Below are 57,671 nucleotides of genomic sequence, written 5' to 3'. Positions count from 1 at the left end.
GGAAAGTGTCGTTAGAGCTTTGTGATTTATTGACATCATCATTCGGATGAAGGCGTTCTTCTTCGCCCCATTCTTCAAGGAATTGGTTGCCGCGTCGTGCCAGCACCTCGTTCATATTCATATTGGACTGCGTGCCGCTGCCTGTTTGCCAGACGACAAGCGGGAAATGGTCATCCAGCTTGCCAGCAATGACTTCGTCAGCCGCTGCAGAAATAGCTTTCATTTTCGCTTCAGAAATATTTCCATGCGCATGGCTTGCAATCGCCGCTGATTTTTTCAAATGGGCAAATGCGCGCACGACGCCGATTGGCATTTTTTCTCCACCAATTTTAAAGTTCTGTTTACTGCGCTGTGTTTGTGCTCCCCATAATTTGTCTGCGGGTACTTGAATTTCTCCAAACGTGTCATGTTCAATACGATAGTCCATCCTTCATCCGCCTTTCAATTTGATAAAGTCTACTCTACTACTTCATCATGCCTCATACTTTTGATTATTTGAAATAAAAAGCACTAACTTCGATAGATTTAATTGAGGGGAATTCGTTAAAACTCGTAGCCATTCACAATATTTTTCTTGACGACAAACAAAAAGATACTAAGAGCGGCTATGCTACATGCAAAAATGATAATACCCATAGGGACTGCTGTTTGGTCCCCCATAATGCCGACGATCGGCGAGATGACAGCACCTCCGATGTACGATAGCAAGCCGAGAAATGCAGATGCACTCCCCGCCGCTTTCGCCTGGCTTTGCATCCCTAGCGAGAAAGAAGTGGTCGACACCATCCCGATGCTAGATACAACGAGAAATAAAGCGATGAGTAAGATCGGTAATGGTAAATTAAAGAGTATCGTCAACAACAGCAAAGTACTACCTGTAAGCGATATGCCAATGCCTGTACTCAGCAATCGCACATCCCCGACTGCACTCGATAATCTCCCTGTCATTTGTGCCGCTACGATAATTCCAAGGCCATTGACCGCAAAAAACAGAGAGAATTGTTGTGGCGTGAAACCATAAATATTTTGCAACACGAAAGGAGAACCGGATATGTATGCAAACATGCTCGTCATGATAAATGCCTGCGTACCGGCAATTCCCATGAACACACGATTTTTCAATAAGTTGCCAAACGTTTTCACGACGGCCAATATACTACCTTCCGACCGATTTTGGATCGGCAATGTTTCCGGTAAAAAGAATGTCACTACAAAAAATAAGATGAGACCGATGACACTGAGTAAGATAAAAATCGTTTTCCAAGAAGCAAAGTTTAAAATAACGCCCCCAGAAACAGGCGCCAGTATAGGTGCGACACCATTGACTAAAGATAATAACGCCATAAACTTCGTTAAATCAGCCCCGGAATATAAATCACGCGCCGCTGCACGAGCGATCACGATCCCCGCTGCGCCCGTCAATCCTTGAACAAAACGCAATCCGATGAAAAACCAAATGGATGTGCTAAATGCACATAAGAGGGACGCAACCGCGTAAATGAGGAGCGTATAGATAAGCGGTTTCCTTCTCCCTCTAATGTCGCTTAACGGTCCAAATATAAGCTGGCCACTGGCAAGTCCCAGTAAACAGGCAGTCAAACTCATCTGGGTAAGCGAAGTCGTCGTCTGCAAATCTTCCGCCACAACAGGAAGTGCAGGTAAGTACATATCCATCGATAACGGTCCAAAGGAGATAAGCGAACCGAGTATGAGAACAAACCATACCGTGCTAAGTGACTTCGAATTTGTTGAATCACTTTCTAGCATTTTCATTTCATACAACTTCTTTCTATAAAATTCTTGGTGATTTTATTGACAATTCTTTCACTTCGACTTTCATTATAGCATTCTCTGAACGAAACAAAAGCGTAAGGCGCCTGGAGTCTAGACGACACAAAAAGCAACCGCCTAGGATAGGAGGTTGCCTGTTGCCGTTCAAAGTTCTTGACGCAATGCTTGGATCACATCGATTTTTGTTGCCTTCCGAGCTGGACGCCACCCGGAAATCATCGCCACTCCGATGCTGATCGTAGAAGCGATTAAAACAAGTTGCCAAGGGATGATTGAAAACGTCACATCCATGCCACCGAGATCCTCTTCGCCAAGAGCTGCTGAAACGATAATTGGCAAAATAGAATTTGACACAACACTGACCCCGTATGAAATCACAATGGCAAGCACCGTTCCAATTACCCCAATCCATGCACTTTCCATTAAAAATAGCCGCTGAATCAATTTCGGATCCGCTCCGATCGCTTTCATCACACCGATCTCACGTGTCCGCTCAGTTACCGCCATCGTCATCGTATTGAAAATCCCGATCGACGCTATCAGAATCGCAATGGTGCCCACAAATACCAGCCCCGCTTTTAACGCCAAGAAAAAGACATCGAGTTGCTCCAGTTCGTCCGCAATGGAATACACACTATACCCGTCTTCCTTCAATCCCTTGGATAAGGCTTTCACATTTTCCAGTTGATCGGCATGTACACTAACATTTCCGTAAAATAATGGTTGCTCGTCCTTATCCTGTTCTGCTTCAGCAAAATAGATTTCTTCGAGTGCAGGGATTATCAAAGCATCCCCATAAATGTTCTGGTCCTGATCCCAATCCTTCGCCGGCTTTTTGCCAACCCCGACGATGGTCAGTTGCAATTCCTTGCCAATCGAATTTCCTTCAATGTCCAGCAGTTGGTAAGAAATATGCTTGCCGATCAAGTCGCCTTCATAGCCTTTGACTTCCGCCCCCCCTTCCATCTCTTCTTCACTCATCAAATACTGTCCAAAATGACTACCGACAACGACTTCCTCTGCCGTTTTCGGTAAACGACCTTCCGCAAGGGCGAAGTTCGCTTTCCCTTCTTCCACAAAGTCAGTCACAGTCATTCTGCTGTAACTTGTCAGATCATCGAGTTTCACTTGCTGTTCAGCACTGACAAACTGACGATAGACAACCGCTTTGACATGGTCCCGCTTCTTCAACTCATCCACTTTTTCCTGATTCATTTCACTGCTATACACTTCAAGCTCGGTCACTTTCCGATTCGATAAAATACTATCACGGATAGTTTCGTGAAGACCGAACCCTACAGATGCCAAGACGATGAGAAAGGCCGTCCCCATTGTCGCAGCCAGCACAGTCATAAAGACACGCATCTTATTTTTCTTGATATGTTGCCTTACAAAATCGATTTGGTCCTTAAACTGCATGATGTCTACCCCCTTCCGTCAATTCTCCGTCGTGCATCCGGTAGACTCGGTCTGCTGTGTGCGCCACTTCATCATCATGCGTAATGATGACGAAGGTGATCCCTCTTGCTTTGTTGAGCGACTGGATGAGCAACAGAACATCCTGCTCCGTTTCCGAATCCAAGCTTCCTGTCGGCTCATCCGCAAAGATGACAGGTGGATCTGTGATCAGCGCCCGCGCAATACTTACGCGCTGTTGTTGCCCACCGGATAATTCATTCGGGTAATGGTCTTGCACTTCAGTCAGACCGATACTTTTCATGAGTTCTTTCACTTTCTTCTGTCGTTCGCTTTTGCCAATCCCTTTTAACTTCAGTGGAAGTTCGACGTTTTCAAACGCCGTCAAACCGGGCATCAGCTGAAAGTTTTGGAAAACGAAACCGAAATGATTCAACCGAAATTTTGCATTTTCCGCTTCACTAAATGAAGAAGTCTTGGTCCCCTTCACACAGATTTCCCCACTGTCCGGCGTTAAAAAACCCGCCATGATATGTAGCAATGTCGACTTGCCGGATCCGCTCTTGCCGACAATGGATACAATTTCCCCGTCTGCCACGTCGAACGTCAAACCTTTCAGAACAGGTACTTCCTTCTCTTTCCCTTTCTTTCCAATTTTAAATGAATGATTTAAATTCCTGACACTAATCAATTAGGAACCCCTCCAACTTTCTTTACTGATTTCATTGTAATCGGAGAATCTTAAGGAGGATGAAGGATAAAAATGAAGATTTTCTTAAGGTTTTTGGTTGTTATGAGAGAGGGGTTTGAGCTTGCGTGGGGATTTCTTGAGAGTGGGGGTTCTTGCTTTGAGCACGTGGCGGGGTTCTTGGGCGTGAGGCGGGATTCTTGAGCGTGGCGATTCTCGCTTTGAGCGCGTGGCGAATTCCTTAAGCGTGAGAGCAATCACATTGATCACGCTTAGGCTTTTGGGAGCGCTTGGAGATGATTATTCTTTCCCCACAAAAAATCCAGCACGCATCATGCGTACTGGATTTTTTAGTAATAGTTATTCTGCTTCGTCTGCTGCCATTTCTTGAGCAACACGTGGTTGTGCGGGTTGCTTTTCGTTTGCAGCTTTCACTTCGTTCGCCAAGTGGTCGATGCTTGGGCGGATATTATTCTTGCCAGAATAGTTTTCGAGCATTTCTTTTACATCGATGCCTGATGATGCTTTCAATGATTCTTGCAAGGTCGACATTAAGTTGGTTGCATACGACGTCACTTTATTGGCACCGCCGCCTTCGCCACTGCCTGTATCGACGACTGTGATCTTATCGATATTCGAAAGTGGGCTTGCGATTTGTTTCGCATATTCAGGAACCATGCGAACGATCATATCCAACACGGCAGCTTCTCCATAATGTTCGAACGCCTCAGCGATTTTTCGTTTCGCTTCCGCTTCCGCAAGACCTTTCAGGCGGATAATTTCCGCTTCGGTTTCCCCTTGCGCACGTTCGGAGTCGGCCTTCGCCAAACCATCAAGGCGGATTTTTTCAGCTTCCGCTTTCGCTCTTGCTTCAATACGGTACTTCTCTGCATCTGCTTCCGCGAGCTGGCGAGATTTGTCGGCCGCAGCATTTTGTTCGATTGCGTAACGATCCGCATCCGCTTTTTTCTTCACTTCGGAGTCATATTGTCTTTCACGACGTAATATTTCTTTCTCTTCAAGTTCAATTTGCTTTTGTCGTTCAATGATTTGAATTTGCATCTCTTGTTCCATAACTTCCTGTTTGGAGCGAGCAGATTGCAACTCGTATGCTTGGTCAGCACGCGCTTTTGCGACGTCCTGCTCCAGGCGGAATTCCGCAACTTTCAGCTGATTTTCTTTTTCAGCTTCTGCAATTTCCGTTGCGCGCTCAATTTCGGCTTTTTGTGCTTCTTTCGATGCCTCTGCGTTTTTAATACGTGTTTCCTTCTCTGCTTCAGCCGTTGCGATGTCCGCATCACGTCTCACTTGGGCGATACGCGGTTTCCCGAGTGAATCAAGATATCCGTTTTTGTCACGGACGTCTTTGATTGTAAAGGAAACGATGACAAGCCCCATTTTCGCAAGGTCCTGAGAAGCCACACGCTGCACTTCCTGTGAAAACTTATCACGATTTTTGTAAATCTCTTCAACAGTCATTGAACCTAGAATAGAACGGAGATGACCTTCCAACACTTCTTTCGCTTCGTTTTCACGGTCTTCTTTTGTTTTCCCTAAAAACTGCTCAGCAGCCGTGGCGATTTCAGAAATCGAACCGCCGATTTTAATGATTGCCGTCCCATCTGCCATGACCGGCACACCTTGTTCCGTATACACTTCCGGCGTCGTCACCTCAAGCTTGCTTGACAATAAGCTCAATGGCTCCGATTGTTGGAATACCGGGAAAACGAATGTCCCGCCGCCGCGAATGATTTTAATGCGGTTGCCCGAATCATCCGTATGTACATTTTTTGACCCTAAATAACTTCCTGTCACAATCAATGCTTCATCCGGTCCGACTGTCTTATATTTCGATACATAGACGAGGATGATCGCCAACAACACAAAAGCAACAATTCCAATTGCAATCCAAATACCCATCTTTTTTCCCCCTTTACATTATTTAAAGCGGAATGGTTCATACTCTTTAACGATGAATGTCCCATCCTTCACTTCGATAACCAATACTTCCTTTCCGTACTCAATGGCCTTATTCTCGTATCCCGCTGCCCTTTTCGAAATGAGGCCGTTCACTGTTTCGATGACAATTTCACCGAAACCATCGACCGGCACAGGGACAATCACTTTCCCGACCTGCCCTTGCAGCGATTCATCCGTATAAGCAAGCGACACTTCTGCAGACCTTAGCGGAAGTAGAACGAAAAAATAAAGTAGTAAATCAAGTACAAATGCGGCAATTAGCGAGAGAAGAATAATGATTCCGCTGTTCCAAGCCGTGACAAGTTCTAAAATATAACCGACTGCCGCCCAAAATGTTATGAATGGAAGAATAACCGCCGGATCTAAAAATGGACTAGCCTCTCCTATTCCTTCCGTCATATCACTAAAGAAAAGATATAATAACGTCGCAAGGCCTGCAATGATCAGCACGATTAAATAAATTTGCACAATCGGCATTCCGAACAGTTCCATTTCATCACCTCCACTTTCACCTTTTCACCTCACTTATTTATACGGGCGACATCTGCAATGGTTTCAAATTATTAAATTTTTTATAAGCATTTTAGGTGGATCCAGCTGCTCACGTTAAACAGCGTAAAAAAAAGGGTATACAGCAGTGAACGCTTTACATAAGAACAAAGCGTCATGAAATCACCATTTTCGGTAACAATACTGGTAATTAGCTGGTATTGATTCAAGCACTCCATTTTTCACACTAATCATATTATTGTTGAGCTGCTATAGGTCGTTTGTAAAGATTGTGTAAATTTTTCACGAACTACGTCGAAATTTGTTCGTTTATCAAATTGTTTTTGCTATGATATAGGAATGCAAAATATTATCTCCCTTAACGGGTTGGAGGCGCGACAATGTTTAATCAAAAAAAGACAGATCCTTTTTTCTCAGCTCTATTGACCATTGCTGAAAATGTAAAAGAAGCAGTCCATTATGCGGATAATTTCAAAGTATCCAATGTAGCTGATCTGAAAGAAGTAAGCATTAAACTCAAAAAATATGAGACCGAGGGTGACGACCTCATCCACGATCTTATTTCGAAACTAAACAAATCATTCATGACGCCGATTGAACGGGAAGATATTTTACAATTGGCTATTAAAATGGATGACATTCTAGATGGCATTGAAAGTTTCGCAGCGCATCTTGAAATGTTCTCCCTTACTGAAATTGATGAATACGTTCAGAAATTCATGGAAAACATTGTGAAAAGCACAGATGAAATTGTCAAAGCGATGGAGCTACTTTCACGCAAGAAACTTGAAGCAATGCGCGAACATGCCGTTCTCATTAAAGAATACGAACGAATTTGCGATGAAGTACAGCGTACATCTATCAAACAACTTTTCATCACTGAAAAAGATCCGATTCGTATCATCCAATTCAAAGACATCTATGAGCAACTCGAAGAAATCGCGGATTACTGTCAAGATGTTGCTAACACAATCGAAACCATCATTATGCGTAACGCGTAAGGAGGAGACCAATGGATACAATACTTCTCCTAACGATACTCGTTGTCGTTTTTGCACTTGCTTTCGATTTCATCAATGGTTTCCATGATACAGCAAATGCAATCGCGACTTCCGTATCTACACGCGCGCTAAAACCGCGCACCGCGGTCATGATGGCGGCTGTCATGAACTTTGTCGGTGCATTGACATTTACAGGCGTCGCCAAAACCATTTCAAAAGATATAGTCGATCCTTTTGTACTTGATAATGGATCGCTCGTTATTTTAGCGGCTTTGACAGCAGCGATCGCATGGAATCTCATCACTTGGTACTACGGGATTCCATCCAGCTCATCACACGCTTTAATCGGATCGATCGCTGGCGCGGCTATTTCTGCAGCTGGTTTCGGAATTTTGAATTACACCGGCTTTTTGAAAATCTTGCAGGCGCTTATCATTTCTCCTTTTATCGCTCTTGCTGGTGGATTCCTGATGATGTCGCTGTTCAAGGTTTTATTTAAAAACAGAAACTTGTTCAAGGCCAATAAACGATTCCGCTATATGCAGATCGGTACGGCTGCACTACAATCCTTCACCCACGGTACGAACGATGCACAAAAGGCAATGGGGATTATTACGATGGCTCTTATCGCTGCGGAAATGCAAGCAGGAGACGACATCCAGCTTTGGGTCCGGATTGCTGCAGCAACTGCGATGGGGCTTGGAACGTCAATCGGTGGTTACAAAATCATCAAGACGGTCGGCGGTAAGATTATGAAGATTCGTCCTGTGAATGGAGCTGCGGCAGACTTATCATCCGCAATCATCATTTTCGGAGCGACACTGATCCACTTACCTGTCAGTACGACGCATGTTATTTCTTCCGCTATCATGGGAGTAGGGTCGGCACAGCGTGTGAAAGGCGTTAAATGGGGCGTCGCTCAGAAGATTGTCATGACATGGGTCATTACATTGCCGATCTCAGCATTAATTGCCGCACTCGTTTACCAAGTTTTAAATTTGTTTTTCTAACTTCATTCATTTAGCTTGCATTGTCATTTAGGCTCTGTTATGATAAAGAAGAATTATTTTTGTTCGGCGCGATGGTCTCGAGTACATCTTGACCGCTTCAAGACTTGAGCAAGGATAGTAACACAATGTGTGCACAAAGCACACGAGGAGGAAACAAACATGGAACAAGGTAAAGTAAAATGGTTTAACGCAGAAAAAGGTTTTGGATTCATCGAACGTGAAGATGGCGACGACGTATTCGTACACTTCTCAGCTATCCAAGGCGAAGGCTTCAAGTCTCTTGAAGAAGGCCAAGACGTAACGTTTGAAATCGAGCAAGGCCAACGCGGTCTTCAAGCTACAAACGTAGTTAAAAACTAATTTGAATTTAACCATTCAAAAGCCATTTCCCTCGGGGATGGCTTTTTTCTTTGCCCCAAAAACGTTCTAAGGACCTTATCAACCCGGCAATCGGCATGAAGAAAAGCACCCGAACCTTCATGTGGGAGTTCGAGTGCTCTTTTCTTAATATGGTATTTTAAAGGCGAGATCCCGCCCTTTGAACAGCCTTTTATCATTGCCTCCGAAAGGACCGAATGTAAGGATGGGCGAATCGATTTGTTCCAATTCTTCTTCTGTTAATAAAAAGACGTGAAATTTTTCACCCGATTCCCCCGGTTCAAGAACCCGGATCTTATCTGGTTCCAACATGCCTTCCCGTCGATATCGATTTCCATTTGCATCATAAATCGTAGAGTAAATGGCACCTAACTCCAATGTTTCCTCTGAATTGTTTTCGATCCGGAATTTAGCGGTCAATGCGTAAATCACATCGCCTTCCTCGAATCTGTAGAACTTATCCATTTGGGCAGGCGACACGTCGACCTCTGTATATTCGACCCCATCGAATTCGACATCGACACCCCCAAGGCTTAATACTTGCCCGATTCCCTTCTTCTCAAAGAGCATCGTCTTTGTGCCTAGGTTCTGATTGACGAATTCGTCTTGGTAAAATACAGGGGCAGAAGCTAATTCTTTTTCATATGCATCACTGTATGGAAAATCGAAAACGGCATCCCCATACTTCCGTGAATAATCGTCCTTCTTTTCCCTCGCGTTTCCCGGAATGACGATTTTAGGATGGGTGTTCTCCATCTTCGCATATTGTTCTTCCGTCATGACAAATGATTGGAATCCTTGCTTTTTAAATCCCGGTGAATAAAGATCCAGCTCTTCAGGATGATCGGAACGCAACATTTCATTTTGCGGAACAAAATAATACGTATTGCCTGTCACGCGATCTTGACGACCTTCCAAGTTAATGGAAGCATAGTTTGAATAGTAAACAGGGGTTTTCCGATTATTTTCAATCGTCATTGATGCCGTGACAACATAGCCTCCGGTTTCTCCATTGAAAATACTCTCACTCAAGCGGTTGACATCGGACACTTTTGTAATCTGGTATTTGTCGATGGATACGAAAAAACCGTCCATATCATAGAGCATCACCGGTTTTTCATTCGTATAGAGGATTTCCACTTCCCCTTCCGTCATGGCGGCTAAGTTCGGATTAAGGGTGCCATCTCCAGAAGGGCGTTTTTTTCCTGCTTGCTCTATATCTTCCCCCTCATTCAATTCCTCTCTCAATTCTGCTAACGCGCTTTCCGCATCAAGCTCAGCCAATTCTTCCTCCGCTTGCTCTTCTTTTGCACAGGCCCCCAGCAATGAAACAGCCATCCCTAAAGCAAAAGTCCTCATCCAACCCTTTTTCACTAAACGACAACTCCTTCAGATTGAAAAAGTGCATCGGAGAAATGAAAATCCCAGACGCACTCCTTTCCTATTATCGGGGCAATTTAAATACTAAATCGCGTCCTTTGAACAGCTTTTTCCCGTCTTCTGCAGAGAATGGCCCGAAGTTGAGCTCAAACTTCTCATGGCGATCGAACTGGTATTTATCCATCAGGAACACATGCAGCTTTTCGCCCGACTCGCCAGGTTCCAACTTTTTAGACGTATCCGGCTCAAGCGATCCTTGATACAAATACCTGAAATCATTGTCATCCACACTTAAAATCGAACCGATACCATCCAACCGGACCGTTTCCTCGGATTGGTTATCGACATTCAACTTTACAGTAAGCGCGACAATGCCGTCGTCTGCAAAATTACGGAAGGTGCTTTTGTATTGTTCAGTCGGCTCGATTTCTGTGTATTGGACACCTTCAAGGGTCACTTTTACTCCGTCGAGCTCCAGCTGTTGGCCGATATCCGTCTTTTCGAAAATCATCGTTTTATTGGCAATGTTTTGGTTCGTCAAATCGTCGCGGTAGAAGGCTGGGCCCGTCGCAACCGCTTCTTCGCTTTCCCCGCTGTAGAGAAAATCGAAGACGGCTTCTTCCCGGAAGGATTCTCGCATGTCTTCTCGTTCAGACGCTCCTCCTTCAATAATCAGTTTCGGGTTTGTTGTCCCCAGCTTGTCATATTGTTCATTGGTCATAACAAACGATAGGAGGCCTTGCTTCTTAAAACCAGGAGGATACTTATTAACACTCGCTGGATCATCTGATACTAACGCCGTTTCACGTGGTATGAGTTTATATTTATCACCATAGACAACGTCATAACGATCATCCATAAGCAAGGACATGAATCCGGCATAATACACTGGATTGCTGCGTGTATTCTCATACGTTGTCAAAGCCGTTACTACATACCCCTCTAGATTCCCTTTGAATAAAGACTCGGAATCCCGGTTGACATCAGATACTTTCGTAATTTGGTATTCGTCGATGGTCACGATGAAGCCGTCCATATCATGGGTATAGTTGGGTGCTTTGTTCGTATACAGAACTTCCACATCACCTTCCGTCATTTCCGCGATGCTTGGATTGAGGATTTCTGAGTCGTCTGCTGTAACAGGTTCATCTGTCTGTTCCCGGTCTTCCAGTGCTGCACGCAACTCTGCCAATGCATCATCCGCTTCTGATGTTGCACCCGCCACGTCAGATTCATCCGGCTTCACTTCTTCTGCTTGGCCTTCCTCTTCCACTTTTGGTGTTTTCTTATCTTCACTACATGCCGCTAATAAAAGCGCGCTTGCGCCTAGTGCAAACAATATTCTTCCATACTTCATATTTCCATTCCCCTCCATTTTAAGAAGCTCCCTCCCTTAATTAACCATAGTGAGACAGCTATGAAAATAGGAAAAACGGAAAATTGAGGAAATTGGTTAAGAAGAACCTGTTCGATGATAGAACAGTCATTTACTTTCACCTATATGCATTCGTTCTTTGTAACTAGTGAATTAATCAATTACGCCTTGGCGTAATTGCGTCCAGATTTTGAATCGAGCTTGCTCGATTAACCCCTTTCAAAATCTGTGACATCCGCCGGAGGCTTTATCTTCGTTCAGCAGGCGTTTGAACACCCGCTGAACAGGAAACCAAAACCGCATTCATCTCGCCACCTACAGAGGTGGGAGTCTTCTGCTGAATGAAGATAAAAAAAGACGGGATTCTCACCCCGTCGATTACTCTTTTTCACTTATTCCAATGCCCGGTTCTATCTGACGTTCATCGTTATTGAACGTTGCCATCATCGTAAAATAGATAGCCGCTACAACAGCAATGACAAACAATACAAGTCCGATGACGAGGTGTTGGCCTTTCATTGCGCATCACCTTGTACCCGTTTGAACCGCTCTTCCTTCAAATAGTCGACCGCTTCTTCATAATCGCCGAAGCTGTCTTCCAGATTCAAACCATGATAGATGTTCCATGCATCCAACTCTTCTTTTAACACAAGTTTTTCTCCGTCGCCATTCACCCATGTCTGTTCGATAGGTTCTCTTTCAGTCTTTTCTTCCGACAGTGCTTGAATAGCATCTCCAACGGCTTGTCGCAACTCCGCTTCTGTCGCTTCACGGATATTGACCAAACCGCGCTCGTCCGCTTCGTAACCCGGGATTCCTGCTACATAGACGAAGCCATTGCCGTTTGGATGCAGATGCTGGACAACAATCGTCTTGTCATACAAACTGTCCTCATAATGGTAGTTGACCCGTTTCATCGACACGTCTTTCCGCGTCAGTTCCGGGAAAGATTCAATAATTGCCTGCTTCTGTTCAAATGTCAGCATAGATGTCCACTCTTTTCCACTCGTTTTTCGTTTAGTATACCATCATTCTTCTTTCACGGATAACCCAAGGACACGGGCGAATCCGAGCGCCTGCTCCTTGGAAACGATGCAGCCGGCGAGTTTCGGCAGCGTCACTTCAATGCGCTCGTACGTGCTGTCCGATAAATCGAAGCCCTTCAATTCCGTCTCGGAAAAATTGATATTGTCGATTTTGCATTTTTGAAATCGAACGCCCTTGAAAGTACACTCATAAAAATCGGCGTCCGCCAGATGACATTCTGAAAACTCGACTTCTTTCATGCCTGTAAAGCTGAAATTACTATAACGGCCGTCACATTCCTTCAGTAAAGTGTGACTGATTTGCGCATTTGCAAAATCCGTCCCCGTCAATTTGGAATGGACAATTTCACAACGATGGAATGTAGCATGTTGAAAGTTCGCGTTGGAAAAATCACATGTATCAAAGACAACGTCCACGAACTCTACAGATGTAAAATCTCCGCCTGCAAACAACACATCTTTGAAACGCACATCATCGAATGTCAAGCGTTCCCCTTCCGCACCTGAGAGAACGCCTCCTTCAAACCGAGCTTTTTCAACATAGCCATCCTGATCCCAAATAGCCTCTATCCGCATCTCCGTATGTTCCATGGACAATTTCGGCTTTTGCCTCTTGTCCACCTTCTTGACATTCACACGTAAAACCTCCCTTTAACGCGTCTTCCATTCAATAAAAATGACGAGCAACACAATGACTGCAATAGCAATAATATAAAACGCAATTGGCGTACTACTGATCCCTCCAAACAACTCCCCCAACCCCTTCCTTCAACCGTTCCGCTTCACGCCCAACATGACTGTGAAATCGATGGTGATTTCCGGCAATCCCAACTGGAGCGCTTTCCTGATCTTCTCTTCGCTGGCCCCCCAGGTGAGCGGCGTCATGCGGATGAGCGGCGCAAGATGATGCTCAGCTAATGGGAACGTATACGTCACCCGTTCTGTTTGGACCGCGTCGAAATGTTCTGCGAAGCGTCCCACGGGATCAGTGTCTTCTTTCGGTACGTTCTCTTCATAGAAGATGGCACGCAACTCTTTCAAATAACTCGCTTCCGGAACGGCTTTCACACACAAACCACCCTTTTTCAGGAGGCGTGTAAACTCCGCATAATTTGCAGGTGATAAAATATTTAAAATGACGTCGAACTTTTCATCTTGAAATGGACAGTTTGCAAGATCCGCCACACTCCAAACGGCGCCTGGATGTTCTTTTGCAGCCGCAGCAATACCTTCTTTAGCAAGATCAATCCCAATTCCGCTTGCCTTCCCCGCCAATCGGGAAACGATGTCCGCTAAATGTGATCCTTCGCCGCAACCGGCATCCAAGATAACGGGCGTTCCTTTGCTCCCTTCATGGATGATCCGCGTGATCACTTCCAAAACCGGATCGAAAAAACCGCTGTTCATCACCGTTGTTCTTGCTTCAAAAAGCGATTTATCGTACTTAGTGACATGCGCTTGTGGTGCCAAATTGACATAGCCGCTTTTCGATAAGTCAAAGGAGTGGTTGGTCGAACAGACGAGCCGTGAATGCTCCACCATTTCCATTTCCGCCGTGCATATCGGGCAACGAAAAAGATCCACCTGTTGCTCCATCGCTTGTATATTCCTCATTTTTTTCGATAAAGTCATACGCTTTTAACTCCGTTCATCCGTTGTTCTACCAGTATACCGTTTTTTCATGCGGACTGGAAATGAGCGAGCGGGTATTTGCAAGAAATCATTCCGTTTCGAAAGGTCTCGCTGTATTCTAGCCATATAGAGGGGGTACAATAGAAGGAAGGAGGGACGATCCTATGAAACGATTATTTCTATTTATTCTTTTCATCCTATTACTTTACAGCGCCAAACCATACTGGGAAGGACCAGCCTCCCGCTATGTCAATCTCTCCTTCCTCGAACCAGTGGATGAAAAGATTGATACGCTATTAACAAGTGAATCCATCCATACTGCAATCCGTTTCGTAACGGATGCGACAGATAAAGCAATCCTCTTCCTCACTTCCCAACTGTCAAGTGAGGAAGAGGCGATACCGGCCGAAGAAAAACCGAAGTTGGCCAAACCGGTGCATACCCAACTTTCCATCCACAACATCGAATTAGGCAGTACAGAAGAGCAAGTCGTTGCGGAACTGGGTGAACCGAAAAACCATTCCTTGAACGAATATGGGACGGTTTGGTATACGTATCACGATCATTATCACAATTTCGTTATGTTGTCCTTCGATGAAAACGGAACAGTCAATGCTCTCTACACGAACGATGACCTCATTTCATCCACAAGCGGCATCCGATACGGCTCTTCGAAAGCCGAGGTACGTAAAACATTCGGCGAACCGATCACCGAAATTCGGAAAGGCTTGAACATCTATCTCTTGCAGGAAAATGAAGGATTTGATGTCTTTCAATCCCGGGACGCTTACACCTATGTTTTTTATGATCTCCATCAACAGGACAAGGTGACGGCCGTCCAACTGATTGCTAGGTCATTGGAGGAGAAAAGAAACGGCATCTACGCCGCTGGAGATGCGGCTTTGCGCAGTGGATTCGAACGCCAGCTATTCGATTTGACGAATGCCGCGCGGGTCCGCCACGGATTATCCGCTTTACAATGGGAGGGAAAAGTTGCTGAAACCGCACGCTCTCACAGCATCGACATGGCCGACCATGATTACTTCAGCCATGAAAATCTTCAAGGGAAATCCCCTTTTGATCGTATGAAAGACGACGGCATCACCTTTCGCAGTGCCGGTGAGAACTTGGCATACGGCCAATCAAGCAGTATCTTTGCCCACGAAGGCCTGATGAATTCGGAAGGACACCGCGAGAATATATTACTCGATACTTACAGCCATCTAGGCATAGGCGTCGCGTTTAATGAAAAATCACAACCGTATTACACAGAAAACTTCTTGCTGAAGTGAAGATAAAGTGAAACTTCAATCAGTGGGGGTTTCCCCATCCCCCACTGATTGTTAGTTGAACCAATCGGGCTTTTACGGGCAGTTGATCTCCCACCTATCCTTATTGCTTTACTTAAGTCTTGAGGTGGGAGTCTTACAGCCCGTTAATGCGGGATAAAAAACAACGACCTTACAAACGCAAACCCCTTTCAATGAAGGGGGTTTGTCGCTCTATTCTATTTGTCCGAATGGCGTTTAGATCAGTCTACCAACAATGGATAGACACCTTTTTCGTCATGCGTTTCGTTGCCTGTAAGCGGCGGGTTAAAGACACAAATGAGCCGCATATCCGTCGTGCCGCCACGGAGATAATGCTCGTCATGTTGATCTAATGCATACATGGTGCCGTCTTTGATGGGATATACTTTCCCATCCGCAACGGTTTCGATTTCCCCGTCACCACCGACACAGTAGACCGCCTCCAAATGATTTTGGTAATGGATATGTGTTTCCGTACCCGCGTAAATAATTGTTTCACTATACGAAAAACCCATTCCGTCTTTCTTCAAAAGAAAACGGCGACTGGACCATGTTTCCGCCTTTGTTTCATTTTCCGTCCCAATAATTTCATCTATCGTTCGAACAATCATTTTTAACCCTTCCTCTCTAAACCGATTATTTGTTGAGTACTTCTTGAATGGCTTCTTCTAAAATATCGAATCCTTTATCCAATCCTGCTTCATCAATCGTCAAGGAGCCTAAAAACTTCACGACTTCACTGTCTGGACCGGACGTTTCGATAATCAGCCCTTTTTCGAATGCTTTTGCACAAATTTCACTGCCATACGTTTCCTTCCCTTTACCACATGCAATCCCTTGCATAAAACCTCGCCCTCGCGTAGTCGCCTGCAGTTCAGGGTAATTTTCCACGATTTTTTCCATGCGCGCTTTAATCATTTTCGATTTCTCTTGAACAGACTTAGCGAACACATCCGTTTCCCAGTAGGATAAAACTTCCGTTGCCGCAAGAATCGCCATATTGTTTCCACGAAACGTTCCGTTATGCTCACCTGGTGCCCAAATATCGTATTCCGGTTTGATTAACGTGATAGCCAGCGGTAAGCCATAACCACTGATCGATTTTGATAAACAGACAATGTCAGGGGTAATGCCTGCCGGTTCGAAACTAAAGAATGTCCCTGTACGACCGCAGCCCGCTTGCACATCATCAATGATCAGCAACATGTCATAACGATGACACAACTTTTCAATCGCCTGTAACCATTCGAAACTGGCTGCGTTAATACCACCTTCTCCTTGAACGGTTTCCAAAATAATCGCAGCAGGCAGATCAACGCCACTCCCTGCATCTTCAAGAAAACGTTCCAAGTATTCAATCGAGTGATGGTCTTGCATAAACGTATCATACGGCATCGCAACCGTGTTCGTTAACGGCACACCAGCACCTTGCCGTACTGTCGAATTCCCGGTTATCGATAGCGAACCTAACGTCATACCGTGAAATGCGTTCGTAAAGCTAATAATCGTTTGGCGCCCTGTTACTTTTCGGGCGATCTTCAACGCACTTTCTACCGTATTCGTTCCTGTGGGTCCCGGAAACATCACTTTGTAATTCAAATTTCGCGGCTGTAGGATGACCTCGGTAAATCGTTCAAGAAATTTCGCGCGCACTACAGTTCCCATATCTAAACTATGGGCAATTCCGTCTTCCTGAATATATTCGATAATTTTCTTCTTCACTTTTTCATTATTATGGCCGTAGTTTAAAGCACCCGCTCCTGCGAAGAAATCAATGTATTCCTTCCCAGTTGTATCCCACATTTTGTAGCCTTTCGCTTTTTCAAATACAGTTGGGAAACTGCGGCTGTAGCTCCTCACTTGTGACTCATGGTTTTCGAAAATCTCCATTGCCTTTCGTTCCATCGTCAGTACCATTGGTTGACATTCCTCCATTTTTTTAGTTTCACAATCATTTTTCAGTCTGAAGTGGACCAATTGTGAATAAACGTTCTGCTTCATGTCCCTTTCCGGGAAATTGCTCTTCCCTAAAACAGTTCGTCACCTTGCAGTCTGTCTCAAAGTCTCTTGCCAGTTTGCGAAATAATGCTTGCGAGGCCTTGTTTGAAGGGCTAACCGTCGCCTCTAAATACCGAATATTCCGACATGCATAGCTATGCAAGAGCGCTTGAAGCATACGAGAGGCTAGACCTTTTCCTCGCTTCGAAGCATCCACCGCTACTTGCCAAACAAACAACGTATCCGGTGCCTTCGGTTGAATAAATCCCGATATAAAACCGACTAACTGCCCATTCGATTCTACAACGACACTCGTATCACCGAAGTATTTCGACCATAGCAAATAGCTATAAGAAGAATTTAAATCGAGTGTCCCCGCATCTTTAATGAGCTGCCAAATCTGTTTGCCGTCTTCCACTACCGGCGTTCGGAATAGGAAGTTGTCGCTTCGTTCCAATAATGCAACTGGATGCTTTTCTTCCTCTGACAAAAATCGTTCCCTCCAAGTCTTGGCGTTCATCTCCTAAATTGAACGTTTTTCTTGGTAATCGATCTGCTATTCTCTAAGCTGTCTGGAAAAGTCATTTACCCTTCTGCCGAGCTCGAAGCATTTTTTGCAAACCAAAATTAGTGAATTAGTAGATTGAGGTTGGTAAAGGCCAAGATCCGTCAGTGAGATTGACGCTATCCCGGCATATTATTCGCGGTATTCCATGTGGATATAGCAAGGAAACTTACGTAGATATCACCCAATGCTGATGCAATTGGTGATGGCAATATCGGGCTAACTTTCTGCCTTGCAGTATGAAGAGCAAAAAAGAGCGCCTTATCAAAAGGTGTTGGAGTCCTTTTGTTCATTATAGAAACAGCTTTACAGTAAACATTATTCGCTGATATGAAAGACACTTTCGATATCTTGAATTTCACTAACATACTCGTTCATCCACCCGCACAACTAATTAGGTTGGCAATGTGTATTCATTCGTCTTGGCGAAGAAGTAAACGAAATTTTCCGTACCATCCCTGGCACTTAGTTGACAACTATAGAGGAACATTATACCGCTGTCAACCAATTCCAAGAGATTAAACAGAAAAAATAAGCAAATTAGATATTTCAAAAATACTTACATCCCCTATCCTTATGAGGTTAAAAACGATTTTTGCAGCCACTATAAATTTTCAAAAAATAAAATTAAAATCTACGTGTGACTATTGTTTATTCCCCTCAATCTACGGTTTCCACTCTCATAATTGAGGCGTCTCGTTGAATGAAGTGATGGTTAGAAAATTCTTTAGGGGGAAAACTAATGATGAATGTGTAGAAGGAGGAATTCCATGAAAGCAGTTACGTACCAAGGTCCCAAAGATATTAAAGTGAAAAATGTAGATGCCCCGAAGATTGAAGAGAAGGACGATATTATCATTAAAGTGACTTCCACTGCGATATGCGGCTCCGATTTGCACATCTATTTAGGTGCGTTACCAACACATAAGGACTATGTCATCGGTCATGAGCCGATGGGCATTGTCGAGGAAGTCGGACCTGCCGTCACGAAAGTGAAAAAAGGGGATCGCGTCGTCATTCCGTTCAATCTAGCATGTGGACATTGTTTTTATTGTGAGCATGAAATGGAGAGCCAATGCGACAACTCGAATCGGAATCCCCATGTGGATACAGGCGGATTCCTCGGGTTTACGGAACGATACGGGAATTACCCCGGTGGTCAAGCGGAATATTTGCGTGTCCCATATGGAAACTTCACCCCATTCGTCATTCCCGAATCATGCGAACTTCCCGATGAAGCACTGCTCTTCATGTCTGACGTTTTGCCGACAGCCTATTGGAGCGTGGAACATGCAGGGGTAAAAAAAGGAGATACCGTTGCTGTCCTTGGATGCGGACCGGTCGGGCTCATGGTGCAAAAATTTGCCTGGATGAAAGGTGCAAAACGGGTATTGGCCATTGATCATGTACCTTACAGGTTGAATCATGCCGTTCGCATGAATAAGGTGGAAGCCTTGAACTTCGATGACTTTGACGATATCGGCGGACATATTAAAGAAATGACCAGTGGTGGCGTCGATATTGTCATCGATTGCGTCGGAATGGATGGGAAAAAGAATATAGCCGAGAAAGCCGGTCAGAAATTGAAATTGCAAGGCGGCACTTTAAGCGCCATCCATATTGCCCAAGACGCGGTGCGAAAATTTGGAACGGTCCAGTTAACAGGCGTTTACGGTTCACTTTACAACATGTTCCCACTCGGCAATCTGTGGGAGCGCAACATTACGCTGAAAATGGGACAAGCGCCCGTCATCCATTACATGCCCATGCTGTTTGACAAAATCACAAAAGGTGAATTCGACCCGACGGAAATCATCTCCCATGTTGTGCCGCTCGAAGAAGCAGCAATCGCCTACCAACGCTTTCATGATCATGAAGATGAATGTATCAAGGTGATCCTTAAACCGTAAGCAGATAAACCGGTCCTTGTTGCATGGACCGGTATTTGCGTTTTATTCACTTGCGTGTAATGGCTGCACAAGCGATGCGGGCACCTGAATTGCCCGCCGGATCGGTTTTGTAGTCATCTTCCTTTTCATGGATGACAAGTGCACTGCCGTCTTGATCGAGAATGGAATTTTCGGCAGTCGTTTTCAATGTAAGTTCAGCTGTGGTCACTTTCACGGAAACTTTACCGTCCTCACCCACTTCAATATTCGGCAGATCCCCTAAATGGAACCCTTTTGGATTATCAAAGCCATGCTCTTTACTCGTTGGATTGAAATGTGCTCCTGCCGATGTAAAATCCGGAGGTGTGCACACTCCAGTTTCATGGATATGTAGCCCATGCACGCCAGCAGGAATATTTTCAGCCTGAATGCTAATCGTCAAACCATCTCCCGCCTCTACAAAACTGGCTTCACCAATTTCTTCGCCCTTCGTATTCACAATCGGTGCGACTACCGATTTGACGTTCTCTCCACTTACCGGCAACGCCTTCCCTTTATTCGCGCAGCCTCCCACAACGAGCAACGCTAACAAGCTCATAGCCAATATGGTATTATGCTTCAATTTGCATCCTCCTCTTCTGCCAGCAGGATGCCCATTCTGTGATAAATTAAGTCTGGAAACTTATTCCTCCACGTAGTAAAACAAAACCCACTAGCCATTCCATTTTCGGAATGAATAGCGGGTTTTCATTTACGCTAGTACCAATTTTTCAAGATCCATCGGCGGGATATACGTACCATCTTTGTATACGCGCATATTGCCACCAGAAATTTCGTCAATTAGCATGACATCCCCCGTAGCACCGTCACGGCCGAATTCAAGTTTGATGTCGTACAGTTCAAGACCTTTTACTGCAAGCTCTTCTTTCACTACATCAGAAATTTGTTTCGTCAACGCTTCAAGCGTATCGTATTCCTCTTTTGTCAAGATGCCGAGTTGCGCAAGCCCGTCCTTCGAAATTGGCGGGTCCTTTCGATCATCATCTTTCAGCGTCACTTCAACAAATGCATCCAACGGTTGTCCCTCTTCGCAATAGGCACCATATCTGCGCAAGAAACTGCCGACTGCACGGTATCTGCAAATAACTTCCAAGCCTTTGCCGAACATTGTCGCGGCTTTCACTTCCATTGACACCTCGTCGATATTTGCATCGACATAATGCGTTGGAATCCCTTTCTCCGCTAGCTTCACAAAGAAATACTTCGTCATACGCAGACCTGACTTTCCTGCCCCCTCGATCGTCAAACCGACCGTATTGGCACCTGGATCGAAAACGCCATCTTCGCCCGTCACATCATCTTTAAATTTTAATAGCACATTGCCGCCTTCTAATTTGTATACATCTTTCGTCTTGCCTTGATAAATAAGTTCCATGTCCACGTTTCCTTTCCGTAAGAAAATGGATTACTTTTTTATTATAAGCCAATTTCACATGTGAATCAATTTCATAATTCCCTTTTTCAACGCAAAAGACGAACTATTATATCGTTACTAACATCATCATTCGTAAATATGGCATTCTATTTTCGCTGATTGGAGTGAAATTCAACTTTGTTCGGATTTCGTTACTTGTTTCTTTAGTAACCGAAATCATCCGTCCCCCATTTTTTTGAAGTTTTCACTCGTCATCCGGCGATTTGCTGTTGTATAATTATTGAAGTAATACTAACCGTGAGCGAAAGAGAGTGGTCCCCTATGGGTCGTAAATGGAATAACATCAAGGAAAAGAAAGCCTCAAAGGATGCAAATACAAGCCGGATTTACGCAAAGTTCGGTCGTGAAATTTATGTGGCTGCAAGACAAGGCGAGCCCGATCCTGAGTTAAATCAAGCCCTTAAAATCGTTGTGGAGCGCGCCAAAACATATAGTGTACCAAAAGCCATCATTGATCGTGCCATCGAAAAAGCAAAAGGCGGAGCGGATGAAAACTTCGACGAACTGCGGTATGAAGGCTTCGGTCCCAATGGTTCAATGGTCATTGTCGATACATTGACCAACAATGTGAACCGTACCGCTTCGGAAGTGCGGGCAGCCTTCGGGAAAAATGGCGGCAATATGGGGGTCAGCGGATCCGTTTCCTATATGTTCGACGCCACGGCGGTTTTTGCTCTGGAAGGCAAAACAGCCGATGAAGTACTGGAATTATTAATGGATGCGGATATCGAAGTACGGGATATTTTAGAAGAAGAGGGAGCGGTCATCGTCTATGCCGAGCCCGACCAATTCCACGCTGTACAAGAAGCGTTTAAAAGTGTCGGAATCACAGAATTCACTGTTGCCGAGCTGACGATGCTTGCACAAAATGATGTCCAACTCGATCCCGATGCACAAGCACAATTCGAAAAAATGATCGATGCACTCGATGATTTGGAAGATGTGCAACAAGTTTACCATAACGTCGATTCGGACGATTGATTGCTACAATTCAGAAAACATGTTATGCTAAGGACAGATTGATAATTTCATAATCAATTCGACCATTAGGGGAATCCTTTTAAAGGACTGAGAGACGAGTGTTACTCCGATACCCTTATTACCTGAACAGGTTCGTACCTGCGGAGGGAAGTGGCGCGTCTATGTTTATTTAACTGCATACTTATGCGTAAATGACAGACCACTTTCCATACCTGGGAAGTGGTCTTTTTGTGTGGAAAGGAGGGCTTTGATGCGGTTGATTGCCGTCACAAACAACCAGATGACAGCAGAACGACTGATTGACACGCTGTTGGCTATCGAATCATCCATCGATGCGGTCATTCTACGGGAGAAATCGAAAACCGATGCGGAAGTGATTAATTTGATCGAACAGTTAAAAGAATCTAGATTTGACGCATCCAAAATCATTGTCCATGGACGAGCGGATATCGCCGCCATGACCGGGATGGACAAAGTGCAGCTACCCGGACATGGAGCACCCCTCCCCCTTGTCAAACAGCAATTTCCCGCGTTGTCGTTCGGGCGATCCGTCCACTCCTTCGAGGAAGCGGAAGCCGCCTATACAGCTGGGGCTGAGTGGCTACTTTATGGACATGTATTTGCAACGGACTCAAAAGAAGGTTTGCCTCCACGCGGGACGGAAGAGCTTTTTCAAATCGTCGAGTCACAGCCCATTCCCGTTTATGCGATTGGCGGGATCCAACCTAAACACCTCCCGGCATTGAAGCAAGCTGGCGTGGCAGGCGTCGCCGTCATGTCTTCGATTTTCGGGCATGACAATCCTCGAAAAGCAGCGGACGGTTATCGGGAGGTGCAAAATGTCACGAGAGGTTGATGTCATCGTAATTGGTGGCGGGATCATCGGGTGCAGTATCGCTTATTACACGGCAAAAGCAGGGTTATCCGTTCACCTTCTAGAGCAAGGTTCCATCGCCCAAGGTACAACGCAGGCGGCTGCAGGCATGCTTGGTGCTCACTCCGAATACTTGAACGAAACATTCTATTCATTTGCACAGGAAAGTCAGGCGCTCTATCGAGAATTCCGCAATCATTCCGGAATCGACTTCGGTTATACGACAGGCGGGATCTTGCAATTGGCCTGGACTGAAGAAGAACGGCTGGCCTTATCACGCTGGCACGAGGCCACTCATCTGTCACCCGAACAAGTTTGTAAACGGATGCCTGACATTGTTCCATCTCCATTCGGTGCCTCCATTTTCGAGGTTGACGTCCATGTCCATCCGGAGAAGACCGCCTTCGCGTTTTGGGCGGCTGCGGAAAAACTCGGCGCCACCCTATCGGAACATGTTCACGTAACAAAAGTGGAGACGGTTGATGCAGGTTATCGAATAGCCGATTGGAACGCAAAACATGTTGTCATCGCGGGTGGTGCGGCGAGTGCCGAGCTACTGCCGGGACTGCAAATGACGACTGTGAAAGGACAATGTATGCAACTCGATGCGATGGGAATCGACTTGCCCTATACGTTATTCCATCAAGGTTGCTATGTTGTGCCGCGCTTGGATGGCACGCTTGTTGTCGGAGCGACCATGGAGCCTGATGAAACAGATTTACAGACGAACGTCGCAGGAAATTTAGCGTTGAATGCTATTGCGGAACGTTTCGTCCCGGGACTTTCCCGCTTCCCTGTTCTGAAACGTTGGGCAGGTCTCCGTCCGAAAACGGTCGATGAGCTGCCTTATATCGGGCATATACCCGAGAAAGAAAATATGTATGTGGCTGCAGGTCATTTTCGCAACGGGATTTTATTAGCGCCGGCAACGGCTTGTATGATCAGGGATTTGATTGTAGGTAATGAAGTGCATAAAGAACGGATTGAGGCATTCGATCCGAAAAGGGGGATTTTTCATGGAGCGAACTATCGAACTGAACGGCAACCGGTTTGACGTACCCGCGGAAGTCGGAAATGTGCAGGAATTGCTTAGTCATCTGGAACTGGCTGAGCGGATCGTCATTGTGGAAATGAACAGGGATATTCTCGCGAAAGACGCATACGACAAACCCATCAATGACCGGGATCAAATTGAAATTATTCACTTTGTAGGAGGCGGATAACCATGTTGAAAATTGGAGATAAAACGTTCAATTCGCGATTATTGTTAGGAACAGGGAAATACCCATCGTTTGAAGTGCAAAAAGAAGCAGTACGCGTATCAGAATCCGAAATTTTGACATTTGCGGTACGGCGGATGAATATTTTCGAACCGTCGCAACCGAACTTCCTCGAACAGCTTGACCTTTCGAAATACACATTGCTGCCCAATACAGCCGGCGCAAAAACAGCAGAAGAAGCGGTGCGCATCGCGAAATTGGCAAAAGCATCCGGCCTTTGCGATATGGTGAAAGTGGAAATTATCGGTTGCGATCGTTCCCTGCTTCCTGACCCGGTGGAAACGTTAAGGGCGACGGAAATGCTATTGGATGAAGGCTTTATCGTTCTACCTTATACATCCGATGATGTCGTGCTCGCACGCAAGCTTTGTGAATTGGGCGTCCATGCTATCATGCCGGGTGCTTCCCCGATCGGTTCGGGACGCGGCATTTTGAATCCGCTCAATTTATCGTTCATCATTGAGCAATCGGAAGTACCGGTCATTATTGATGCAGGAATCGGCTCGCCAAAAGATGCTGCTTATGCGATGGAACTCGGCGCGGACGGGGTTTTATTGAACACGGCAGTTTCCGAAGCCGGGGATCCAGTGAAAATGGCACGGGCGATGAAACTTGCAATCGAGGCAGGAAGACTGGGCTATGAATCTGGGCGCATGCCTGAACGGGATTACGCCGTGGCGAGCAGCCCGATGGAAGGACTTGTGCCAAATTGAGTAGCAAATATTCACGGCAGGAACTGTTCGCCCCGATTGGCGAAGCAGGACAAAAACGGATCCGTGAGGCGAGCGTTTTCGTCTTGGGTGCAGGAGCGCTCGGTTCCTCCGGTGCTGAAATGCTTGTCCGCGCGGGGGTCGGTCGCGTTACCATCGTCGATCGGGATATTATTGAATGGACAAATCTGCATCGGCAACAGCTCTATACGGAACAAGACGTCGTCGACCAATTGCCAAAAGCGGTGGCAGCAGAGAAACGGTTGCGCGCCATTAACGGGGATGTCGATGTAACGGGAATTGTCGCCGATGTGACGCCTCAAAATATCCTTGATTTGCTGAGTAGACATGATGTTGTTTTGGATGCGACCGACAATATCGAAACGAGATTGCTCGCCAATGACGCAGCGTTGAAGCTGGGCATCCCTTTTTTCATGGGCGCCTGTGTCGGCAGTTATGGGCTGACATTTCCGATCGGTATTCAGGAAGGCCAACCATGCCTCCATTGCTTGTTGGAAACATTGCCCTCGCAAACAATGACATGCGATACCGTCGGCGTCATCAGCCCAATCGTCGTCACGACGGCTGCCCGGCAAGTGGCGGATGTGTTGAAATATTTGACCGGGACGCAATTTAATCCGAAACTTGAATCCACTGACTTGTGGACAGGAGATCGCGCTTCAATTGGCGTTGCAAGCATGAAAAAAGCCGGCTGCCCGAGCTGTTCGGATAACGCGGTGTATCCATTCCTTTCAACACGTGAATCAATGCGGACAGCGGTGCTTTGCGGTCGCGAAACCGTCCAGTTATCATTTCCGGAGAGTCGAAAGTTTGAGCTTGTCTCTTTCGCAGATTCCATTCAAGGAACCGTCTCAAAACTAATCCATAACCCACATCTCGTCGCTTGTGAATACAATGGACACCGGATCGTCCTGTTCCGCGATGGGCGAATGCTGGTGCATGGCACGAAAGATGTGGTAGCAGCGAAGAAGATTGCGGCAGGGTTGCTGGGCTAGATATATCAGCGCTTGGTGAGTGGTTATCGGCGTTCGTCGAGCATTTATCGGCGCTCAGCAACGTATTATCAGCGCTAATCCACAATTTATCAGCGAATCAAGACTTTACTACTATCACAAAAGGAGAATCCAACCACGCTGGATTCTCCCTCTTCAGCTTCAATCATCATTGCCGATCCGGTTTCCTTCTTCATCATAATAAACATAGTCAAACCGATAGCTTTTTTCATTTGTTCCTGGTATTTCCACCCACGCTACATCCATTGTGTGCGGAGTTATTTCTGTTTCCAGCACTTCGCCATTCACATGTACCTGGATTTTCGCTACTTCGTTATCCCCATTTGCGACGAAAAGCATCACCGGAGCGTCATCTTCCCCCCTGATTCTATTAACCATAAATTGCGCAAGAGATACTCCACCACTTTTTTCTACATACACCCATCGATAATTCCCTATTGAATTTTTTATAAAGTGGGCATATGCAGGCGTATTATCGTAGAGAAAACTGACAACCCGATGTTCCTCTATATCTTTTATTTCCACTAGTTCAATGATCGCAGTTAAATCTTTATCACCTTCTACCTTCCGAATCACCTTGACAATGGATTCCTCATCGTTGCCATAAAGCGTCCGAGGGATAGTAAAATAGAGGATCGCTCCCACAACAAGAAGAACAATGATCAGTACTTTCTTATTCTTCAACAGCTTCACCGCAATCTTTAAGATGTTTTTTATAGAATAATGAAACGACTAATAAACTTAGCAAAAAAGAGTCTATGATTCTGACGACAGCTATACCGTAATTTAAAATAGGGATATAGTCTATCATATACCAAAAACATACAATTACTGCTATTAAAAGAAAAAGCGAGGTCCAAAACCTCAGTTTACGTTGAGTGGACTCTGTTGTATTTTTTTGTCTATACAGTAACGCCCTGACATACAAGTAACCAACTATCAAAGCGATTCCCACTACCGTGCTGCCATGTTGCAAAAACTTATATAAAGGTATGTCAAACCCATAGATGTTATAAGTGTTGGTAAATAATGCAGGAAATCTCAGAACCATATATCCATTGATATGTGTAAAAGAATCCCACACTACATGTGTAAGCATGCCAAACAATGCGGAATAAATAAAAACGACTACCTTCAACTGATTACTAGATTCTACCCTATTTGTAGAAGCATCTTGTAGAAAAACGGGCAAGTGATTAAATAATGTTTGATGGACAAAGGAATGATAAATAAAATAAATGACAGCAACTAAAGGTAGATTAAAATATACAAATCCTGCAAAGGTATGCCCGATTTCCCCCATAGGGCGACCTCTTAAAAAGTATTCAAAATCAGGAGCCATACTCCCTAAAACCATGGCGGAAAAATTTATATATTTGTGTTTTCTGGAGAGTGGCAATATGGCTGCCGGATGTGCAAAAGTTAATGGCATTGTTGTGATCTCCTATATGTTTTCCAAGACTGATGTTGTATAAAAAAAGAAACCCATTCCTCATGGATTCCTTACTCCGTTACTTCTTTACTCATTTCAAACACGTCAAAAATATCTTGTTGAAACACAAGTGAGATGACTTTTCCTTCTTTTTCATAAAAACGAGCATGATCGGAACGTCTTTCTTCCCACTCTGCCCAGCCCCATTTCTTAATTTCTTCCAAGTAATGGGTTGGGGGTACGCCTTGCTCTCCGCCAATCCCTTTCAACTTGTATTTCGCTGATTTCGCAATTTCCGTTGTACACGCTTCAGGCTTTATTTCACTTGCATTTTTCGGAACTGGAAAACCATGATTGATGATTGCCATACGATAGCCTTCTTCTTCACTATATACATTTGCACAACCTGTCATCATGCTGAACAGTAGTAGAAGCAACAGACCTTTTTTCATCGCGACAACCCCTCACAGAATTTTCCTAACCTGTTACTCTTAGCGTACTAAGAAAACCGGCATTTGTCTCCCGACGGATTTGTGACAATACCCTTCGTACTAGCCATCAACCTATATTCCCGATCAACCGGATCGCCATATAGACAGCAACTCCCCAGACAACGAGCGCGGAGATTTTATTCAGCAACGCCATTAGTTTCCCACTCGAATCCAGCTTTCCGAAATACCGTCCGGCCACCGCTAGTCCTAAAAACCATAGCCATGAAACAAGGATCGTAGTCAACGTGAATGCCACCCGAACATCCCCCGCATAATTCAAGGAGTTCGATCCGATAACACCAATCGTATCGAGAATAGCATGGGGATTCAGCAATGAAACAGACGCCGCGAAAATGATTTGCTTCTTCATCGAAAACCGTTCGCCATCCACTTGCATCGATGCCGCATCACTCCGCCAAAGCGTCCACCCTATGTATAATAAAAACAATAGCCCAATGCCAAAAATGATATTTTCCAGCCAAGCGAACGTCAACACAAGAAGCGAAACACCCGACACCGCCGCCACAATCAAAATCGTGTCACAAATCCCCGCCGTCACAACAACCGGAAGCGCTCGTGTCAACGTCGGTTGCAACGCCCCCTGATTAAAAACGAATACATTTTGAACCCCTAACGGCACGATAAGACCAAATGCAAGAATCATACCGTGTATAATTGCTTCAACCACAGTTTCACTCCTTCTCCCCTAATCTATCAAAGTGCTTTAGTCTCTTTCCTAAAAAACGAAGCCGCACCAGTTAAACTGGCTCGGCTTCGTTTTTTATTTCAACTTCTGCAAAATAACAACCTTCAAATAGTTAAACTCCGGAAAATCGCGATTCGTCCGGAAATCCTTTGGCAACGAGGACTCTTCAAGGATTTTATACTTCGATCCGGCTTCGTTGAAAGCCTGTTCGATGAACGTTTTGAACTTCTTCATGCCAAAACTTGAATTGTTCGTTGATGCAACGATAACACCGTTTTTCTCCGTAATGGCGATTGCATCCTTCAGCAATGCCGGGTAATCCTTCGCTGTGCTGAACGTGTATTTCTTCGAACGTGCAAAACTCGGTGGATCCAATACGACAAGGTCGAATTTCAATTCATGCCGTTTCGCATAACGGAAATAATCGAACACATCCATCACTTTAATGTCTTGCTGTTCGTAATCGATGCCATTCACACTGAATTGCTCGATTGTTTTCGCCAAACTGCGCTTCGCCAGATCGACACTCGTCGTCTTCACCGCTCCGCCAAGTGCTGCCGCAACAGAAAACGCACCTGTATAGGAAAACGTATTTAACACATTTTTCGCTTTAGCATAGTTGTCACGAATCGCCTTGCGTACATCCCGCTGATCCAAGAAAATGCCTGTCATGGCGCCATCATTCAAATTGACCGCAAAGTTCATGCCGTTCTCTTTGACAATGATCGGAAACTCCCCTTGCTCCCCTTTGACGAAATCATCCTGCTCGATGTATTGCCCTTTCGTGTCAAAACGCTTCTTCTCATACACACCTTTGTAATCAACGATCTTATCCAACACGCCATACACATGATGCTTCAGCGAATAAATCCCTTCACTGTACCAACTCACCATATAAAAGCCGTCGAAATAATCGATCGTCAGCCCGCCGATGCCATCGCCTTCCCCGTTGAACAAACGGAACGCCGTCGTTTCCGGGTCTGCGAATAAAGCCTCCCGCCGTGCAAGCGCCGCCGCAATTTTAGATTCGAAGAAATCAAAGTCAATCTCCTCATCCTCTTTCCGCGTCAACACCCAGCCAATCCCTTTGTTTTGATTACCATAATAGCCTTTCGCTACGAATTTTCGGTTTCGGTCAATAAGTCGAATGATACTCCCTTCTTCACGGAGTGCATCTGGGTTAATAATTGCTTCTTTTAAGATCAGCGGATAGCCTTTTTTAATGTCGGCAATATTTTTTGCATTCACTTGTACATCGATTGTTTTTGTCATTGTGTCATCCTGTCTTCGTCTTTTTTATTATTATCGCATGTTTGGTTACAAATTGCGAAAACGAAAAAAGCCTCTCAGAGTACATCTCCAAGAAGCTGTTATAAGATTAAGCAAGCAATCGGGTGACTAAACTTTTCCAGACGCCAATTCGGACCGGTTGCCATTCTTGCTGACCTCTTTTTAGATGCAAACAAGTGCGCAAATCACCTTCAAACTCCTGAATTAAAAACGGCACTTTCGTAAAATGATGTGGTTGCACTAAATTTGGCTTGATCGTAAACATCGGCACTCCGCCTTCATTTACGATGGTCGCCACGAATTGCGAACAGAAAAACGCACGATCTCGCTGGATACCAATATTAAACGCCACTCCAAAAAGGCCGATGAAATTATAGCGATACTGCTCTTTGTAGCGTTCAATTTGGCGAATTTTATTCCGCATTCTGTAGTATTCTTCGTCACTGACCTGACAGCTAAATACCATGCAATTCGCATCTTGGAAAATCCCTTCCGCAGCATTTTCTTTCACAAATCCACCAATAAAGGGATTATGACGCTGTTTCCTCCCGAAACTGTACATCTCATTCAATTCCTCGTCAAACGCAATCGACGCATGATTTAAATCTTTACGCGTGTACATGCCGATTGCCTTCGAAAGCAATGTACCCGTATCTGTCAAGACAATATAAATTTTTTGTCCCATGGCGCGCACCCCCGCAATCTCTTACAACCATTATGTACTTCTGGAATAACAAACTAAACCGACTGTAGATGGAAACTGTCTAAGCCCCAAGACCTAGTTCGTGATACGGGGATTCCATACAGTTGCTGGTAATCTTCTTACTTAATTATACGTTTACTTGTGGAGCGAAGTTTCATATTCTTCATTTAAAACGTAGATAATTAAAAATGTAGAATGAATGGGGTTGTTTGCTCTGCGAAGGCAGATAGCTATAATGTTTGCGATCTATGCACTCAGGGAGTAAGCGACACTTGAATTTCAGATGGTAAATTCAAAGCGTGGGATCCCACGCACTCTTGAAGAGTGCGACAAAATGACTGGATGCTAAACCACCCAACACTAATAATTTCAATCCACGCACTCATATAGAGTGCGACTGCATTTGCTGGGGTAAGAAAAACCGTAGACGCCACCATTTCAATCCGCGCACTCATATAGAGTGCGACAGGGCTCTCGCAGGCTCGTACAGCGGAGATAGACCGATTTCAATCCACGCACTCATATAGAGTGCGACTTCAACAACCCCTCCTTCCCACTTAATTACAGTTATTTCAATCCACGCACTCATATAGAGTGCGACCTATCAATGAACCATCATCAGCTTTATGTCCAAAATTTCAATCCACGCACTCATATGGAGTGCGACGGCAAAGTTACCCAATGTTCCTCATTTCTCACACATTTCAATCCACGCACTCATATAGAGTGCGACATTCCATCTCCCATACTCCGCAGAAGACTCTTGGATTTCAATCCACGCACTCATATAGAGTGCGACATCAGCAACTACTGTCTCAAATTTCCGTGTCCCGTATTTCAATCCACGCACTCATATAGAGTGCGACTTGACGTAATTCCGGGCTATGCTTGTTAGGAGCAAATTTCAATCCACGCACTCATATAGAGTGCGACGCGCATTTGATCTAAATGGCCATGTACTGTAGATATTTCAATCCACGCACTCATATAGAGTGCGACGGTAAATTATCAAATCCTTGGTTATTAAAAGGAATTTCAATCCACGCACTCATATAGAGTGCGACAATTACCTTGTTCCACATCGACTTGCTCTGGATCATTTCAATCCACGCACTCATATAGAGTGCGACTGTCAAACTTGCGGTTGATTTCATCAGCTGCCGCATTTCAATCCACGCACTCATATAGAGTGCGACGGTTAGCTTCGTAGACTTTTGGCCAGTCCTTTCCATTTCAATCCACGCACTCATATAGAGTGCGACAATAGATACGGAAACAATTCGGCGCGACATCGAGATTTCAATCCACGCACTCATATAGAGTGCGACTCCTGAAAGGATGATGTTTAATGGTTATACAAACATTTCAATCCACGCACTCATATAGAGTGCGACAATCCTTCTACGTTATTCGATCCGGCCTTTACAGATTTCAATCCACGCACTCATATAGAGTGCGACACGTCAATGAGAAAACGAAACTAGCGGAGTTATTATTTCAATCCACGCACTCATATAGAGTGCGACATAAGTTACAATGGCGCGAAGTTAACGACGGTGGATTTCAATCCACGCACTCATATAGAGTGCGACAATACGTGGAATGACAGCGCATGGCGCTTATGTATTTCAATCCACGCACTCATATAGAGTGCGACCTGCAAACGGCAAATTAAAAGACCAAGCACCGGATTTCAATCCACGCACTCATATAGAGTGCGACAAAATCGGCATCGCAAAAATTACGATACGATCCAAGATTTCAATCCACGCACTCATATAGAGTGCGACCAAAGTGTGATAGTGAGCCGGATGGTGAGATGGGGATTTCAATCCACGCACTCATATAGAGTGCGACAAAAAATGCAAACGTTCTCTTACTACCAGGCAATTTCAATCCACGCACTCATATAGAGTGCGACAGTATTGCTGAGCTGGAGCTTGATAACATCAGGGAATTTCAATCCACGCACTCATATAGAGTGCGACTGGCAGAAGAAACGGAACTACTCGACTACGAACTTATTTCAATCCACGCACTCATATAGAGTGCGACAGGACACTTCCCGCAGGAGTTTGACCCCTCCATAATTTCAATCCACGCACTCATATAGAGTGCGACATAAAAGAATCCGTCTTCCCGCTTTGACTTGTCGATTTCAATCCACGCACTCATATAGAGTGCGACTATGTCCTCTTTCCAAGTGGCGGCCAGGTCGAAATTTCAATCCACGCACTCATATAGAGTGCGACCCAACTCTATGGATTCATTTGTTTGCTCAATGCGGATTTCAATCCACGCACTCATATAGAGTGCGACTCTAGCGGGATTTCATCATCGAATAGCCGTACATGATTTCAATCCACGCACTCATATAGAGTGCGACGATGAAATCGAGAACCATATTCGCATGAACAAAACATTTCAATCCACGCACTCATATAGAGTGCGACCAAAGTTGATTGGAAGGCTGCTACCGGTAAGAAAATTTCAATCCACGCACTCATATAGAGTGCGACCGAGGACGATAAAGGCGGTAAATCGACGGTATCTATTTCAATCCACGCACTCATATAGAGTGCGACGCTTGTCTGCGTCGGGCCTGTATTCGGGCGCGAAATTTCAATCCACGCACTCATATAGAGTGCGACTGTACGATTGTTCCGTTCAATTCCAGCCGCATTATTTCAATCCACGCACTCATATAGAGTGCGACTTATTTGGGCAATCAAATAGCGTATCGCTCTCTATTTCAATCCACGCACTCATATAGAGTGCGACCACCCTCCACAATCTCGAGCGGGAATTCAAACGAGGATTTCAATCCACGCACTCATATAGAGTGCGACCGAGGATGCAAACGGGAATTTCGTCGGCATTTCATTTCAATCCACGCACTCATATAGAGTGCGACGTAGGACTGACTTGAACAAATGAGTTTTCAAATTTTTATTTCAATCCACGCACTCATATAGAGTGCGACTGTAACAGCGTCCAAGCTACTTTGAGCAGAAACGAATTTCAATCCACGCACTCATATAGAGTGCGACTCGATGCCTGTATTGACTCCCAAACGTAAATTAGATTTCAATCCACGCACTCATATAGAGTGCGACAAATTGCCCTTACATTAATTGAGCAACTTACTGCTATTTCAATCCACGCACTCATATAGAGTGCGACACATCGTTCTTAAATCACTGACGACTTTTACAGAATTTCAATCCACGCACTCATATAGAGTGCGACCGACGAAGGCTGGTTGTATGAACCCAAATTCAACGATTTCAATCCACGCACTCATATAGAGTGCGACGAAGTAGCCGATAACAACTCAAGGTTAGTATTGAATTTCAATCCACGCACTCATATAGAGTGCGACGATTCCATTATGCCACCACCTATCGTTTAGCCAATATTTCAATCCACGCACTCATATAGAGTGCGACTAGAATCAATTTCCGGAAATTCATAGTAAGTAAACATTTCAATCCACGCACTCATATAGAGTGCGACTGTGGTCTGGTCAAATGCCGCACGGTAACGAGATATTTCAATCCACGCACTCATATAGAGTGCGACCTAAACGCTTCGGTCGGCGATCAATAACCTGATGAATTTCAATCCACGCACTCATATAGAGTGCGACGGAATCGAATATCATTTATTTCGCTATGTCCATTATATTTCAATCCACGCACTCATATAGAGTGCGACAAAAGCCGCGAAGAAGAAATCGAAAACCTGAAAAAAATTTCAATCCACGCACTCATATAGAGTGCGACGCTGTCGTTTCCGCATGAAATCATTATCGAAAACATTTCAATCCACGCACTCATATAGAGTGCGACGATGTCCGCTGGGCGAATAAATTCATCGAAGCGATTTCAATCCACGCACTCATATAGAGTGCGACCCGTAGCCGTTCCCCTCGTTCCGTGTTGACCAGGTATTTCAATCCACGCACTCATATAGAGTGCGACATGACATCGACAATGATTTTGCCGAGTTTATCCATATTTCAATCCACGCACTCATATAGAGTGCGACTTTTTCTTTTATGGTGTCCCAATTCTTATAAATGAATTTCAATCCACGCACTCATATAGAGTGCGACACCATCTGCACTGTTAATTGTTCCTTTCAAGTATTTCAATCCACGCACTCATATAGAGTGCGACAATCACCTTTCGTGACGATTGCACCGGCAGAACCAATTTCAATCCACGCACTCATATAGAGTGCGACTCAAGAGAAAAATAATGCTTTGAACGGTAATAAAATTTCAATCCACGCACTCATATAGAGTGCGACTGGATACTTGTTTAACTAAATGGTCCGATTGCTATTTCAATCCACGCACTCATATAGAGTGCGACTATATTTGATGATGATGATTGGTTTTCCTTCAAGATTTCAATCCACGCACTCATATAGAGTGCGACTCGCAATTGCGCGCTGAATGGGGTTTCGTTTAAAATTTCAATCCACGCACTCATATAGAGTGCGACTGCGAAAAAGTCCTATAAAAACGAGTATTCAGCTAATTTACTGTAAAAATAGATTGTTTTAATACTTTTCCCAAAACCAAAATTCCAATAATATACAAAAACCAACTATTTTTCATCTATTTTTGGTGCGAATCCCCCGGGGTTTTCATGTGAGCTTCAGGTTCGCACTAAAAAATTAGCGGGCCTTCTACGTCCAAACTTTGTTTTGCACCAATATGTTTCACTTTATATTTGTGATTATTTCCTAGTTTATAAAATCTAAGGCTGTCCACTGCCGGATCAATTAATTCTTCTAACTCTATTTCCAAACTTTTTAATTGAGCTGCGTCAACAATACATTCGAAAACTGAGTTTTGTACGCGTACGCCAAAGTCTTCACATTTTTTTGCAACCCTTCTTAGTCTCTTCTTACCTCCATCGGATATTGTACTGACATCATACGTAATTAATACTAAGATCGTAGATCACCTACTTCCATAAAAACACCGGGTATGCATCAAGATCTCCCCTAAGATAACGGGCCAGCAACATCGCTTGTGCATGTGGAACGAGCCCCCATGAAATTTTTTCTTTTAAAAATGGATGTGTAATTTGCTCTTCTTTTTTCTTTTGCCATAGTTGTAAGATTTCTTTGCGTGCTTCATCTTTCATGATTACTGCGCCACTTTCCTTTTTCAAAAAGTCAGAGGCTTGTACCTGCTTTTTATTAATCAATGCCAAAACAAACCGGTCTGCATAGACACCGCGTAACTCCTCCATCATGTCAAGGGCAAGAGACATTCGTCCCGGGCGATCTCGATGTAAAAATCCAACATATGCATCCAAGCCCACCGTTTCTAAAGCAGCACCCACATCGGAAGCTAGCAACGTATAGACAAATGACAAAAGTGCATTCACATTATCTAACGGAGGTCTTCGGTTTCTTCCCTTAAAGTAGAAATCCTCTTTTTGCTGCAAAATCATATCATCCATTATTGAGAAATAAGCACTTGCTGCATTTCCCTCTACTCCCCGTAATACCTCTAAATCATCCGTTATCATCAGCTGGTTGATCGATTCTGTTAAATACGCCGATTTGCTTTTGAATTTTTCTACATCGATTCGTAAAGCATGATCCCTAGTCATTCTTTCTAACGTCCATTTTGCATTGTAAATCTTTCCGACTAGGAAATGTCTTGCGATTTTTGCACTTTCTTTCTCATCATCCGAAATTCGATATTGAGTCTTTCTTAGCACAACATTACCCCTAGACGGTCCAATTACCCTCGCTCGAAATCGACCGCTACTGGTTAAAAAAGTGATTGCGATATCACGTTCTACACATGCAGCCATTAGAGCCGGGCTAGCCCCTTGACGCCCATACGTACAAATTGCCTCCAAATTATGTAGGGGTACCCGACCAATCGCTTCTTCATCTTTGATAATCGCAACATTTTCACCTTTTAACGCAAGATAAGCGTCTGGCATTGTGATGTATAACGTATTTAATAACTTTCTCATTCTGCCAACATCCTTTTCATATAAGTAGCCACGGACTCTTTCGTCATTAACTCTGGCAAGCAAATATGGCGCAGCGAACAGCTTTGGCAATGCTTTCCCGTTTTCACTCGAGGTGTATGTCGCCTACGATAATAATCATGCATCCGTTTAGCCGTTTCCCGCACTTGTATTTTTAGATCTTCCGTAATCTCCACTTCGACTCGACGGCGGATTTCATGATAAAAAAGATCGCCGCGTGAAACCGTGCAATATAGCATATCCTCCAAGCAAATCGCTTGTGCCGCAAGCTGCAAAATATCGGACTGGTCTTTTTTCGGCTTTCCTCTTTTATATTCAACTGGAACAGGCAAGTACGTGCCTTCTTCATTTTGCAAAGGAACACCATTTTCATCCTTATGGAATTCAACGACGTCACAAACGCCCGTCAAGCCCAATTTAGAAGAATGGATCGGTAGTCCACGTACATACAAAATATCTTTTCGTTTTTCTCTAACGAAAGGGTCATCCGCTTTTTCATGCAAATGACTCCCTTCAATTGTTAAAACATTTTCTTCCCATTCTTGTTCGATGTGGATTAGCGCCCATTGTCTTTCACAAAATTGAAAGTGCTGGATGCCTGACAGCATGAGAAATTCTGAAGCATCATAGTCCGTCATATTCTTTCACCGGCAGACCCTCAAGCTCGTCTATCGTAATAGTATAGTCTTCTATCGATTTTGGTAGTTTATTGTTATCCTTTAATTCGACTTTAACTGAGCGATGTACTTTTGCCGAAGAATATTGACCTAATTTTGAATTATGCTCCCACCAATACACTTTATTGACCTCCATACTGCCGTCCGGTCTTGCGGATGAAGCATCATTTGCGAATAAAGTAATCAGCGCTTGCTTTAACTTTTCCGCATCCTCTTCCGAAAAGCCAGTTCTTTCTGCTAATTGCGGATTGATGCTTCCACAGAAGACATATACACCAAAATCGACGCGGTGCTTCATCCCCATTGTGTCTGATGTTTTTTTACTAGGGTCCTTTTCATTTGTTGTAGAGTTGACGCTTTTGGTAATTTGCATGCTAGTAATGTCAACTGGGTTAACACTTGTTGCTGTATGGATGGAAACTGGTCCCCGTACACCAACAGACACATCCGTCCCCTTAAATGCGAAAACTTGTCCAAAGGCTCGCACATCATACCAAGCTTTGCTTGCAAGCGTTTCTACCAACTCTTCTTTATTCGGCTCCTTATTTTTCTTCTCAAAGTACGGGGCAATCTCCTCATTCCCTTGGACTCGATCAGCAATACTGCGATAGCCATCTGTGCGATTTTCATCGGATTGCACTAAAATAGCTTCGCCTTCATCTTGTAAACGATTGCGCAATTTACGTTTAATCGCAACATCAGATACTTCTCCATATCCCTCATAATCTTGCCTCGGACGGTTTCCATTAAGTGGGTCACCATTCGGATTTGCTTTATCCACCGTAAATACAACAGCAAAGTCAATTTTAGTTTTAATTGGCGTCATTCGTATTCTCCTCTTTCTGGTCATTTTTAGTGTACAAAGCCTGTATTTGGCTACTATAGCCAAGTAAAAATTTCGGTCCTAAAGCATTGTTATTCATATCGCTTTCTTGTATACTCGCTTCAATTTCACGAATTAACTTATTGTAATAACCTACTTTTTCTCCTTGCCGAACTTGATAAGGATGTAGCTGTCGTCGAATTGTCAACCATGTACGGGCAGGATGTTGTGAAAACGCGTTAAAGTAGCGCATTGCATTTGTCGCACGTTTTTCATCCCGACGATTTAATTCATTGCGCTCCAATACTTCAGCAACGCCAAGTAATTGACCAAATAGAATGTCACGATCATATTCACGTTTTTTGTTGTCATGGTCTAGTACCATATCGATTTCCTCCTTCTCGTATTGTTTGTTAATTAATGCACAAGCAATATTTAACGTCCGTTGCCACTCTCCTATTGGATTCGATAAATCTTTATTAAAACTCATTGGATTTTTAACTCTGTTGAAAATTGCCCTGACGATATCTTTCGGAATAGCCGCTCCATCAACAATACAAGGAAGTAAACGAGTATATAGTTCTTTTTTGACCTTCTCATCTGCTCTTTCCCCATAAATGGATTCAACAATATGATAAGTTGATGGTGTTCCAGGATAATTAACAACTTTTTTATCTACAGTATTAAAATAATTTTGATACCATTTACACGTATCATGCCAATGCGTTAATTTCTTTAAAAATAACGCGCTATCCAACTCCTGATAATAAACAATCGCCAATCTACCAGTCGTTGCCGCATCTACTGCCATCACCACAATATTCTTAATACCTTCAAGTTCAAAGTTATGCTTTTTCCCTTGGAACGCCTGCTGTACTTGTTCAGCAATAACAAGATCTATATCCTCTTGTTTCATTTGCACTGTTTCAGTTCCCCAATATGCTGCAAGTAAATCTGTCGTCCCATCAAACGGTTGAATATCCGCAGGCTTTTCAACACCAAATGTGATGAAATTTCGTGTATCTGAACGATACCCCTGTCGTTGAATCAGCCACCTTAGCGCATTATGCGCTTTTTGCGAAACATCATATCCAATTTGGACAGCTTGACTTGGTGTATCGAACCGACCACGGTATGTAAAACCTTTGGCGTCATTCGAAGAAATTAACTTCGACATATCGCCCGCATTGCGTAAACGTGAACCATGCCGCTCTGTTAAAGGCATCGTTTCTCCAGTTATATAGCAATAACCCAATTCTGACGTTTCGTTCATTTTATTCTCTAAGTATTGTTGAAAGGTTTCAAACAACGTTTTATCTTCCCAAATAACGACATCGTCTGGTGTTTCAGGTAAAATAGTAAAACGGACTAACGCTTCACTACTTTGACCAGTGACTACTTTATAGATTTCCGGTTTTTCGATACCATATTTCTTATCATCTTGTGCTGTCCATTTTTCAATTAACTTGTTATTTTCATCTACAAATAACACTTTCTCTTTAACCAAGTCTTCAATTAATGTACCTTGTTTCACATAGTTATAAATCAATGTTACTTTGGGATGAACATACTCACTTGTTGCCCAATCCTTCATTTGTTTAATATATTCCGAGAAATTCTCCGATCGCTTCTCTTCTCCACCATATTTCAAATAGTCTCCGGCAACGTAGAAAATTTTATCGTGTAAGAAATGAGCGGCAACTTTTGAACCGGATCGATTGGCTGAATCAAGCGTTGCAGGGACAATCGTTCTGGCTTTCTCCTTAGGCACTACGGTCGCATTGAAGAAATTTCCCTCTCGATCTAGCAATACTTCAATTTGTGCACTTTGCGTAACATGCGATACCGGCAATAGTGTAAAACGTTGCCCTTCTCCACGTGTTTTGAATTCGCCTACTTGATCCACATTATTTTCATAGACGTCATACAAATGCCTCATCCAACTCATCGTTCCACCTCCTCCGGAAACATTTCAAGGTACTCCTCTTCTACAGACTTCAAGTTTTCCCCCAGTATGAATTGTTTCTGCTCTTGCTTCTTAACCGGGCGAATGATTGGGCACTCTTCTGGACGTTTAAATTTAATAAAACCGTCTTTCATAGTCGGAACCCAAATTCTAGCTTCTAACTCATTTCTCCCAGTCTCGTCTGGATAATTAAATCCATGAAACATTGGACCAAAACTAATTTCACCATACCTATCGTAATCACTAGTACCACTACCAAACTCACAAGCCTCCACATACCCTTGGCAATCTCGACTTCCAAGGAAAATATCACGACGTCCACCACGTTTGACAGAGCGTTTTGCGATATTGTGATGTTTGTGCTCGTTACGATCATAAGCAAGGTCTTCACGATTCTCATTAAACTCAAAGTACGCACGCACCTGATACGAGGGATTTCTCAAGTACGTATAATAAGCAAGCTCATTAGACGCATCATGATACTTTGTCGGGCGCACTCCTTTCATTTCCGTCTGAATCGCATTCATTACCCGAATCTCATCGATATACCAAATGAGAGTCGGCTTCCAATAGATCGATTCAACAATCCCCTTTAACGCTTGATATGTCGGGATTTGATACGTGAACTTTTCTCCTCCAATTTTAGTAACTGGATCCGTGAAAAGACCATATTTTCCGTGAACGATAAATTCAATTTGGTTTCGCATATTTTCTCACCTCCTTAAAATAATAGTTGGGACAATCCGCCTTCCCCTTTCATCTCCAAACCGTATTCATCATGATAACCGCTGTCTTTCAAGGCATAGATTGAATCATTATAAAGCGACACGATTAGCCCTTCACTTGCAAGAGCTTGTAATGTATGCCGATAGACATTCACACTATATTGCTGCGCTTTTTTCAGATAGTCATTGAGCTTATCGTAGTCACGTATATCTTCATTTAAGTTGTTAATCAATTCTTTTCCCTCTCCGTATGGCACTAATATTGCTGTCGTCGGGGCTTCAATTACTTCAAAATGAGATTCTAATGTCTTGTACATCGAGCTCATAAATGTTTTGGGATGATCTCTAGGAATTACATCCAAATACTTTCGACTGCGATCCAATAATTCAATAAGCCCAACATCAAGATTCTTATCCGTCATTTTAATCTCTCGTTCCGCTTTTTTGAGATAGAAGTCAAAATACGTTTGAATTGCTGCTGGACTCAACAGGTCCTCCGCTAATTCACCTCGACTAAGAACATCCTCTTCCGTCACCTTTTGCCCAAGCTCAATTTCAGGTAATCTTGATAACTCTTCATCTTTGGCTCGAATAATATAAACTTTTCCTTTTTCATGCTCACCGTGACGATTACAACGCCCCGCAGCTTGGGCAATTGAATCGAGTCCAGCAAGTGAACGAATCACACATTCGAAACTGATGTCCACGCCTGCCTCTATCAGTTGAGTGCTGACACAAATCACTTTTTCATTAGGTAATTTGAGTTTCTTCCTTACTTCTTCTAATATATCTTTTCGATGTTGTGGACACATCGACGTGCTTAAATGATAAACCGTGTAGCCCGGTATCTCTTTCAACTGCTGATATGCATTTAAAACGGCTTTCTTTGTATTTAAAATAATAAGTACAGATTCTTTATCTTCCATTTCTTCCATTGTGAAATCGCAAATTTGTTCAGCTGTCCATCCTTCATTTTCCACTTTACTTTCAATGGATACCCGCTCGAATGCTTTCACGACATCCGGTAACTCCTTAACGATTTCCTTACTTCCATCCATTAACAGTGGATAGGCTGTTTTTGTAAGTGATGGTTGAGTTGCTGTACAAAGGATAATACTACTCCCTCCAAAATGATGTAAAAAATTCACGGCACTATTGAATAAAGGAAGATGCTTAATGGGTGCCGACTGGACTTCGTCAAAAACAATGACTGCATTCGTGAGATTATGTAACCTACGCGCTTTACGGGTCCCTTTCGCATAAAATGTATCTAAGAATTGGACCATTGTCGTAAAAATAATAGGGTGATCCCAATTGTCCCGCGCAAGTTGCATCTTTTTCTGTGCCTCTTGTCGATAATAATCAGGCTCGTCCTCACTCGCGACATCATCAATCACATTCGCATGATGTTCTAAGACCTTATTTTTATTGTTAATAATCTCTCGAACAGCATCTGCATTCTGCTCTAATATCGTTGTGAATGGCACCACATAAATAATTCGGTCTTTTTCTTTTAATTTGGCGTGCTTTAACGCATAACGTAAACTCGCATACGTTTTTCCACCACCTGTTGGAATGGACAATTGATAGATAAATGAAGGAAATTCCGCAGTTTTATCGCACTGTTCCGACATCTCTGTGCGTAGTTTATTAATTGGCTTTGATGCATCTAAATCACTTTCCCATTTTCGGACCTGCTCCATCACATGCCCATAACTTTCTTCAAAAAAGTCTTGATTTGATTCATGCAAATCGGATGTATCTCCCTCGTCAAATCGACGAGAATCCGTCCGATCCGCATCAATCAAACAGCTAAAAATATACTTCATCGCAAGACTGTTAAAAATAAACGGAGAGGTCTTTTCATCTTTACTTCTATTCGGATAATTTTGCAACAGCTGCCGCAAATGTGTAGAAAATGATTGCATTTCTTTTACGGAGGCCTGATACAGTTCTTCCACCCTTTCTTCATTACCACGGATGCTTAAAAATTCTGTACATACTTCTTCGTAATAGGGAAGGTCTTCTCTGCATACTCTCCTAAAAAAATCAGATTGGCTTCCATCAGGTTGCATAAAATTTTGTAGGCCGGAGTGATGGGACAAAATAACCATACCTATCATTTCAATAACAAGGTTACTCATCATATCAGCTTGGGTTTTAGGCGACTCTGCATAATATCTTTCATATAAATACTTCGCACCTGCTGTCGAATGATCTATTCTCTCTAAAGGTTCTCCAGTTTCCTTGACAGCGTTGTCAATATACGTGCTAAAGGCCTTCGCATTTTTCCCCGCATCATGTAAAAATCCAGCCAGTTCTGCCATTGCTGCAAAACCGGCCTTTTTCCCGTATTCTTTTGCAAGGGATGCTACTGATTCTAGATGTTCTTGCACGGTTTGAATTTTGAGATCAGACTTTCTCATATGAGCAATCATCGATACATCCTCCTTCAAAATGACTACAATACTATGTTACCAAATAAAACTTCCTAATTCATCCAATAGTCGGAATAAATTTGGAAGTTTGGGTATAAGAGTCATTCAACTATAGTATTTTAGATTCATTCTAAGTAATATTTGCCGAAATCCTAAAAATCACTTTTAATTTTTAATAAAGATATGATAGTACTTTTTAATATTTCAATTTCTTTCTCAAGTTCCAATACTTCTTTTTGCAAATCTTGCATGTCGTCGTACACAGATTCTTTACAACAAATTGAAGCTAAGTTATTGTTAACATTCTCCTGATATTTTTCAAACCTAATATGAATTTTTTCTTTAGGGAAATGTAACCTTCTCATTAATTTTACAATTAGCTTTCCAATTACAATAATTAATTCTACTACATATACTTTCATTTCTTCTCTCATAGCTCCCCACCTCCTTTTTCTCATCCTTTATTTAACATATGCTAACCCTTCTCAATTTTTTCTAGATACTTGAGGAAGTTTACTTCTAAATTTATTATTTACTGCCTTTAAAAAACAAAAATACCCTCTTTACTGTTAGCAGTAAAGAGGGCGATCTTACTCAACTTCTTCAAGTATCTATTTTCAATCCACGCACTCTGATAGAGTACGACAAAAAAGTTTTACACACCACCTTCTATCTAAACTATAGATCTCTGTTTATACTATTCTAAAAAAATTTCCAATATACATGACATAACGAAAGTTATAATTTACATCTATATTATTCAAGAATAAAAAACAATAGGTTGAATAATGTTTAATAAGTCTTCAATCACTTTCCTTTATTCGCATACACCCCCATCCCCTCACACATAAACCTCGCAAGCCCCTCCCCAAACTGATCAATATTCTTCGTAAACCGCTCATCTTCCACATACATCCGCCCAAGCCCGGCAAATGCCTCCAAAGAATAATCACCTATCTTATTCAAAAACTCAAACCATTCTTCAATGCCCGTTTGCGCCTCATCCGAAGCCGGATCAAGATGTCTTAAACTCGCCAAGTTAAAGTAAATAAGGTTCATCTCTTCCCCTATTTCCGGTCCAAACTGCGCCGCCTTTTTATTCGCCTTGTCAACTGCCTTATCACCCCAGCGATCCCTCGCCTCTTTTTCATATGGATTATGGCTAAAATCGAACCCTTTAAATTTCTCTTCGTTCGTCATCATGATCTCTCCTTTTTCATGTTGAATGGTCTTCTCAATTGTCTCGATGACCCGATCCAGCCTCTCGCGCTCTTCAATCAGCATTCTGCGTTGCATTTCCAATGCTTCTTGACGGTCAAATGAAGGACTATCCAACAATTCTTTGATTTTCTTTAAAGAGAAGCCGAGTTCACGAAAGAACAATATTTGTTGCAAAGTTGCCAAATTATCATCAGAATAAAGTCTATACCCGGCTTCTGTCGTATCATCCGGCGTGAGCAATCCGATGTCATCATAATGATGGAGTGTGCGCACACTGACACCGGTTAGCTGTGCTACTTCTTTCACTTTCATCGTTCGTGGCCTCCCTTCAAAAACAACTATAGAGCATGACGTAACGTAAGGGTCAACATGAAAAAGAAGATATTTATACTCTTTTCCACTGGTTATTGATTCAACAACTCATATATCATTTTTACCGAACTTTTTGATAGCGTGTAGATCGTATGCGTATCATTTGTATTCATAATCGTTCCATGTTCTTCACTCATCCATAGAAAGTAGGCCTCGTCTCCAAATTCCACTCTATAATCCGGATCTGCCATATCAACGATACCTGGTACTCTTTCAGCGCTATGGAATGCCTCCGCAAAAGTAGTCTCAACTTTAGTATCTGTAAAGGTAATCAATGAATTTTTGCGAATTTCCGCAAAGCTTTTCATCTCGTAAACACTTACTTTTTCATCCTCCATACTTGCCCCTGCCGAACATCCACTCATGAAAAGAACGCCCATGATCAGTCCTAAAAACAACTTCCTCATTCAAAACACCTCCGTTAACTAATTAGTCCCCTCCAATCAAATTAAGTTTCATAATTGTTCTTACTTCAACCACAAAAAGAAAATCATCGCATACGCCAGTTTTTCATCGTCCGAAATATGTATGCCCAACTGCATATGTTCATGATGCGCTGTGCTTTGGAATGCCGGTTTCATCGCATGTGGAAAGACGCCAAAGCGGTATGACGCGGTCATTCTGCCTTCTTCATCTTTCACATCGATGTCGCCCGCCATGTTTTTGGCTTCTAGTTCCCGCCAGACTGAACCGTCTTCGTGATAGAGGACCCCACGATTTTTGAGCGCGGATTTGGGTAGGTGCTGAATATACGTACCGATTCGTGTTCCATCCGGTTTCATTAATGTGAGTTCGGACCGCTTCAAATTATCTTTGATGGTAAACGTTGCGATCAGTTGCCCATCCATATCGGAAATGGCGTAGTGCACGGGAATGATAAACCCTTTTTCAAACAGCTCAAAAAAAGTCAGCCACTTCGACACTTTGTCTGCAGATGGTTCTATTTTAAATACAGGTTCGCCATTGGCATCCACATTGTAAACCTTCGGCAAAAACGAAGGTACCCGCTGAAAAATCAATTCGTTTAGACTTTGCAAATTCACTCCGCTTTCCCTTGGACTACTTCTATCATTGCTCAGTTTTTCATACGCATTTTTGAAATAAAAGCCGGCGCCAATGGAAATCAATGCGAATATAACAGCGTACCCTAAAATATCGCCATTTGTTGCAAAGTCCTCATAGCCGAAGAAGTAAAAAAGGATTCCGAAAATCGCGGCACCGATGCCGCCGATAAAACTAACTTTCGATGTTTTCTTATAAATTTCTTTCATTTCCCTCTATTCCCTCCCTTTTCTCTATCGTGGGTGGTTCAGCAAATAATTGTCAACTTTTGACCAATAAAAAGAGACTCTGGCCAATGCCAAAATCTCTTCATTCCTTATTCAACCGGCACCCAAACCTCAATCGTATAACCTTCCGAGCCTTCCAGATGAATGTAGCGTTCAAAGCTAAAGCTGTTTCGCAGTTGGATGCCGTCTGTTTGCATCAATGCGTTAAATGCCATTGGAATTTCGTCAACGCCGCCCTCCACTTGTCCAACGATGAATTTCCCCGCAGGAACGACGGCTTCCTCCGTATGCAGAAACCCTTCTGCCAGTTCCGATTTGATGCCTGCGATGTAGTGGAATTCTTCCCCTTTCATCGTTAAGCAAAGCCCGAATGATTCTTCAGCTAGCACTTTCTGTTTCGCAATTTCCGCATTTAACAAATCCCACTTGCCCGGAATTTCCGAAACCGGTCCTTGCATGCCATATCCTTTTACGGTAAACGCTTCAACTTCTACGATACGTGTTTCCAAGCGCAACGCCTCCTTTCTTCCACTATAAACTTTACATGCATTCACCCACAAAAAAAGTGAACCCCGAAGAGTCCACTTTTTTCACTTATTCAACGATGACATCCGTCTCGATTTTGTCTCTTTTATTGTGCTTCGCTTTCACAAAGAATAGTACTGTCAAAATAGCGGTCAATACGATTCCGACAATGAAGGAAACGTTCAAGTCCAAATTGAATCCGATCTTTTGATTCAGGATATAGACGAAGACCATATAGCTAATGAAAAGCGCTGGGACTAGCGAGACAAAATAATTTTTCCCTTTGACATATAAATACATGGTTGCGATCCACAAGGCAATGGCCGCCGTTGCTTGGTTGGCCCAGGAGAAATATCTCCATAGAATATTGAAATCAATTTGCGTCAATAGGGCAGATACTACAAATAATGGAACAGCGATCATCAATCGTTTCGCAACTTTTTTCTGATCGATCTTCAAGTAATCTGCAATAATCGAACGTGCCGCACGGAATGCTGTATCCCCAGAAGTAATCGGAAGGACAATCGCACCTAATACTGCGATTGTACCGCCAATAGCACCCAATAACGTCATGGATACTTCATTGACAACTGCTGAAGGTGTAGCTGTCGCAATGAATTCGCTCAATGTTTGTCCATCCAACATACTCATCGCCGCAGCAGCCCAAATCATCGCAATCACCGCTTCGGCAATCATCATGCCGTAAAATACATAACGTCCTTGTGATTCTTTTTCCACCGTTCTGGAGATAATCGGCGATTGTGTGGCATGGAAACCGGATAAGGCTCCACATGTTATCGTAAAGAATAGAATTGGAATAATCGGTACGTTATCCGGATGTAAGTTCACCAATGTTAATTCCGGAATTGTATAATCCGAGAATAATAACGCCACGCCAACGCCCAGTGTTCCGATTAAAAGAACAGCACCGAAGTACGGATAAAGACGTCCGATGATCTTATCGATCGGAAGAATCGTAGATAGGAAATAGTAAATGAAAATAACCATAATCAGTATCCACAAAGCGATTTTCCCGTCTACTAATATACTTAATAAAGAGGCTGGTGTCGTCACAAATACCGTCCCGACCAACAGAAGGAGCAACAAGGCAAACAGATTGACAATATGCTTGGAAACCGTACCCAAGAACTTTCCAGCTAGTTCTGGAATATGTGCCCCCTTGTTTCGAATGGAAATCATACCCGTCAAATAGTCATGTACAGCCCCCGCAAAAATCGCGCCAAAAACAATCCACAAAAAGGCGACTGGACCAAAGAGTGCTCCCATAATCGGTCCGAAAATAGGACCTGTCCCTGCTATATTCAGTAGTTGAATCAGCGCATTTTTATGTTTGTTCATCGGCAAATAGTCTACACCGTCGGCATTTGCATAAGCCGGTGTTTTTCTGGAATCAGTCGTACCAAAAAGCTTTTCGATAAATTTTCCATACGTAAAATAACCGATTACTAACAGTAAAATCGAAATAAAAAACGTAACCATCCTAACACCCCTATTTCCCCCAAATTGCATGTATGCGTATACAGTCAGTTTAGGGGAAATGTTCTAAATAAGGGGATTTTCGTCGCAACATGTAAGATTAGAAGGTTAACAAGTCGATAGGCGGAATTAACATGCAGGCATCCCTTCATAATTCCAGCCGTTGCCGCAAATCCTTGACATAATTTCTGCTGACGGAAAGCTTTGTATCAAGTCCTTCCAGTTCAAGCTGATAAGCCCCATTAAACCAAGGCGTTAACCGGCTGACATACATTAAGTTGACGAGATAACCTTTATGGATCCGAAAAAAAGAAAAAGGTTCCAATCGACTTTCAAGCTCTTTTAATGTGGTTCGCACTTCATATTCTTGTGTATGGGTTATGATTTTGGTCACTTTCTCATCTCGATACATATATAATATTTCTTGTGGAAGGAGGTAATTGATTTCTCCGTCTGCTTCCACTGCCAATTTTCCAAGCATTCCAGACGAATCGACGGGCATAGCCGGAAAAAGGACTTTCTCAATTCTGTCAATAGTTTGCTTAAGCTGTTCCTCATCATAAGGCTTTACTAAGTAATCGACGGCATTGATCCGAAAAGCTTCAGCCGCAAATTGCGGATAGGCAGTGGCAAAAATGATCAGCGGCACTTTTTTGAGCTCGACCAATGATTTAGCTGCTTCTAACCCGTTCATTTTAGGCATCTCCACATCCAAGAACACCACATCGGGCTGTAATTGCAATGTTTTTAAAACGGCAGCTTCTCCGTTCTCCGCTTCTCCTACGAGTTGTATGCTCGAAAACTTCCCCAACAAATACGCTAATTCTTCACGGGCATAGCGCTCATCATCGACGATCAATGTCCTGACTGTTCGCATCGATCTCTCACCTCCATTTTAGGTATTCGGAAAGATAGGGTTGTCCCTTCGTTTCGTTCGCTAGTGATGGACAAAGCGGCTTGGTCTCCAAATGTCATCATTAGGCGACGATTGATGTTGTAAATGCCCATCCCGGTGCCGGTTTCGGAATCGACTTTCTCCGATCCGATCATCGCAATCCGTTCAGGTGAGATTCCTTTTCCGTTGTCCTCGATCCGGATTTCGATTTCCTGATCGACACTTTGGATGGATATTTTAATTATACAGCCATGCTCCATATCTCGAATTCCATGATGAATTGCATTTTCTACAAGCGGCTGTAAAGTAAAGGGAGGAATCTGTTCAGCCAATAATCGATCATCCACGTCGTACAGGATGGTCAGCCTATCGATGAATCGTGCTTCTATAATTTCCAAATAGGCTCTCACATGCGATAATTCCTGTTTTAGAGATATTTTCGAAACGGTTGTCCCTGTCACATTTTGCCGTAAAAAATAAGACAGGGAATTAAGCAATTTACGTGCCTGATCGGGATCCGTACGAATCAATGACACAATTATATTCATTGAATTAAATAGAAAGTGCGGATTGATTTGTGCTTGTAATGCTTTGATTTCGGCTTCCTTCGCCAATTGGTACGCATGATCCGTCTCCGCAATTTCAAGTTGGTTACTTAATAATGAACTTAACCCATCTATTAATTCCATAGTGACGTCTGTGATGACTTTTTCGGATGGATAATAGAGCTTTAACGTACCGACCGTTTCGCCGCGTTGAACAAGCGGTGCAATGACAGCCGCTCCCAATGGGCAGTCTGCATAATCACAATGGATGGTACCGTCATTTACGACAATAAGCTCTCCACGTTGAATGACTTCTTTCGTTTTCTCTGTTCTGATTGGACTATTGATTTGATGATGATCGCTGGCGATGCCGATATGCGCCAGTATATTTGTTTTATTTGTAATGGCAACCGCACTCGGCTCCAGTTCACGATAGAGGATCGTACAAACTGCTTGAGCCGTATCGTTGCTCATGCCCTTTCGTAAATAGCCCAGCGTCTGATTAGCGATACGCAATGTTTTTTGCGCCTGAAGAGCTGTCACTTTCTCTTGTTCATGCATAACGTTATGGACAATTAGCAGAAAAAGAGCCGTCCCCACACCATTGGCCAAAATCATCGGTATGCCAATCACTTCAACCAATGCAAATGCTTTGTCAAAGGGTTTGGAAAGCAGCAGAATGACACTCATTTGCATCGCCTCAGCCAATGCTCCGATGCCGAACACAGTCAGCGGCGTAAGGTCTTTTCGTTTCCGGTAAACAACGCCAGCCAGTATTCCTGCAACAATTGTAGAAAGGCCACAAGAAACTGCTGTAAACCCGCCCAAGGTCATGCGATGAATACCCGCGATCAATCCGGCGCCAATCCCTAAACGGTACCCTCCTAACAAACCTGCGACAACCACGCCAATCACCCTAGAATTGGCGATGGCTTCTTCCTTTGCCAATTCCATTTCTACACTATTGAAATGGAGAGTATTCGTATTAAACGCAACGCCAAAATACGTGCCAGCAATGCCAAAAAAACCGAAAAACAAGATCGCTATGAATTCCTGTTTTCGGCTCAGCTTAACGTGATGAACCATGTCTTTGAAAAAAGGAACACGCGTCAAAATGAAAGCGACTGCAATAATCAATCCGACCCTTTCCAACATCACGACCAGTAAATCGAGCAATGCAATCCCTCTTCCCGATATATCTATTTCCCCACTCTTTAACCTATAACAACAAATCAATACAGTATGGACTTCATTCTCACGATTGAATATGCTATTCAAAGCCTCTCCATTTTAACACTATACGTTTTACTACCGTAAGGATTCTAATCGTTTTTTCCAACTGACGCGAGGGAGAACTACTGTCACAATAAAAAAGTGAACCCCGAAGAGTCCACTTTTTTCTTTATATCAATCACGCCTCGGCGTGATTGCGTCCAGATTTTGAATTGCGCTTGCGCAATTAACTCCCTTCAAAATCTGTGACATCCGCCGGAGGCTTAACTTGAATCAGCAGGGAGTTTGGACTCCCTCTTATTGAAATGCATTCTGGCATTCATCCCGCCACTTATGGAAGTGTTGGACTTCTGTAGCTGACGCTTCGCTTTCAGTACAAAAAGATTTGCTGAATCAAGTTAAACACTAACATCAGTTTCGATTTTCGCTTGTTTATTACGTTTTGCCCTGACAAAGAACATGACAGCCAAAATAGCAGTTAGTACGAGTCCCACGATAAAAGCTACGTTCAAGTTCATATTGAACCCGATCTTCTGATTCAGAATATAGACAAATACCATATACGTAATAAACAACGCCGGGATTAATGAGACAAAATAATTTTTCCCTTTGACAAATAAATACATCGTCGCAATCCACAAGGCGATGGCCGCTGTTGCTTGATTGGCCCAAGAGAAGTATCTCCACAAAATATTAAAGTCCATTTGCGTTAACCATGCGGAGATGGCGAACAAAGGAAGCGCGATCACTAAACGCTTCACAATTTTTCTTTGATCCATCTTCAAGTAATCAGCAATGATCGAACGTGCCGCACGGAATGCCGTATCGCCGGATGTGATCGGCAGGACGATGGCACCCAATACCGCAATCGTTCCGCCAACTGCACCTAATAACGTCATGGATACATGTTCTACGACGGAAGAAGGCGTCCCCGTTGCGATGAATTCACTTAACGTTTGCCCATCCAGCATACTCATCGCCGCTGCAGCCCAAATCATCGCAATGATCGCTTCGGCAATCATCATGCCGTAAAACACATATCGACCTTCTGATTCTTTTTTTACTGTCCTCGAAATAATCGGGGATTGCGTCGCATGAAAACCGGATAGTGCTCCGCATGTAATCGTAAAGAATAGAATTGGGAAGATCGGCAAGTTATCCGGATGCATATTCGTGAGGGTCAATTCCGGAATTGTATAATCGGATAATAGTAAAGCCCCTCCTACACCTACTGTCCCAACTAACAACAGAGCTCCAAAATACGGGTAGAGTCTACCGATGATTTTATCAATCGGAAGTACGGTCGATAAGAAATAATAAATGAAAATAGCAAGGATTAAGATCCAAATTGCAACTTTCCCATTAAACACGATGCCCAATAATGCAGCCGGCGTCGTCACAAAGACGGTTCCTACTAACAATAAAAGCAGTAAAGCAAAGAGATTGACGATATGTTTCGACACATTCCCCAAAAATTTTCCAGCCAATTCAGGTATATGTGCGCCTCTATTCCGAATGGAGATCATTCCTGTTAAATAATCATGCACTGCTCCAGCAAAAATTGCCCCGAACACAATCCATAAAAACGCGACCGGGCCAAACAGAGCCCCCATGATTGGACCGAAAATTGGACCGGTTCCCGCAATATTCAAAAGCTGTATCAATGCGTTTTTTTGCTTGCCCATCGGCACATAATCTACACCGTCCGCATTCGCGTAAGCGGGCGTTTTGCGCGATTCAATCGGACCAAACAGCTTTTCGATGAATTTTCCATAAGTGAAATAAGCGGCAACTAACAAAACGATGGCGAGGAAAAACGTAATCATACGAACACCCCTATTCCGCTAGTATCGTTCCCGTACTTCAATCGTCACAAGCATCCTCTTCCAATCAGAAGTATGAATGACTTTACTGTTTGAAATCATCCTTTCACAATCCATTCGTATATCTTTAGTCTATGACAGATTTTTGAAAGTAGAAGTATGAAGAAGGAATCATGAGTACCAGCGCCGTAAAATCAAACCAAAAAGTCGCTTGCGAACTCTAAATCATTCGTAAGCGACTTGCTGTTTAAAAATTTAATACAAGCTACATGTAACTTGCACCCCATCTACATTCGACGATAAAGGTAACCATACTTTTTTAAGATACCGATAAAGAATCGCTAAGCGTTCCTTTCCCGGTTCGAATTCTCTTTTCAGGATTCACAAAAATCCAAAAGGCTAGTCCAAAGACAAATAGAAGTGAAGCGGCCAATGCAATCGAGTAACTGAATCCAAGCGCAACGTTCGCCCCAGCTGATTGGACAAGTATACCTGTAAGCATAGGAGCTATAATACCTGCTGTATTCATAAATGATGTACTTAAACTTGACATTAATCCTGCACGATCTGGAAGAAGTTGCATCAAAACCTGTGGGCTAATCGCTAAAATTGTATAAGATAACCCTTTCGCGAAAACAAAGGCAATCGTTACCCATACCGGATTTTGGATAATTGCAGCCGAACCCAAAAATAATCCTGAAAGCACTAATGCAACACCCGCTAAGTAGACACGGGATATCCGGAAATTCTGGGTTTTCTTGAACAGCTTGTCCGAATAAGTCGAAATCGCAATAGCGACGATCACGGAACCTACTCCGATGATCAAAGCCGTATACCCCATATGCATTGGGGACATATGAATAACATTGGTTAGGTAACTTGGCATCCAAAGCGCTAGCCATGTTGTTAACCAGAAGGCCGAAAAAGCAGCCATTAGCGTTAACAAACAATTGGTTGAACGTAAAACGACAAGAAATTCGGACCATTTAAACTTTTGTCTTGTTGGTTGTATAGCTTCTAATTTCTTTTCTGCCTTCATCTTCGTTTCCGGCAAAAATAGCCAAATCATTAGAAATAGTAAACTAAGTATGCCTAGGGAGGCAAAGCCGATACGCCAACCAAAATTTTCAATCACAGCCACTAAAATAGGTGCTGAGGCTAAAGCGCCTATCATACCACCTGCATTTAGAATAGAGATCGCCATCCCGCGTGATTCAGGCTTAAACCATTTGCTAAGATGACTGATCGCAGTCGGAGCAAAAGGGCCTTCCCCCGCTCCCAATAAAACACGATATAAAATCAACATAGGAAGCCCTACAATTGCAAATGCTCCAAATTGTAAAATTGTCCATCCTAATAACATGAAACCTATGACTTTTTTCGTCCCAACTTTATCTGACCATGCCGCTCCAAAAATGCCTGCTATTGAAAATAACCAGAAAAAACTACTCCCCACTAATCCCCATTGCGTATATGTGAGATTAAACTCACTCATAATTGCATTTGCCGCATATCCTACAATCGATTTATCCGCAAAGTTAACGACCATTGCAAAAAATAAAAATGTAAGTACACCCCAGCGCATATCTCCTTCACCCTCCACTTTGTTATTCGCAATTACAGACGAAGCCTTGAATTCCTGCTTTCTAAAACTGTGCATCTCTCGTGATAGCGTTTTCAATTTAGGTAAAAATTGATTTCCGTACTCCTTTTCCACACATCGTTTTACGACTTTGCATGGTTCCCTTTTATTCACTTGTTGCCGAATTTTGGAGGAGTATGCGTTACTCCCCCTTTTTACTCTTCTTAATTAACCGGACTTTTTACTGCAACCTGAATGATATCCAAGTCTTTCGGGATGATAATCTTACCATTGAACACTTCGGCTGCATCTACCATTGCCTGCTTAGGGTCCATCTTAGGCAAAAAGTGGGTTAACACTAATTGATCTACATTCGCTCTTCTTGCAGTTTCTGCCGCTTGTGCCGGGGTACAATGTTCTTTTTGCAAGTTCTCCCAAATTTTCGAGGCATTTGTCATTTGATCACCTTCAATACGTGTCAAAGCCGAGTCATGAATTAACAAATTGGCTCCCTGGGCCAGCTTCACAAGTTCGTCTGTTGGTGGTGCTGTATCACCTGAGAAAACAACGGACACTCCTTCTTTTTCAAACCGGTATGCATATGTCGGGACATTATGAATCATTCGAGCACAGTGAATTTCCATCGGTAATTCCACATCCACATGTCCTGGCTCTTCAATTTCAATAACTTTCACGTCACGTATCCCCGCTTCTGGTCTACCAAGCGACATCCGATATTCAATATCATCTTCCAGCATTTCAATTAACAAATCGTGCATTTTTTTTGTACCAACCGGTCCGACGATGGTCAGCTCACGGCGTCCTTCTACCCAACCACTTATTAAAAAGTTGGCGTACCCCAACATATGGTCAGCATGTAAATGAGTAAAGAACACATGCTTTACTTTCTGCGGTGGGACGCCCGCTTTCACCAACTGCATCGTCGCTCCTTCTCCGCAGTCGACTAATATAGGCACATCTTCCATTTGTAATAGAGATGCTGAAGATAACCTTTCTGTATTTAGTCTCGGACTACCTGTACCTAACATAATGACTGAATGACTCATTATTTTCCTCCCTTTCATTTATACCAATTTGGAACAAATAGAGCAAAAAAATTAGATAAAACATCAATTTCTTTTTGTTTATTCTATTTTGATATTAATTACGCGATATTGTCACTTTAGCTTAATTTTTCAAAAAAATCAACACTGTTTTTCAAAATAATTAGTGCGACTACTCACTAAAATACGAATCAAAGAGCAAAATAGCGACGCCAACAGCCGCTGCATTTCCTTTTAGGATTCCTTGACCATAGATGATTTCTTTCTCCTTTTGTACATTTTGTGTCGTGTATTGAATAACTTGGTTGTAATACTCTTCAAACTCATAAATAAAGGGGCCATTTACGATGACCAGATCCGGGTTGAAAAGGTTCACTAAATTGGAAAGTCCAGTTCCCAAATAACGGGAAGATCTTAAGATCACTTCCTCCGTTATTTTATCGCCTTGTAAGAAGTACTCCATCATCTCATTAAACGAAGCTTTTTGAAACAGCTCCTCATTCATGTTGTCAAGCAACGCATTTTCTTTTTTCAATTCCGTAAGAATACCTTTAAATGACGTGTATGCAACAATGCAACCCCGCTTACCGCAAGAACATTCATTTCCATCCATATCAATGATCATATGGCCGTATCCATTTTCGCCTGCATAATGATCCTGTAAAATCCTACCGTCCATGACGACCCCGCAGTCCATCCCCCAGCCTCCACTAATGCAATACAGTATATTTTTGTGCATGAAACCGGCAGCATGATACTCAGCAATTGCCGCTGCATTCGGACTTTTTTTCAATAAAATCTTGACCGGGAATTTATCCTGGAGCATTTCTACGATGCGAACATTTTCCCAATTTGCCATCAGAAGGGAATTAGGGCTCAACAGCATTCCCTCTTCCTGGTTTAAAGGACCGATAATCGCAAGGCCAATACCCAATAATTTTTTCTCATCAAAATGATATTTTTCCATAAAATCGTGAATAATGCTTTCTAATTTTCGTATGACAAATTCAGGTGTATGGATAGAAGTCATCACAAATGACTCCTGATCGATCTGTTTGAATCGTAGATCCACCAGTACAATGTTTGTCTTCATCCGAGAAATGTGAACACCGATGATATAATTGCAATCTGATTCCACATCATACAATATAGGCGGGCGGCCTACAGACGATATGCCGTATCCATTTTCCTTTATAAACTTATTTTTTAATAGTTCGTCAATCATACGCGTTAATGTTGTTTTTTTAATTTCCGTTTTTTCGATTAAATCTACTCTTCGAATCGGTCCATATCTATGGATTAATAAATATAACTTTTTCAATTCTTGATTTTTTTGAGTTGTATTTTCAAGGAATCGTTTAAACATTTCGTCACCCGCCAGAACATATTTATGATCAACCTCAGCAAGCTGGTGATTTTAGAATAGTCCTACATCGTTACTTGATAAATTCTACAAAATCCGATATGCCTGCCTTACTAAATCTTTTATTTTTTTGGACGAGCCATAGATTTCTCGTCATTTTTATCCCGGGAACCTCGACTTGGTGCAAGAAACCTTGTTCCAATTCCCTAGCCACCGTCAGCTTGGGTAAGATACTGATTCCAAGCCCAGCCTCTACGGCACTTTTGATCGCCTGTGTACTTCCAATCTCCATATAACTTTCAATTTTTTCTAAGATTCCGTACTCCCTTAAAGTGTTTTCTACAATAAGGCGCGTCCCTGAAATGGCTTCACGCCAGATCATCCGCTCATTCGCCAATTCTTGAATTTGGATTTCTTTTCTGTCTTTCCATGGATGATCAGGTGGGCAAACAAGCACCAATTCATCTTCAGCAAACTTCTCCACCTTAAATGCACTGTTCTCCACCAAGCCTTCAACCAAAGCCAAATCAATCACATCATTCGATAACTCCTCCAAAACTCGAGGGGTATTATTGATGGATAACGTCACTCTTATATCCGGTTTCTGCTTCTTAAATCTACCTAATAAGCTTGGCAGAA

Annotated in this window: 54 protein-coding genes, 1 CRISPR repeat array and 1 riboswitch (2 of these 56 cut by a window edge); of the genes, 11 read left to right on the top strand and 43 right to left on the bottom strand. The window is 43.2% G+C overall.

All coding sequences use genetic code 11. From position 1 onward, the window contains the following. From fumC to ACFPRA_RS18145, 6 genes are all read right to left on the bottom strand, one after another. Positions 1 to 427, bottom strand: partial view of a class II fumarate hydratase gene (gene fumC / locus ACFPRA_RS18170; RefSeq protein WP_381437854.1) — the 5' portion only. 956 nt of this gene lie to the left of the window's left edge; only the first 427 of its 1,383 coding nucleotides appear in the window; its start codon is at positions 425 to 427; the stop codon falls past the left edge of the window. Positions 428 to 543: 116 nt separating this feature from the next. Next, positions 544 to 1,773 carry a multidrug effflux MFS transporter gene (locus tag ACFPRA_RS18165; RefSeq protein ID WP_381437852.1) on the bottom strand — a complete coding sequence of 410 codons (1,230 nt, stop codon included), beginning with the start codon at positions 1,771 to 1,773 and terminating at the stop codon, positions 544 to 546. A 162-nt stretch (positions 1,774 to 1,935) separates the two neighbouring features. Then, the gene (locus tag ACFPRA_RS18160) at positions 1,936 to 3,210 is read right to left on the bottom strand and encodes an ABC transporter permease (RefSeq protein ID WP_381437850.1); all 1,275 of its coding nucleotides are present in this window, start codon (positions 3,208 to 3,210) and stop codon (positions 1,936 to 1,938) included. Next, positions 3,200 to 3,898 carry an ABC transporter ATP-binding protein gene (locus ACFPRA_RS18155; protein ID WP_381437848.1) on the bottom strand — a complete coding sequence of 233 codons (699 nt, stop codon included), beginning with the start codon at positions 3,896 to 3,898 and terminating at the stop codon, positions 3,200 to 3,202. The genes ACFPRA_RS18160 and ACFPRA_RS18155 overlap by 11 nt, the downstream gene beginning before the upstream one ends. A 357-nt stretch (positions 3,899 to 4,255) precedes the next feature. Next, positions 4,256 to 5,815: a flotillin family protein gene (locus ACFPRA_RS18150; protein WP_381437845.1), complete on the bottom strand. Its 1,560-nt coding sequence runs from the start codon at positions 5,813 to 5,815 to the stop codon at positions 4,256 to 4,258. An 18-nt stretch (positions 5,816 to 5,833) separates the two neighbouring features. Then, on the bottom strand, positions 5,834 to 6,367 hold the full coding sequence (locus ACFPRA_RS18145; RefSeq protein WP_381437842.1) for an NfeD family membrane protein: 534 nt from the start codon (positions 6,365 to 6,367) through the stop codon (positions 5,834 to 5,836). A 398-nt stretch (positions 6,368 to 6,765) separates the two neighbouring features. Here ACFPRA_RS18145 and ACFPRA_RS18140 point away from each other — a divergent pair, with 398 nt between their 5' ends. The 3 genes from ACFPRA_RS18140 to ACFPRA_RS18130 all read left to right on the top strand — a co-directional run bounded on the left by ACFPRA_RS18140 (position 6,766) and on the right by ACFPRA_RS18130 (position 8,756). Then, positions 6,766 to 7,386 carry a DUF47 domain-containing protein gene (locus ACFPRA_RS18140; protein ID WP_381437839.1) on the top strand — a complete coding sequence of 207 codons (621 nt, stop codon included), beginning with the start codon at positions 6,766 to 6,768 and terminating at the stop codon, positions 7,384 to 7,386. 11 nt (positions 7,387 to 7,397) lie between these two features. Then, entirely contained in the window at positions 7,398 to 8,396 is a 999-nt protein-coding gene (locus tag ACFPRA_RS18135; protein WP_381437837.1) for an inorganic phosphate transporter, read from the top strand. Positions 8,397 to 8,555: 159 nt separating this feature from the next. Next, positions 8,556 to 8,756 (top strand): cold-shock protein, encoded by a 201-nt coding sequence (locus ACFPRA_RS18130; RefSeq protein WP_239391719.1) that lies wholly within the window; start codon positions 8,556 to 8,558, stop codon positions 8,754 to 8,756. Between the two features lie 144 nt (positions 8,757 to 8,900). Here ACFPRA_RS18130 and ACFPRA_RS18125 read toward each other — a convergent pair whose 3' ends face one another. The 6 genes from ACFPRA_RS18125 to ACFPRA_RS18100 all read right to left on the bottom strand — a co-directional run bounded on the left by ACFPRA_RS18125 (position 8,901) and on the right by ACFPRA_RS18100 (position 14,207). Further along, positions 8,901 to 10,148, bottom strand: coding sequence for a DUF5068 domain-containing protein (locus ACFPRA_RS18125; RefSeq protein WP_381437835.1), 1,248 nt, complete (start codon positions 10,146 to 10,148; stop codon positions 8,901 to 8,903). A gap of 70 nt (positions 10,149 to 10,218) precedes the next feature. After that, positions 10,219 to 11,511 carry a DUF5068 domain-containing protein gene (locus ACFPRA_RS18120; protein ID WP_381437833.1) on the bottom strand — a complete coding sequence of 431 codons (1,293 nt, stop codon included), beginning with the start codon at positions 11,509 to 11,511 and terminating at the stop codon, positions 10,219 to 10,221. Positions 11,512 to 11,907: 396 nt separating this feature from the next. Further along, positions 11,908 to 12,048 carry a hypothetical protein gene (locus ACFPRA_RS18115; RefSeq protein WP_381437830.1) on the bottom strand — a complete coding sequence of 47 codons (141 nt, stop codon included), beginning with the start codon at positions 12,046 to 12,048 and terminating at the stop codon, positions 11,908 to 11,910. Then, on the bottom strand, positions 12,045 to 12,515 hold the full coding sequence (locus ACFPRA_RS18110) for a hypothetical protein (protein ID WP_381437828.1): 471 nt from the start codon (positions 12,513 to 12,515) through the stop codon (positions 12,045 to 12,047). Before ACFPRA_RS18110 ends, ACFPRA_RS18115 begins: the two co-directional genes overlap by 4 nt. A gap of 42 nt (positions 12,516 to 12,557) precedes the next feature. Further along, positions 12,558 to 13,211 carry a pentapeptide repeat-containing protein gene (locus tag ACFPRA_RS18105; protein ID WP_381437826.1) on the bottom strand — a complete coding sequence of 218 codons (654 nt, stop codon included), beginning with the start codon at positions 13,209 to 13,211 and terminating at the stop codon, positions 12,558 to 12,560. A gap of 132 nt (positions 13,212 to 13,343) precedes the next feature. Next, complete coding sequence (locus tag ACFPRA_RS18100; RefSeq protein WP_381437823.1) at positions 13,344 to 14,207, bottom strand: methyltransferase domain-containing protein; 864 nt, start codon at positions 14,205 to 14,207, stop codon at positions 13,344 to 13,346. A gap of 164 nt (positions 14,208 to 14,371) precedes the next feature. Here ACFPRA_RS18100 and ACFPRA_RS18095 point away from each other — a divergent pair, with 164 nt between their 5' ends. Beyond that, positions 14,372 to 15,499, top strand: a complete 1,128-nt coding sequence (locus ACFPRA_RS18095; RefSeq protein ID WP_381437821.1) for a CAP domain-containing protein — start codon at positions 14,372 to 14,374, stop codon at positions 15,497 to 15,499. Between the two features lie 239 nt (positions 15,500 to 15,738). Here the strand turns inward: ACFPRA_RS18095 and ACFPRA_RS18090 are convergent, their stop codons facing one another. The 3 genes from ACFPRA_RS18090 to ectA are packed head-to-tail and all read right to left on the bottom strand — an operon-like array spanning position 15,739 to position 18,005. Continuing rightward, positions 15,739 to 16,128, bottom strand: a complete 390-nt coding sequence (locus ACFPRA_RS18090; protein ID WP_239391711.1) for an ectoine synthase — start codon at positions 16,126 to 16,128, stop codon at positions 15,739 to 15,741. A 25-nt stretch (positions 16,129 to 16,153) separates the two neighbouring features. Continuing rightward, positions 16,154 to 17,434: a diaminobutyrate--2-oxoglutarate transaminase gene (gene ectB, locus ACFPRA_RS18085; protein ID WP_381437818.1), complete on the bottom strand. Its 1,281-nt coding sequence runs from the start codon at positions 17,432 to 17,434 to the stop codon at positions 16,154 to 16,156. Positions 17,435 to 17,468: 34 nt separating this feature from the next. Then, positions 17,469 to 18,005, bottom strand: coding sequence for a diaminobutyrate acetyltransferase (ectA, locus tag ACFPRA_RS18080; RefSeq protein ID WP_381437814.1), 537 nt, complete (start codon positions 18,003 to 18,005; stop codon positions 17,469 to 17,471). An 845-nt stretch (positions 18,006 to 18,850) separates the two neighbouring features. Between ectA and ACFPRA_RS18075 the strand changes: the two genes are divergently transcribed. Further along, positions 18,851 to 19,990, top strand: a complete 1,140-nt coding sequence (locus tag ACFPRA_RS18075; RefSeq protein WP_381437812.1) for a zinc-dependent alcohol dehydrogenase — start codon at positions 18,851 to 18,853, stop codon at positions 19,988 to 19,990. A 46-nt stretch (positions 19,991 to 20,036) separates the two neighbouring features. Here the strand turns inward: ACFPRA_RS18075 and ACFPRA_RS18070 are convergent, their stop codons facing one another. Continuing rightward, entirely contained in the window at positions 20,037 to 20,591 is a 555-nt protein-coding gene (locus tag ACFPRA_RS18070; RefSeq protein ID WP_381437810.1) for a superoxide dismutase family protein, read from the bottom strand. A 129-nt stretch (positions 20,592 to 20,720) separates the two neighbouring features. Continuing rightward, complete coding sequence (locus ACFPRA_RS18065; RefSeq protein ID WP_381437808.1) at positions 20,721 to 21,404, bottom strand: phosphoribosylaminoimidazolesuccinocarboxamide synthase; 684 nt, start codon at positions 21,402 to 21,404, stop codon at positions 20,721 to 20,723. Between the two features lie 321 nt (positions 21,405 to 21,725). Between ACFPRA_RS18065 and ACFPRA_RS18060 the strand changes: the two genes are divergently transcribed. The 6 genes from ACFPRA_RS18060 to ACFPRA_RS18035 all read left to right on the top strand — a co-directional run bounded on the left by ACFPRA_RS18060 (position 21,726) and on the right by ACFPRA_RS18035 (position 26,325). Beyond that, complete coding sequence (locus ACFPRA_RS18060) at positions 21,726 to 22,445, top strand: YebC/PmpR family DNA-binding transcriptional regulator (protein ID WP_381437806.1); 720 nt, start codon at positions 21,726 to 21,728, stop codon at positions 22,443 to 22,445. Between the two features lie 57 nt (positions 22,446 to 22,502). Beyond that, positions 22,503 to 22,611, top strand: a riboswitch (TPP riboswitch). An 84-nt stretch (positions 22,612 to 22,695) separates the two neighbouring features. Beyond that, the gene (locus tag ACFPRA_RS18055; RefSeq protein ID WP_381437804.1) at positions 22,696 to 23,301 is read left to right on the top strand and encodes a thiamine phosphate synthase; all 606 of its coding nucleotides are present in this window, start codon (positions 22,696 to 22,698) and stop codon (positions 23,299 to 23,301) included. Further along, the gene (thiO, locus tag ACFPRA_RS18050) at positions 23,285 to 24,373 is read left to right on the top strand and encodes a glycine oxidase ThiO (protein WP_381437802.1); all 1,089 of its coding nucleotides are present in this window, start codon (positions 23,285 to 23,287) and stop codon (positions 24,371 to 24,373) included. The genes ACFPRA_RS18055 and thiO overlap by 17 nt, the downstream gene beginning before the upstream one ends. Next, positions 24,336 to 24,542, top strand: a complete 207-nt coding sequence (thiS, locus tag ACFPRA_RS18045; protein ID WP_381437800.1) for a sulfur carrier protein ThiS — start codon at positions 24,336 to 24,338, stop codon at positions 24,540 to 24,542. The genes thiO and thiS overlap by 38 nt, the downstream gene beginning before the upstream one ends. After that, positions 24,539 to 25,312, top strand: coding sequence for a thiazole synthase (locus ACFPRA_RS18040; protein ID WP_381437891.1), 774 nt, complete (start codon positions 24,539 to 24,541; stop codon positions 25,310 to 25,312). The genes thiS and ACFPRA_RS18040 overlap by 4 nt, the downstream gene beginning before the upstream one ends. After that, complete coding sequence (locus tag ACFPRA_RS18035; protein WP_381437798.1) at positions 25,309 to 26,325, top strand: ThiF family adenylyltransferase; 1,017 nt, start codon at positions 25,309 to 25,311, stop codon at positions 26,323 to 26,325. The genes ACFPRA_RS18040 and ACFPRA_RS18035 overlap by 4 nt, the downstream gene beginning before the upstream one ends. Positions 26,326 to 26,484: 159 nt before the next feature. Here ACFPRA_RS18035 and ACFPRA_RS18030 read toward each other — a convergent pair whose 3' ends face one another. The 26 genes from ACFPRA_RS18030 to ACFPRA_RS17905 form a co-directional block, all read right to left on the bottom strand. Continuing rightward, on the bottom strand, positions 26,485 to 27,027 hold the full coding sequence (locus ACFPRA_RS18030) for a hypothetical protein (RefSeq protein ID WP_381437796.1): 543 nt from the start codon (positions 27,025 to 27,027) through the stop codon (positions 26,485 to 26,487). Beyond that, entirely contained in the window at positions 27,017 to 27,775 is a 759-nt protein-coding gene (locus ACFPRA_RS18025) for a DUF4184 family protein (protein WP_381437794.1), read from the bottom strand. The genes ACFPRA_RS18030 and ACFPRA_RS18025 overlap by 11 nt, the downstream gene beginning before the upstream one ends. Before the next feature lie 71 nt (positions 27,776 to 27,846). Beyond that, positions 27,847 to 28,227: a hypothetical protein gene (locus tag ACFPRA_RS18020; protein ID WP_381437792.1), complete on the bottom strand. Its 381-nt coding sequence runs from the start codon at positions 28,225 to 28,227 to the stop codon at positions 27,847 to 27,849. 106 nt (positions 28,228 to 28,333) lie between these two features. Beyond that, entirely contained in the window at positions 28,334 to 28,954 is a 621-nt protein-coding gene (locus tag ACFPRA_RS18015; protein WP_381437790.1) for a LysE/ArgO family amino acid transporter, read from the bottom strand. Between the two features lie 93 nt (positions 28,955 to 29,047). After that, a complete protein-coding gene (locus ACFPRA_RS18010; RefSeq protein ID WP_381437788.1) occupies positions 29,048 to 30,244 on the bottom strand; it encodes a class I SAM-dependent rRNA methyltransferase in 1,197 nt (398 codons plus the stop codon). A 106-nt stretch (positions 30,245 to 30,350) separates the two neighbouring features. Continuing rightward, entirely contained in the window at positions 30,351 to 30,947 is a 597-nt protein-coding gene (locus tag ACFPRA_RS18005) for a hypothetical protein (protein ID WP_381437786.1), read from the bottom strand. Positions 30,948 to 31,331: 384 nt separating this feature from the next. After that, a CRISPR array of direct repeats spans positions 31,332 to 35,476; the repeat unit is 32 nt; unit sequence ATTTCAATCCACGCACTCATATAGAGTGCGAC. 167 nt (positions 35,477 to 35,643) lie between these two features. Further along, the gene (gene cas2, locus ACFPRA_RS18000) at positions 35,644 to 35,934 is read right to left on the bottom strand and encodes a CRISPR-associated endonuclease Cas2 (protein WP_381437888.1); all 291 of its coding nucleotides are present in this window, start codon (positions 35,932 to 35,934) and stop codon (positions 35,644 to 35,646) included. 10 nt (positions 35,935 to 35,944) lie between these two features. Then, on the bottom strand, positions 35,945 to 36,976 hold the full coding sequence (gene cas1c, locus ACFPRA_RS17995) for a type I-C CRISPR-associated endonuclease Cas1c (RefSeq protein ID WP_381437784.1): 1,032 nt from the start codon (positions 36,974 to 36,976) through the stop codon (positions 35,945 to 35,947). Beyond that, positions 36,973 to 37,632 (bottom strand): CRISPR-associated protein Cas4, encoded by a 660-nt coding sequence (gene cas4, locus ACFPRA_RS17990; RefSeq protein WP_381437782.1) that lies wholly within the window; start codon positions 37,630 to 37,632, stop codon positions 36,973 to 36,975. The genes cas1c and cas4 overlap by 4 nt, the downstream gene beginning before the upstream one ends. Then, complete coding sequence (cas7c, locus tag ACFPRA_RS17985) at positions 37,619 to 38,497, bottom strand: type I-C CRISPR-associated protein Cas7/Csd2 (RefSeq protein ID WP_381437780.1); 879 nt, start codon at positions 38,495 to 38,497, stop codon at positions 37,619 to 37,621. Before cas7c ends, cas4 begins: the two co-directional genes overlap by 14 nt. Further along, positions 38,484 to 40,442: a type I-C CRISPR-associated protein Cas8c/Csd1 gene (gene cas8c / locus ACFPRA_RS17980; protein ID WP_381437778.1), complete on the bottom strand. Its 1,959-nt coding sequence runs from the start codon at positions 40,440 to 40,442 to the stop codon at positions 38,484 to 38,486. The genes cas7c and cas8c overlap by 14 nt, the downstream gene beginning before the upstream one ends. After that, on the bottom strand, positions 40,439 to 41,167 hold the full coding sequence (gene cas5c / locus ACFPRA_RS17975) for a type I-C CRISPR-associated protein Cas5c (protein ID WP_381437776.1): 729 nt from the start codon (positions 41,165 to 41,167) through the stop codon (positions 40,439 to 40,441). Before cas5c ends, cas8c begins: the two co-directional genes overlap by 4 nt. 14 nt (positions 41,168 to 41,181) lie before the next feature. Beyond that, on the bottom strand, positions 41,182 to 43,623 hold the full coding sequence (cas3, locus tag ACFPRA_RS17970; protein WP_381437774.1) for a CRISPR-associated helicase Cas3': 2,442 nt from the start codon (positions 43,621 to 43,623) through the stop codon (positions 41,182 to 41,184). Positions 43,624 to 43,775: 152 nt separating this feature from the next. After that, complete coding sequence (locus tag ACFPRA_RS17965) at positions 43,776 to 44,057, bottom strand: hypothetical protein (RefSeq protein WP_381437772.1); 282 nt, start codon at positions 44,055 to 44,057, stop codon at positions 43,776 to 43,778. A gap of 373 nt (positions 44,058 to 44,430) precedes the next feature. After that, on the bottom strand, positions 44,431 to 45,156 hold the full coding sequence (locus ACFPRA_RS17960) for a MerR family transcriptional regulator (protein WP_381437770.1): 726 nt from the start codon (positions 45,154 to 45,156) through the stop codon (positions 44,431 to 44,433). Between the two features lie 92 nt (positions 45,157 to 45,248). Beyond that, complete coding sequence (locus ACFPRA_RS17955) at positions 45,249 to 45,623, bottom strand: YhfM domain-containing protein (RefSeq protein WP_381437768.1); 375 nt, start codon at positions 45,621 to 45,623, stop codon at positions 45,249 to 45,251. 60 nt (positions 45,624 to 45,683) lie between these two features. Then, complete coding sequence (locus tag ACFPRA_RS17950; protein ID WP_381437766.1) at positions 45,684 to 46,487, bottom strand: hypothetical protein; 804 nt, start codon at positions 46,485 to 46,487, stop codon at positions 45,684 to 45,686. A 107-nt stretch (positions 46,488 to 46,594) separates the two neighbouring features. Then, positions 46,595 to 47,014, bottom strand: coding sequence for a GyrI-like domain-containing protein (locus ACFPRA_RS17945; RefSeq protein ID WP_381437764.1), 420 nt, complete (start codon positions 47,012 to 47,014; stop codon positions 46,595 to 46,597). An 85-nt stretch (positions 47,015 to 47,099) separates the two neighbouring features. Next, positions 47,100 to 48,530: a carbon starvation CstA family protein gene (locus ACFPRA_RS17940; RefSeq protein WP_381437762.1), complete on the bottom strand. Its 1,431-nt coding sequence runs from the start codon at positions 48,528 to 48,530 to the stop codon at positions 47,100 to 47,102. A gap of 145 nt (positions 48,531 to 48,675) precedes the next feature. Further along, positions 48,676 to 49,404, bottom strand: a complete 729-nt coding sequence (locus ACFPRA_RS17935) for a LytR/AlgR family response regulator transcription factor (protein ID WP_381437760.1) — start codon at positions 49,402 to 49,404, stop codon at positions 48,676 to 48,678. Continuing rightward, entirely contained in the window at positions 49,383 to 51,143 is a 1,761-nt protein-coding gene (locus ACFPRA_RS17930; RefSeq protein WP_381437758.1) for a LytS/YhcK type 5TM receptor domain-containing protein, read from the bottom strand. The genes ACFPRA_RS17935 and ACFPRA_RS17930 overlap by 22 nt, the downstream gene beginning before the upstream one ends. A gap of 455 nt (positions 51,144 to 51,598) precedes the next feature. Continuing rightward, complete coding sequence (locus tag ACFPRA_RS17925; RefSeq protein ID WP_381437756.1) at positions 51,599 to 53,026, bottom strand: carbon starvation CstA family protein; 1,428 nt, start codon at positions 53,024 to 53,026, stop codon at positions 51,599 to 51,601. A gap of 316 nt (positions 53,027 to 53,342) precedes the next feature. Beyond that, a complete protein-coding gene (locus ACFPRA_RS17920; protein ID WP_381437754.1) occupies positions 53,343 to 54,608 on the bottom strand; it encodes an MFS transporter in 1,266 nt (421 codons plus the stop codon). Between the two features lie 221 nt (positions 54,609 to 54,829). Beyond that, the gene (locus ACFPRA_RS17915) at positions 54,830 to 55,672 is read right to left on the bottom strand and encodes an MBL fold metallo-hydrolase (RefSeq protein WP_381437752.1); all 843 of its coding nucleotides are present in this window, start codon (positions 55,670 to 55,672) and stop codon (positions 54,830 to 54,832) included. Positions 55,673 to 55,841: 169 nt separating this feature from the next. Continuing rightward, positions 55,842 to 57,035, bottom strand: coding sequence for an ROK family transcriptional regulator (locus ACFPRA_RS17910; protein WP_381437750.1), 1,194 nt, complete (start codon positions 57,033 to 57,035; stop codon positions 55,842 to 55,844). A gap of 70 nt (positions 57,036 to 57,105) precedes the next feature. Further along, positions 57,106 to 57,671, bottom strand: the 3' portion of a protein-coding gene (locus ACFPRA_RS17905; protein ID WP_381437748.1) for a LysR family transcriptional regulator. Its footprint extends 313 nt past the window's final position; only the last 566 of its 879 coding nucleotides appear in the window; its start codon lies beyond the right edge, outside the window; the stop codon is at positions 57,106 to 57,108.

The sequence above is a fragment of the Sporosarcina soli genome (assembly GCF_042655805.1).
Lineage (GTDB): Bacteria > Bacillota > Bacilli > Bacillales_A > Planococcaceae > Sporosarcina > Sporosarcina soli.
Note: the sequence above shows the minus strand (reverse complement) of the source record. Positions and strands in the feature narration are given on the sequence as shown.

What these genes read in the sequence shown, in the direction of transcription:
- ACFPRA_RS18165 (WP_381437852.1), bottom strand. Translation starts at nt 1,773, where the DNA reads ATGAAAATGCTAGAAAGTGATTCAACAAATTCGAAGTCACTTAGCACG.
- ACFPRA_RS18160 (WP_381437850.1), bottom strand. Translation starts at nt 3,210, where the DNA reads ATGCAGTTTAAGGACCAAATCGATTTTGTAAGGCAACATATCAAGAAA.
- ACFPRA_RS18150 (WP_381437845.1), bottom strand. Translation starts at nt 5,815, where the DNA reads ATGGGTATTTGGATTGCAATTGGAATTGTTGCTTTTGTGTTGTTGGCG.
- ACFPRA_RS18145 (WP_381437842.1), bottom strand. Translation starts at nt 6,367, where the DNA reads ATGGAACTGTTCGGAATGCCGATTGTGCAAATTTATTTAATCGTGCTG.
- ACFPRA_RS18140 (WP_381437839.1), top strand. Translation starts at nt 6,766, where the DNA reads ATGTTTAATCAAAAAAAGACAGATCCTTTTTTCTCAGCTCTATTGACC.
- ACFPRA_RS18135 (WP_381437837.1), top strand. Translation starts at nt 7,398, where the DNA reads ATGGATACAATACTTCTCCTAACGATACTCGTTGTCGTTTTTGCACTT.
- ACFPRA_RS18130 (WP_239391719.1), top strand. Translation starts at nt 8,556, where the DNA reads ATGGAACAAGGTAAAGTAAAATGGTTTAACGCAGAAAAAGGTTTTGGA.
- ACFPRA_RS18120 (WP_381437833.1), bottom strand. Translation starts at nt 11,511, where the DNA reads ATGAAGTATGGAAGAATATTGTTTGCACTAGGCGCAAGCGCGCTTTTA.
- ACFPRA_RS18115 (WP_381437830.1), bottom strand. Translation starts at nt 12,048, where the DNA reads ATGAAAGGCCAACACCTCGTCATCGGACTTGTATTGTTTGTCATTGCT.
- ACFPRA_RS18110 (WP_381437828.1), bottom strand. Translation starts at nt 12,515, where the DNA reads ATGCTGACATTTGAACAGAAGCAGGCAATTATTGAATCTTTCCCGGAA.
- ACFPRA_RS18100 (WP_381437823.1), bottom strand. Translation starts at nt 14,207, where the DNA reads ATGACTTTATCGAAAAAAATGAGGAATATACAAGCGATGGAGCAACAG.
- ACFPRA_RS18095 (WP_381437821.1), top strand. Translation starts at nt 14,372, where the DNA reads ATGAAACGATTATTTCTATTTATTCTTTTCATCCTATTACTTTACAGC.
- ACFPRA_RS18090 (WP_239391711.1), bottom strand. Translation starts at nt 16,128, where the DNA reads ATGATTGTTCGAACGATAGATGAAATTATTGGGACGGAAAATGAAACA.
- ectB (WP_381437818.1), bottom strand. Translation starts at nt 17,434, where the DNA reads ATGGTACTGACGATGGAACGAAAGGCAATGGAGATTTTCGAAAACCAT.
- ACFPRA_RS18075 (WP_381437812.1), top strand. Translation starts at nt 18,851, where the DNA reads ATGAAAGCAGTTACGTACCAAGGTCCCAAAGATATTAAAGTGAAAAAT.
- ACFPRA_RS18065 (WP_381437808.1), bottom strand. Translation starts at nt 21,404, where the DNA reads ATGGAACTTATTTATCAAGGCAAGACGAAAGATGTATACAAATTAGAA.
- ACFPRA_RS18060 (WP_381437806.1), top strand. Translation starts at nt 21,726, where the DNA reads ATGGGTCGTAAATGGAATAACATCAAGGAAAAGAAAGCCTCAAAGGAT.
- ACFPRA_RS18055 (WP_381437804.1), top strand. Translation starts at nt 22,696, where the DNA reads ATGCGGTTGATTGCCGTCACAAACAACCAGATGACAGCAGAACGACTG.
- thiO (WP_381437802.1), top strand. Translation starts at nt 23,285, where the DNA reads ATGTCACGAGAGGTTGATGTCATCGTAATTGGTGGCGGGATCATCGGG.
- thiS (WP_381437800.1), top strand. Translation starts at nt 24,336, where the DNA reads ATGGAGCGAACTATCGAACTGAACGGCAACCGGTTTGACGTACCCGCG.
- ACFPRA_RS18025 (WP_381437794.1), bottom strand. Translation starts at nt 27,775, where the DNA reads ATGCCATTAACTTTTGCACATCCGGCAGCCATATTGCCACTCTCCAGA.
- ACFPRA_RS18020 (WP_381437792.1), bottom strand. Translation starts at nt 28,227, where the DNA reads ATGAAAAAAGGTCTGTTGCTTCTACTACTGTTCAGCATGATGACAGGT.
- ACFPRA_RS18010 (WP_381437788.1), bottom strand. Translation starts at nt 30,244, where the DNA reads ATGACAAAAACAATCGATGTACAAGTGAATGCAAAAAATATTGCCGAC.
- ACFPRA_RS18005 (WP_381437786.1), bottom strand. Translation starts at nt 30,947, where the DNA reads ATGGGACAAAAAATTTATATTGTCTTGACAGATACGGGTACATTGCTT.
- cas1c (WP_381437784.1), bottom strand. Translation starts at nt 36,976, where the DNA reads ATGAGAAAGTTATTAAATACGTTATACATCACAATGCCAGACGCTTAT.
- cas4 (WP_381437782.1), bottom strand. Translation starts at nt 37,632, where the DNA reads ATGACGGACTATGATGCTTCAGAATTTCTCATGCTGTCAGGCATCCAG.
- cas7c (WP_381437780.1), bottom strand. Translation starts at nt 38,497, where the DNA reads ATGACGCCAATTAAAACTAAAATTGACTTTGCTGTTGTATTTACGGTG.
- cas8c (WP_381437778.1), bottom strand. Translation starts at nt 40,442, where the DNA reads ATGAGTTGGATGAGGCATTTGTATGACGTCTATGAAAATAATGTGGAT.
- cas5c (WP_381437776.1), bottom strand. Translation starts at nt 41,167, where the DNA reads ATGCGAAACCAAATTGAATTTATCGTTCACGGAAAATATGGTCTTTTC.
- cas3 (WP_381437774.1), bottom strand. Translation starts at nt 43,623, where the DNA reads ATGATTGCTCATATGAGAAAGTCTGATCTCAAAATTCAAACCGTGCAA.
- ACFPRA_RS17965 (WP_381437772.1), bottom strand. Translation starts at nt 44,057, where the DNA reads ATGAGAGAAGAAATGAAAGTATATGTAGTAGAATTAATTATTGTAATT.
- ACFPRA_RS17960 (WP_381437770.1), bottom strand. Translation starts at nt 45,156, where the DNA reads ATGAAAGTGAAAGAAGTAGCACAGCTAACCGGTGTCAGTGTGCGCACA.
- ACFPRA_RS17955 (WP_381437768.1), bottom strand. Translation starts at nt 45,623, where the DNA reads ATGAGGAAGTTGTTTTTAGGACTGATCATGGGCGTTCTTTTCATGAGT.
- ACFPRA_RS17950 (WP_381437766.1), bottom strand. Translation starts at nt 46,487, where the DNA reads ATGAAAGAAATTTATAAGAAAACATCGAAAGTTAGTTTTATCGGCGGC.
- ACFPRA_RS17940 (WP_381437762.1), bottom strand. Translation starts at nt 48,530, where the DNA reads ATGGTTACGTTTTTTATTTCGATTTTACTGTTAGTAATCGGTTATTTT.
- ACFPRA_RS17935 (WP_381437760.1), bottom strand. Translation starts at nt 49,404, where the DNA reads ATGCGAACAGTCAGGACATTGATCGTCGATGATGAGCGCTATGCCCGT.
- ACFPRA_RS17925 (WP_381437756.1), bottom strand. Translation starts at nt 53,026, where the DNA reads ATGATTACGTTTTTCCTCGCCATCGTTTTGTTAGTTGCCGCTTATTTC.
- ACFPRA_RS17920 (WP_381437754.1), bottom strand. Translation starts at nt 54,608, where the DNA reads ATGCGCTGGGGTGTACTTACATTTTTATTTTTTGCAATGGTCGTTAAC.
- ACFPRA_RS17915 (WP_381437752.1), bottom strand. Translation starts at nt 55,672, where the DNA reads ATGAGTCATTCAGTCATTATGTTAGGTACAGGTAGTCCGAGACTAAAT.
- ACFPRA_RS17910 (WP_381437750.1), bottom strand. Translation starts at nt 57,035, where the DNA reads ATGTTTAAACGATTCCTTGAAAATACAACTCAAAAAAATCAAGAATTG.